This is a genomic window from Kitasatospora sp. NPDC094028, from assembly GCF_049543595.1.
Lineage (GTDB): Bacteria > Actinomycetota > Actinomycetes > Streptomycetales > Streptomycetaceae > Kitasatospora.
On sequence record NZ_JBMVFA010000005.1, the window covers coordinates 283,068 to 339,807 of the forward strand.

At 73.6% G+C, this 56,740-nt stretch carries 49 protein-coding genes and 3 tRNA genes (1 of these 52 running past the window's edge); 41 read left to right on the top strand and 11 right to left on the bottom strand.

Annotation, left to right across the window (positions count from 1 at the left end; genetic code table 11):
• Positions 1-140 precede the first annotated feature (140 nt).
• Positions 141-716, bottom strand: a complete 576-nt coding sequence (locus tag ACPC54_RS11395; RefSeq protein ID WP_498963707.1) for a 5-formyltetrahydrofolate cyclo-ligase — start codon at positions 714-716, stop codon at positions 141-143.
• 47 nt (positions 717-763) lie between these two features.
• Here ACPC54_RS11395 and ACPC54_RS11400 point away from each other — a divergent pair, with 47 nt between their 5' ends.
• The 10 genes from ACPC54_RS11400 to ACPC54_RS11445 all read left to right on the top strand — a co-directional run bounded on the left by ACPC54_RS11400 (position 764) and on the right by ACPC54_RS11445 (position 10,339).
• On the top strand, positions 764-1,678 hold the full coding sequence (locus ACPC54_RS11400; RefSeq protein ID WP_498963709.1) for a GGDEF domain-containing protein: 915 nt from the start codon (positions 764-766) through the stop codon (positions 1,676-1,678).
• A 54-nt stretch (positions 1,679-1,732) separates the two neighbouring features.
• The gene (gene galU, locus ACPC54_RS11405) at positions 1,733-2,653 is read left to right on the top strand and encodes a UTP--glucose-1-phosphate uridylyltransferase GalU (protein WP_498963711.1); all 921 of its coding nucleotides are present in this window, start codon (positions 1,733-1,735) and stop codon (positions 2,651-2,653) included.
• Positions 2,654-2,682: 29 nt separating this feature from the next.
• A complete protein-coding gene (glp, locus tag ACPC54_RS11410) occupies positions 2,683-4,020 on the top strand; it encodes a molybdotransferase-like divisome protein Glp (protein WP_498963713.1) in 1,338 nt (445 codons plus the stop codon).
• 112 nt (positions 4,021-4,132) lie between these two features.
• The gene (gene moaC, locus ACPC54_RS11415; protein ID WP_498963715.1) at positions 4,133-4,633 is read left to right on the top strand and encodes a cyclic pyranopterin monophosphate synthase MoaC; all 501 of its coding nucleotides are present in this window, start codon (positions 4,133-4,135) and stop codon (positions 4,631-4,633) included.
• Between the two features lie 11 nt (positions 4,634-4,644).
• A complete protein-coding gene (locus ACPC54_RS11420) occupies positions 4,645-5,148 on the top strand; it encodes a MogA/MoaB family molybdenum cofactor biosynthesis protein (RefSeq protein WP_498963846.1) in 504 nt (167 codons plus the stop codon).
• 38 nt (positions 5,149-5,186) lie between these two features.
• The gene (locus ACPC54_RS11425) at positions 5,187-5,771 is read left to right on the top strand and encodes a GNAT family N-acetyltransferase (RefSeq protein ID WP_498963717.1); all 585 of its coding nucleotides are present in this window, start codon (positions 5,187-5,189) and stop codon (positions 5,769-5,771) included.
• A 150-nt stretch (positions 5,772-5,921) separates the two neighbouring features.
• Positions 5,922-6,980, top strand: coding sequence for a divisome protein SepX/GlpR (gene sepX, locus ACPC54_RS11430; RefSeq protein ID WP_498963719.1), 1,059 nt, complete (start codon positions 5,922-5,924; stop codon positions 6,978-6,980).
• A 70-nt stretch (positions 6,981-7,050) separates the two neighbouring features.
• Positions 7,051-7,124, top strand: a tRNA-Ala gene (locus tag ACPC54_RS11435).
• Positions 7,125-7,450: 326 nt separating this feature from the next.
• Positions 7,451-8,689 carry a glycosyltransferase 87 family protein gene (locus ACPC54_RS11440; protein WP_498963721.1) on the top strand — a complete coding sequence of 413 codons (1,239 nt, stop codon included), beginning with the start codon at positions 7,451-7,453 and terminating at the stop codon, positions 8,687-8,689.
• A 27-nt stretch (positions 8,690-8,716) separates the two neighbouring features.
• Positions 8,717-10,339: a DUF2079 domain-containing protein gene (locus ACPC54_RS11445; protein WP_498963723.1), complete on the top strand. Its 1,623-nt coding sequence runs from the start codon at positions 8,717-8,719 to the stop codon at positions 10,337-10,339.
• Positions 10,340-10,416: 77 nt separating this feature from the next.
• Here ACPC54_RS11445 and ACPC54_RS11450 read toward each other — a convergent pair whose 3' ends face one another.
• Entirely contained in the window at positions 10,417-11,283 is an 867-nt protein-coding gene (locus ACPC54_RS11450; protein WP_498963725.1) for a peptidase, read from the bottom strand.
• 2 nt (positions 11,284-11,285) lie between these two features.
• Positions 11,286-12,617, bottom strand: coding sequence for a VWA domain-containing protein (locus ACPC54_RS11455; RefSeq protein ID WP_498963727.1), 1,332 nt, complete (start codon positions 12,615-12,617; stop codon positions 11,286-11,288).
• A 168-nt stretch (positions 12,618-12,785) separates the two neighbouring features.
• Here ACPC54_RS11455 and ACPC54_RS11460 point away from each other — a divergent pair, with 168 nt between their 5' ends.
• From ACPC54_RS11460 to ACPC54_RS11485, 6 genes are all read left to right on the top strand, one after another.
• A complete protein-coding gene (locus tag ACPC54_RS11460; RefSeq protein ID WP_498963729.1) occupies positions 12,786-13,643 on the top strand; it encodes an ATP-binding cassette domain-containing protein in 858 nt (285 codons plus the stop codon).
• Positions 13,640-14,323 (top strand): ABC transporter, encoded by a 684-nt coding sequence (locus ACPC54_RS11465; RefSeq protein ID WP_498963731.1) that lies wholly within the window; start codon positions 13,640-13,642, stop codon positions 14,321-14,323. Before ACPC54_RS11460 ends, ACPC54_RS11465 begins: the two co-directional genes overlap by 4 nt.
• Before the next feature lie 131 nt (positions 14,324-14,454).
• Complete coding sequence (locus tag ACPC54_RS11470) at positions 14,455-15,822, top strand: FtsW/RodA/SpoVE family cell cycle protein (RefSeq protein WP_498963733.1); 1,368 nt, start codon at positions 14,455-14,457, stop codon at positions 15,820-15,822.
• A 188-nt stretch (positions 15,823-16,010) separates the two neighbouring features.
• Positions 16,011-17,411 carry a penicillin-binding transpeptidase domain-containing protein gene (locus tag ACPC54_RS11475; protein WP_498963848.1) on the top strand — a complete coding sequence of 467 codons (1,401 nt, stop codon included), beginning with the start codon at positions 16,011-16,013 and terminating at the stop codon, positions 17,409-17,411.
• 199 nt (positions 17,412-17,610) lie between these two features.
• Complete coding sequence (locus ACPC54_RS11480; RefSeq protein WP_498963735.1) at positions 17,611-19,167, top strand: amino acid permease; 1,557 nt, start codon at positions 17,611-17,613, stop codon at positions 19,165-19,167.
• 128 nt (positions 19,168-19,295) lie between these two features.
• On the top strand, positions 19,296-20,705 hold the full coding sequence (locus ACPC54_RS11485; protein WP_498963737.1) for a glycosyltransferase 87 family protein: 1,410 nt from the start codon (positions 19,296-19,298) through the stop codon (positions 20,703-20,705).
• A gap of 73 nt (positions 20,706-20,778) precedes the next feature.
• Here ACPC54_RS11485 and ACPC54_RS11490 read toward each other — a convergent pair whose 3' ends face one another.
• Together ACPC54_RS11490 and ACPC54_RS11495 are read right to left on the bottom strand one after the other, a co-directional pair.
• On the bottom strand, positions 20,779-22,548 hold the full coding sequence (locus tag ACPC54_RS11490; protein ID WP_498963739.1) for a penicillin-binding transpeptidase domain-containing protein: 1,770 nt from the start codon (positions 22,546-22,548) through the stop codon (positions 20,779-20,781).
• A 189-nt stretch (positions 22,549-22,737) separates the two neighbouring features.
• Positions 22,738-24,525, bottom strand: coding sequence for a dolichyl-phosphate-mannose--protein mannosyltransferase (locus ACPC54_RS11495; RefSeq protein WP_498963741.1), 1,788 nt, complete (start codon positions 24,523-24,525; stop codon positions 22,738-22,740).
• A gap of 96 nt (positions 24,526-24,621) precedes the next feature.
• On the opposite strand from ACPC54_RS11495, the gene rsmI reads away from it, so the two are divergent.
• From rsmI to ACPC54_RS11530, 7 genes are all read left to right on the top strand, one after another.
• Complete coding sequence (gene rsmI / locus ACPC54_RS11500; protein WP_498963743.1) at positions 24,622-25,491, top strand: 16S rRNA (cytidine(1402)-2'-O)-methyltransferase; 870 nt, start codon at positions 24,622-24,624, stop codon at positions 25,489-25,491.
• A 235-nt stretch (positions 25,492-25,726) separates the two neighbouring features.
• Positions 25,727-26,152, top strand: coding sequence for a hypothetical protein (locus ACPC54_RS11505; protein WP_498963745.1), 426 nt, complete (start codon positions 25,727-25,729; stop codon positions 26,150-26,152).
• 82 nt (positions 26,153-26,234) lie between these two features.
• Entirely contained in the window at positions 26,235-27,854 is a 1,620-nt protein-coding gene (metG, locus tag ACPC54_RS11510; RefSeq protein ID WP_498963747.1) for a methionine--tRNA ligase, read from the top strand.
• On the top strand, positions 27,854-28,732 hold the full coding sequence (locus ACPC54_RS11515; protein ID WP_498963749.1) for a TatD family hydrolase: 879 nt from the start codon (positions 27,854-27,856) through the stop codon (positions 28,730-28,732). Before metG ends, ACPC54_RS11515 begins: the two co-directional genes overlap by 1 nt.
• 66 nt (positions 28,733-28,798) lie before the next feature.
• The gene (rsmA, locus tag ACPC54_RS11520) at positions 28,799-29,677 is read left to right on the top strand and encodes a 16S rRNA (adenine(1518)-N(6)/adenine(1519)-N(6))-dimethyltransferase RsmA (protein ID WP_498963751.1); all 879 of its coding nucleotides are present in this window, start codon (positions 28,799-28,801) and stop codon (positions 29,675-29,677) included.
• The gene (locus tag ACPC54_RS11525; protein ID WP_498963752.1) at positions 29,674-30,588 is read left to right on the top strand and encodes a 4-(cytidine 5'-diphospho)-2-C-methyl-D-erythritol kinase; all 915 of its coding nucleotides are present in this window, start codon (positions 29,674-29,676) and stop codon (positions 30,586-30,588) included. The genes rsmA and ACPC54_RS11525 overlap by 4 nt, the downstream gene beginning before the upstream one ends.
• Before the next feature lie 186 nt (positions 30,589-30,774).
• Positions 30,775-32,592: an ABC-F family ATP-binding cassette domain-containing protein gene (locus tag ACPC54_RS11530; protein ID WP_498963754.1), complete on the top strand. Its 1,818-nt coding sequence runs from the start codon at positions 30,775-30,777 to the stop codon at positions 32,590-32,592.
• Between the two features lie 74 nt (positions 32,593-32,666).
• On the opposite strand, the gene ACPC54_RS11535 is transcribed toward ACPC54_RS11530, so the two are convergent.
• Positions 32,667-34,562, bottom strand: a complete 1,896-nt coding sequence (locus tag ACPC54_RS11535) for an FUSC family protein (RefSeq protein WP_498963756.1) — start codon at positions 34,560-34,562, stop codon at positions 32,667-32,669.
• Positions 34,563-35,150: 588 nt separating this feature from the next.
• Between ACPC54_RS11535 and ACPC54_RS11540 the strand changes: the two genes are divergently transcribed.
• From ACPC54_RS11540 to ACPC54_RS11555, 4 genes are all read left to right on the top strand, one after another.
• Complete coding sequence (locus ACPC54_RS11540; RefSeq protein ID WP_498963758.1) at positions 35,151-35,636, top strand: DUF2563 family protein; 486 nt, start codon at positions 35,151-35,153, stop codon at positions 35,634-35,636.
• A 43-nt stretch (positions 35,637-35,679) separates the two neighbouring features.
• A complete protein-coding gene (locus ACPC54_RS11545; RefSeq protein ID WP_498963760.1) occupies positions 35,680-37,302 on the top strand; it encodes a WXG100 family type VII secretion target in 1,623 nt (540 codons plus the stop codon).
• Between the two features lie 143 nt (positions 37,303-37,445).
• Positions 37,446-38,684 (top strand): S8 family serine peptidase, encoded by a 1,239-nt coding sequence (locus tag ACPC54_RS11550; RefSeq protein ID WP_498963762.1) that lies wholly within the window; start codon positions 37,446-37,448, stop codon positions 38,682-38,684.
• A gap of 154 nt (positions 38,685-38,838) precedes the next feature.
• On the top strand, positions 38,839-40,185 hold the full coding sequence (locus ACPC54_RS11555; RefSeq protein ID WP_498963764.1) for an MFS transporter: 1,347 nt from the start codon (positions 38,839-38,841) through the stop codon (positions 40,183-40,185).
• Positions 40,186-40,205: 20 nt separating this feature from the next.
• On the opposite strand, the gene ACPC54_RS11560 is transcribed toward ACPC54_RS11555, so the two are convergent.
• On the bottom strand, positions 40,206-40,802 hold the full coding sequence (locus tag ACPC54_RS11560) for a flavodoxin family protein (protein ID WP_498963766.1): 597 nt from the start codon (positions 40,800-40,802) through the stop codon (positions 40,206-40,208).
• A 182-nt stretch (positions 40,803-40,984) separates the two neighbouring features.
• Here ACPC54_RS11560 and ACPC54_RS11565 point away from each other — a divergent pair, with 182 nt between their 5' ends.
• The 5 genes from ACPC54_RS11565 (at position 40,985) to ACPC54_RS11585 (ending at position 44,810) form a co-directional block, all read left to right on the top strand.
• Positions 40,985-41,407: a winged helix-turn-helix transcriptional regulator gene (locus ACPC54_RS11565; RefSeq protein WP_498963768.1), complete on the top strand. Its 423-nt coding sequence runs from the start codon at positions 40,985-40,987 to the stop codon at positions 41,405-41,407.
• Between the two features lie 120 nt (positions 41,408-41,527).
• A tRNA-Thr gene (locus tag ACPC54_RS11570) sits at positions 41,528-41,603 on the top strand.
• A 159-nt stretch (positions 41,604-41,762) separates the two neighbouring features.
• On the top strand, positions 41,763-42,431 hold the full coding sequence (locus ACPC54_RS11575; protein ID WP_498963770.1) for a response regulator transcription factor: 669 nt from the start codon (positions 41,763-41,765) through the stop codon (positions 42,429-42,431).
• A 150-nt stretch (positions 42,432-42,581) separates the two neighbouring features.
• Positions 42,582-43,544: a UDP-glucose 4-epimerase GalE gene (gene galE, locus ACPC54_RS11580; protein WP_498963772.1), complete on the top strand. Its 963-nt coding sequence runs from the start codon at positions 42,582-42,584 to the stop codon at positions 43,542-43,544.
• A 264-nt stretch (positions 43,545-43,808) separates the two neighbouring features.
• Positions 43,809-44,810, top strand: a complete 1,002-nt coding sequence (locus tag ACPC54_RS11585; RefSeq protein WP_498963774.1) for a LuxR C-terminal-related transcriptional regulator — start codon at positions 43,809-43,811, stop codon at positions 44,808-44,810.
• Positions 44,811-44,887: 77 nt separating this feature from the next.
• Here the strand turns inward: ACPC54_RS11585 and ACPC54_RS11590 are convergent, their stop codons facing one another.
• Complete coding sequence (locus ACPC54_RS11590; protein ID WP_498963776.1) at positions 44,888-45,385, bottom strand: MarR family winged helix-turn-helix transcriptional regulator; 498 nt, start codon at positions 45,383-45,385, stop codon at positions 44,888-44,890.
• A gap of 111 nt (positions 45,386-45,496) precedes the next feature.
• Here ACPC54_RS11590 and ACPC54_RS11595 point away from each other — a divergent pair, with 111 nt between their 5' ends.
• Positions 45,497-46,288, top strand: a complete 792-nt coding sequence (locus tag ACPC54_RS11595; RefSeq protein ID WP_498963778.1) for a methyltransferase domain-containing protein — start codon at positions 45,497-45,499, stop codon at positions 46,286-46,288.
• Positions 46,289-46,300: 12 nt separating this feature from the next.
• Here the strand turns inward: ACPC54_RS11595 and ACPC54_RS11600 are convergent, their stop codons facing one another.
• Complete coding sequence (locus ACPC54_RS11600; RefSeq protein ID WP_063780418.1) at positions 46,301-46,903, bottom strand: TetR/AcrR family transcriptional regulator; 603 nt, start codon at positions 46,901-46,903, stop codon at positions 46,301-46,303.
• A 206-nt stretch (positions 46,904-47,109) separates the two neighbouring features.
• Positions 47,110-48,114, bottom strand: coding sequence for an acyl-CoA desaturase (locus ACPC54_RS11605; protein ID WP_498963780.1), 1,005 nt, complete (start codon positions 48,112-48,114; stop codon positions 47,110-47,112).
• Positions 48,115-48,450: 336 nt separating this feature from the next.
• Between ACPC54_RS11605 and ACPC54_RS11610 the strand changes: the two genes are divergently transcribed.
• The 8 genes from ACPC54_RS11610 to ACPC54_RS11645 all read left to right on the top strand — a co-directional run bounded on the left by ACPC54_RS11610 (position 48,451) and on the right by ACPC54_RS11645 (position 54,887).
• Positions 48,451-48,524, top strand: a tRNA-Gln gene (locus ACPC54_RS11610).
• Between the two features lie 149 nt (positions 48,525-48,673).
• Positions 48,674-50,128, top strand: coding sequence for a bifunctional UDP-N-acetylglucosamine diphosphorylase/glucosamine-1-phosphate N-acetyltransferase GlmU (glmU, locus tag ACPC54_RS11615; protein WP_498963782.1), 1,455 nt, complete (start codon positions 48,674-48,676; stop codon positions 50,126-50,128).
• Between the two features lie 201 nt (positions 50,129-50,329).
• Positions 50,330-51,307 carry a ribose-phosphate diphosphokinase gene (locus ACPC54_RS11620; RefSeq protein ID WP_498963784.1) on the top strand — a complete coding sequence of 326 codons (978 nt, stop codon included), beginning with the start codon at positions 50,330-50,332 and terminating at the stop codon, positions 51,305-51,307.
• 315 nt (positions 51,308-51,622) lie between these two features.
• Positions 51,623-52,210, top strand: a complete 588-nt coding sequence (locus ACPC54_RS11625; protein ID WP_498963786.1) for a 50S ribosomal protein L25/general stress protein Ctc — start codon at positions 51,623-51,625, stop codon at positions 52,208-52,210.
• Between the two features lie 115 nt (positions 52,211-52,325).
• Entirely contained in the window at positions 52,326-52,904 is a 579-nt protein-coding gene (gene pth / locus ACPC54_RS11630) for an aminoacyl-tRNA hydrolase (protein ID WP_498963788.1), read from the top strand.
• Between the two features lie 152 nt (positions 52,905-53,056).
• A complete protein-coding gene (locus ACPC54_RS11635) occupies positions 53,057-53,380 on the top strand; it encodes a hypothetical protein (RefSeq protein WP_498963790.1) in 324 nt (107 codons plus the stop codon).
• A gap of 114 nt (positions 53,381-53,494) precedes the next feature.
• Positions 53,495-54,004 (top strand): SigE family RNA polymerase sigma factor, encoded by a 510-nt coding sequence (locus tag ACPC54_RS11640; RefSeq protein ID WP_498963792.1) that lies wholly within the window; start codon positions 53,495-53,497, stop codon positions 54,002-54,004.
• A 1-nt stretch (position 54,005) separates the two neighbouring features.
• Positions 54,006-54,887, top strand: a complete 882-nt coding sequence (locus tag ACPC54_RS11645) for a hypothetical protein (protein ID WP_498963794.1) — start codon at positions 54,006-54,008, stop codon at positions 54,885-54,887.
• 205 nt (positions 54,888-55,092) lie between these two features.
• Here the strand turns inward: ACPC54_RS11645 and ppc are convergent, their stop codons facing one another.
• Positions 55,093-56,740 carry the 3' portion of a phosphoenolpyruvate carboxylase gene (ppc, locus tag ACPC54_RS11650; RefSeq protein ID WP_498963796.1) on the bottom strand. Its footprint extends 1,166 nt past the window's final position, so 1,648 of the gene's 2,814 nt are visible here — the last part of the coding sequence; its start codon lies off the right edge, out of view; the stop codon is at positions 55,093-55,095.

The window sequence follows — 56,740 nt, forward strand, 5'->3', positions numbered from 1 at the left end:
GCGGCCGGGGGCGAACCCCCGGCCCGGGGACGAGACGCCCACCACCCACACGGGGGGCCCCCCCCCGGGCCCCCCCCCCGGGGCGGGCGGGCGCCCCCCCCCCCCCCGGGGGGGGGGCCCGCCGCCGTTCCGAGAGCCGCTCAGCCCAGCCGGTGCACCCCGGACGGCGTGACCGCCAGGTCCACCGGCAGGTCGTGCGGCTCGGCCGGCACCCGCTCCAGCAGCTCGTGCCCGTACAGCAGCACCGCCAGCACCGGGTGCGCGCCGGACCGCTCCAGCCGGGCCAGCACCCGGTCGTAGCTGCCGCCGCCGCGCCCCAGCCGCAGCCCGCGCCCGTCCACCGCCAGGCCCGGCAGCAGTACCACCGAGGCCTGCGTCACCGCCGCCGGCCCCAGCCGCGGCCCGACCGGCTCCAGCAGCCCGCGCCCGGCCGGGGCGAGTGACCCGGGCCCGTCGTACTCGGCCCAGTCCAGGTCGTTGTCCGGCAGCAGGACGGGCAGCAGCACCCGCGCCCCGCGCGAGCGCAGCGCGTCCAGCAGTGGCCGCGTCCCCGGCTCCGCGCCCACCGAGACGTACGCGGCCACCGTCGCGCCCGGCCCGGCCAGCTCCCCGGCGTGCCCGGCCAGCGCGAGCGCCGCCGCGGCCCGTTCCCTTTCGCCCAGCGCCCGGCGTTCGGCGAGCAGCCGTGTCCTCAGGGCGTTCTTGTCGTTGTGCATCGGATCCTCCACGTCCGCAGAGCCTGACATGTGAAAGGGCGCCGCGATTGTCCACCCCGCTGCTGGTCCAGGCACTGGCCGCGCTGAGCGCCCCCGCCCTGGCCGGCACCGCCGTGCTCGGCCTGCGCCTGCGCAGGGGCACCGCCGAGGCCGCCGCCCGGCAGCGGAGCCAGCGCGAGCGGATCGCCGAACTGGAGGCCCGCTGCTCCGAGCTGGAGCGCACCGCGTCCTGCGACCCGCTCACCGGGGTGTGGAACTACCGCCACCTGCAGCTCACCCTCGACCGCGAGATCGAGCGCGCCCGCCGGGCCGAGCACAGCGAGCAGGCCGAGGGGCCGCGCCCGCTCGCCGTGCTGCTGCTGGAGATCGCCGGCTTCGGGGCCGTCGTCGCCGAGCACGGCCGGGCCCGGTCCGGCGCCGTGCTGCGCGACCTCGCCCAGCGGCTCGCGATGGAGATCCGCCGGTCCGACACCCTGGGCCGCTACAACGGCGAGGAGTTCCTGGTGGTACTGCCGGACACCGGCGCCGAGGGCGCCGCGCAGGTCGCCGAGCGGCTGGTCTGGTCGGTGCGCCGGCACCTGCTGCTGGACTGGTCCTCCGGCCCGCGCGAGCCCCGCGCCGCGCACGGCAACGGCCTGACCGCCGCGGTCGGCATCGCCGTGCTGCCCGAGGACGGCGGTCACGCCGCCGTCCTGCTGCGCGCCGCCGACCGGGCGCTCGCCGAGGCCCGGGCGGCCGGCGGCGACTGCTGGCGGACCTCCTCCGGGGCCGGTGCGGCGCCCCCCGCCGCCGAGCCGCGCGAACCGGTCATTTCCGGTACGGAGGACGGGCCGACTGCCGAACGTGACCGTTCGGAAAAGGCGGGTAGTCTGTCGGCCTGTGCCGGACGGGACCCCCTCGCCCAGCCGGTCACCTTCCATTCGCCTGCCACCGTTGCCGGGCCCCGCGACCTGCTGTCCTGAGCAGGGACCGACCGTGCTCGGCCGGGCAAAAACGTGCCTGAGTAAGGTAAACGCATGACGACGAGCAACTCCCGAATTCCGGTCACCAAGGCCGTGGTACCCGCGGCCGGACTGGGCACCCGTTTCCTCCCGGCGACCAAGGCCACCCCGAAGGAGATGCTCCCGGTCGTCGACAAGCCGGCCATCCAGTACGTCGTCGAGGAGGCCTCCGCCGCGGGCCTGTCCGACATACTCATGGTCACCGGCCGCAACAAGCGCGCGCTGGAGGACCACTTCGACCGTGCCTACGAGCTTGAGGAGCTGCTCGCCCGCAAGGGCGACGAGGACCGCCTGCGCCGGGTCCGCGAGTCCGTCGAGCTGGCCAACATGCACTACGTCCGCCAGGGCGACCCGAAGGGCCTCGGCCACGCCGTCTCGGTCGCCGAGCAGCACGTCGCCGGCCAGCCCTTCGCCGTCCTGCTCGGCGACGACCTGATCGACCCCCGCGACCCGCTGCTGGCCCGCATGATCGAGGTGCAGCAGGAGTTCGGCGGCTCGGTCGTCGCCCTCATGGAGGTCGACCCCTCCCAGATCCACCTCTACGGCTGCGCCGCCGTCAAGGCCAACGGCTTCGGCGACGACGTCTTCGAGGTCACCGACCTGGTCGAGAAGCCCGAGCCGGGCGAGGCCCCCTCCAACTACGCCGTCATCGGCCGCTACGTCCTGGACCCGCTGGTCTTCGACGTGCTGCGCGAGACCAAGCCCGGCCGCGGCGGCGAGATCCAGCTCACCGACGCCCTGCGCGAGCTGACCACCCGCGACCAGGCCGAGGGCGGCAAGGTCCACGGCGTCCTCTTCAAGGGCCGCCGCTACGACACCGGCGACCGCGCCGACTACCTGCGCGCCATCGTCCGGCTCGCCGCCGAGCGCGAGGACCTGGGCCCGGAGTTCCGCTCCTGGCTGCGCGGGTTCGTCGCCACCGAGCTGCAGGACTGACACCCCGACAGACAGAGAGCGAGCCGCCGATGACCGGGTCCACGGAGCACACCAGCACCGACGCAGCCTGCTGTGACGGGTCCGCGGACCGGGCACCGGCGGCTCCTCGCCTCTGGACGGTCGACGAGCACCTCACCGACGTGCTGGCCGCGGTCGGCCCGCTGCCCGCGATCGAGCTCCAGCTGCTCGACGCCCAGGGCTGCCGGCTGGAGGAGAACGTCCTCGCGGCCGGCGACCTGCCGCCCTTCGACAACAGCTCGATGGACGGCTACGCCCTCCGCACCGCCGACACCGACGGCGCCACCGACACCTACCCCTCGGTGCTCTCCGTGGTCGGCGACATCGCCGCCGGCGCGGACGAGCTGCCCAAGGTCGGGCCCGGGCAGGCCGCCCGGATCATGACCGGCGCCCCCCTCCCGCCCGGCGCCCAGGCCGTCGCCCCGGTCGAGTGGACGGACGGCGGCACCGGCACCGGCGTGGCCGCCGCCGCGATGGCCGCGCCCGTCGCGGGCGAGGAGGTCCGGGTGCTGCGCCCGGTCGCCGAGGGCGCGCACATCCGCCGCCGGGGCAGCGACGTCGCGGCCGGCACGACCGTCCTGACCGCCGGCACCCGGCTCGGCCCCACCCAGCTCGGCCTGCTCGCCGCGATCGGCCGGGCCACCGTCAAGGTCCGCCCGCGCCCCCGCGTCGTGGTGCTCTCCACCGGCAGCGAGCTGGTCCAGCCCGGCGAGCCGGTCGGGCCCGGGCAGATCGCCGACTCCAACAGCTTCACCCTCACCGCGGCCGCCCAGGCCGCCGGCGCCATCGCCTTCCGGGTCGGCGCCGTCCCGGACGACGCCGAGCGGCTGCGCGCCGTCCTGGAGGAGCAGCTCGGCCGGGCCGACCTGATCGTCACCAGCGGCGGCGTCAGCGTCGGCGCGTACGACGTCGTCAAGGAGGTCTTCGAGGACTACGGCAGGGTGGACTTCCGCAAGCTCCGGATGCAGCCCGGCAAGCCGCAGGGCTTCGGCCGGATCGGCGGCCGGAGCGGGGTGCCGCTGCTCGCCCTGCCCGGCAACCCGGTGAGCGCCTACATCTCCTTCGAGCTGTTCGTCCGCCCGGTCATCCGCACCATGCTCGGCGCGGCCGACGTCCACCGCCCGGTGGTGCGCGCGCTCTGCCCGTCCGCGCTGCGCTCCCCGGCCGGGCGCCGGCAGTTCCTGCGCGGCCGCTACTCGGCGGCGGACGGCACCGTCGAGCCGGTCGGCGGCTCCGACTCCCACCTGGTCGGCGCCCTGGCCCGGGCCGACTGCCTGATCACCGTCCCCGAGGACGTCACCGTGCTGCCGGCCGGCAGCACGGTCGACGTGGTGCTGCTGGACTCCTGAGCCCGGCGGCGCCCCGCCCGGGCTCGGGGCCGGGCGCGCCCGGAGGCGAGCGGGCGCCCGCCGGAGCGGTACGGTAGCGCGGTATTCGACCCGTGCGCCCCTGGAGTTACCCGTGACGACACCTCCCCCCGGCGACCGCCTGACCCACGTCGACGAGCAGGGCGCGGCCCGGATGGTCGACGTCTCCGAGAAGGCCACGACCGCGCGCACCGCCGTCGCGGCCGGGCGTGTCCGGGTCTCCCCGAAGGTGGTCGAGCTGCTCCGCGGCGAGGGCATGCCCAAGGGCGACGCCCTCGCGGTGGCCCGGATCGCCGGGATCATGGGCGCCAAGAGGACCCCGGACCTGATCCCGCTCTGCCACCCGATCGCGGTCTCCGGCGTCAAGGTCGACCTGGCCGTCGCGGACGACGCGGTCGAGATCACCGCCACCGTGAAGACGGCCGACCGCACCGGCGTCGAGATGGAGGCGCTGACCTCGGTGACGGTCGCCGCGCTGACCGTCATCGACATGGTCAAGGCCGTGGACAAGGGCGCGGCGATCGAGTCCGTCCGGGTGCTCAGCAAGACCGGCGGCAAGAGCGGAGACTGGTTCGCGCCGGAGGTGGAGGCGTGACGGCGCCGGGCATGCGGGCCCTGGCGGTGACCGTCTCCAACCGCGCCTCGGCCGGGGTGTACGAGGACAAGGGCGGCCCGCTGCTGGTGGCCGGCCTGACCGCGATGGGCTTCACCGCGGACGGCCCCCGGGTCGTCCCGGACGGCGAGCCGGTCGAGGCGGTGCTGCGCGAGGCCGTCGCGGCCGGCTACGACGTCGTGCTGACCACCGGCGGCACCGGCATCTCCCCGATGGACCTCACCCCCGAGATGACCGCCCGGGTGATCGACCGGCCGGTCCCCGGCATCGCCGAGGCGATCCGCGCGTACGGCCGTGAGAAGGTGCCGACCTCGGCGCTCTCCCGCGGGCTCTCCGGGCTCGCCGGACGTACCCTGATCGTCAACCTGCCGGGGTCGACCGGCGGCGTCAGGGACGGCCTGGCCGTCCTGGAGCCGCTGCTCGCCCACGCCGTGGACCAGCTCCGCGGCGGGGACCACCCCCGGCCTGACGCACCAGCTTCCGGGAGAGCGCACTGAACGCCGGCTGGCCGGTAGAACTCCACGAGGGGGAGGTCGTGCTGCGCCCGATCCGGGGCCGCGACCAGCGCGAGTGGCAGGAGGTGAGCCGCCGCAACCGGGACTGGCTGCAGCCCTGGGAGGCCACCGTCCCGCCGGGCCCGGCCGGCCAGGCCTCGGCCCCGCGCCCGACCTACCGGCAGATGGTCCGCTTCCTGCGCGGCGAGGCCGCGCACGGGCGGATGCTGCCCTTCGTGGTGGTCCACAAGGGCCGCATGGTGGGCCAGTTGACGGTCGGCGGGATCACCTGGGGCTCGATGTGCGCGGCGAACATCGGCTACTGGATCGACGAGGCGGTGGCCGGCCAGGGCATCATGCCGACCGCCGTCGCGCTTTCCGTGGACCACTGTTTCCAGACCCTCGGGCTGCACCGGATCGAGGTCTGCATCCGCCCGGAGAACCGCCCGAGCCGGCGGGTGGTGGAAAAGCTCGGCTTCCGCTCGGAGGGAATCCGCCCGCGCTATCTCCACATCGACGGCGACTGGCGGGACCACCTGGTCTACGCGCTGACCGCCGAGGAGGTTCCGGAGGGGATGCTGGAACGTCGGCGGGCTCTCAGTTCCGGCCACTGGCCGGGTAATTGAATATATGTTCGAAAGAAATATCGATATGGCATCGCTGCCCCACCGGACCGGCACAAATACCGGCAAAATAGTCGGAGAATCAGCTTGATCACACGACACGCCGCGTCAAATTGCTGCCAGGCCTTCCCCGGCGCCCGTACGGTGTGAATCGTGAGCAGTAGCGGCCTTATCTACGCCGTCATCGTAGGGGCCTGGGCCGCCTATCTGGTGCCGATGTGGCTCCGCAGGCAGGACGAACTCAACGAGGCGCGCCCGACGGAACGCTTCAGCACCGCCATCCGCCTGCTGGCCGGGCGTTCGGCGCTGGAGCGACGGGCAGCCCGGGCCCTGGGCGACGAACCGCGTGACGACGAGCACACCAGCGACGGCCCTCCCGAACGGGACGAGGCCGCCCCCGGCGGCCCCGCGGCGCGGGAGCCCGAACCTCCCGCGGAGCGGTCCGCCCCGGCGCCGTCGGCGGCCCCGGCCCCGACCCCGGCTTCGGCCGCGGTGCGGCAGGACGGGGTGGAGCGGCGGGCGCGGCTGCTGGCCCGCCGCCGCCGGATGGTCACCGTCCTCTTCCTCGCCTTCGCGCTCGGCGCCGTGGTCGCCGCGGTGGCCGGACTGGCCTTCCTCTGGGTCCCGGCCGTCCCGGCGGCCCTCCTCACCGGCTACATCGGCCACCTGCGCCGGCTGGAGCGCCAGCGGTACGAGGTGAAGCTGGACCGCGCCCGGGCCGCCCAGGCGGCCGAGCGACTGCGCAAACGCGAGCAGCAGCGGGCGGAGGCCGCCGGGGCCGCCCCGGCCGGGCCGTCGCACGTCGAGGTGGCCACCGTCCCGGCCGCCCCGGTGGCGCCGGACGCGCCCGCGCCGCCCGTCGCGGAGCGGGCCGCGCGGCGACCGCACCTGCGGCTGGCCGTCGACCCGGAGCAGGCCGCCGCGTCGGCCGGCTCCGCGTCCGCGGTGGCCGAGGCGACCGAGCACGAGGAGTGGGTCGACGGCATGCGCGAGCGCGGTGCGGCCGGCCCGGACTCCTGGGAGCCGGTGCCCGTCCCGCTGCCGACCTACGTCACCGCGCCGGTCGCCCCCCGGGTCTCCCGCAACCTCGACCTGTCGGCCCCCGGCACCTGGACCGCCGGGCGACCGACCGAGCCCCGCACCACCCCGCTGTTCGACCAGTACGCGGAGGCCCCGGCCCCCGAGTCCCGCCCCCGCGCCGCCAACGAATGAGGTCCGCGGCCACCCCGACCGGGGGGTGGTCACGGACCCCCTCCGAAAGGTGCTAGAGTTTCTTCTCGTTGGGGCTGTGGCGCAGTCCGGTAGCGCACCTCGTTCGCATCGAGGGGGTCAGGGGTTCGAATCCCCTCAGCTCCACCCAACGGCCGGTTCGACCGGTCGACGAAATCCCGCCGGGAGGCAACTCCCGGCGGGATTTCGCGTTTCCCGGGCCGAGTGGGGGTCCGGCCCGGTTCGGGAGTCCGGGAGAGGAGCCCGGCGGCCCCTGTGTTCGAGGTCACATCCGTGTCAGGGGTGCGTTTCTGACGCGGCCTGGGCTTCAGGGGGGTCGGTTATGGTGGGTGGGCCCAGACGGTGACGGCGGACGATCTGGTCTATCTCAACGGGGTGCCATCGCGGTGCGCGAGTTCGGTCTTTCACGGTGGTCGCGGCGCGCGGCGTCCGATCGGCCCGGCGGGGCACCGGTGACCGGGAGATCGAAGACCTGGACCGTCGCGGCGGCCGTGTTCGCGGCGGTGTCGCTCGCGGTGTTCACCCTGGTGCGGCACCAGCACGGGGCGACCATGGTCGACATGCTCGTCTACCGGGCCGAGGGCCAGGCCGTGGTGAACGGCGAGGACCTCTACGCGATGCGGCTGCCCGGCTGGGACCTGCCGGCCACCTACCCGCCGTTCGCGGCGATGCTGTTCGTGCCGAGCACCTGGTTCGACGTGAGCACCCTGCGCGTCCTGGTGATGCTCGGCAACTACGCGCTGCTCGCCCTGGCGGCGTACCTGTCCTTCCGGCTCGCCGGCTGGCCGGCCCGGCGGAACCGCCCGGCCGCCGTGCTGGCCGCCACCGGCCTCGGCATCTGGCTGGAGCCGGTCTTCACGACCTTCCAGTACGGCCAGGTCAACCTCGCCATCCTCTGCCTGGTGCTGTGGGACCTCACCCGCTCCGACCGCTCCCCGCTCAAGGGCGTGGGCATCGGCCTGGCCACCGCGATCAAGATCACCCCCGGCCTGTTCGCCGTCTACCTGCTGCTGACCGGGCGGATCCGGGCCGCGCTGGTCTCCGGCGCCACCTTCCTGGCGGCCGGCCTGATCGGCTGGGCCGCGCTGCCCGACGCCTCGTACGGCTTCTGGACGACGTACCTGTGGGACCCGAGCCGGGTCGGCGTCACCGTCCTGGTGGACAACCAGTCGCTGCGCGGGGCCGTCTGCCGGCTGCTCGACGTCAACGACCCGGGCCTGGTCGGGCTGGTGGCCTCCGCACTGGTGGCCTCGCTCGGCATCGCGGTGGCCGTGCTGGCCGGGCGCTCCACCCGGGTGCTGCGCCGCGCCGACGCCTGGGGCGCCGTGTGCACCGCGCTCACCGCGCTGCTGGTCTCGCCGATCAGCTGGACCCACCACTGGGTCTGGTGCCTGCCGCTGCTCGCCCTGCTGGCCGCCGAGGCCAGGACGGTCGGCCGGCGGGTGCTGCTCGGCGTGACGCTGGCCGTGTTCCTCTCGCACGTCATGTGGACGGTGCCGCACCGCTGGGGCCGCGGGGTCGCCTGGTACTGGCAGCTGCCCGGCTCGATCTACCCGCCGATGGGCATCGCCGTGCTGGTGGCGGTCGGCCTGCGGCTGTACCGGGTGCGGCGCAGGGCCGCCGAGGACGGCGCCTGGGCGCTGCCCGTCTCCGCCCTCGACCACGACCCCGCGCTGACCAAACAGACCTGACCGCGGACCTGACGAAGCAGACCTGACGTGACCACCGAGACCCGAACCGCCGCGCCCTCGCGCGCCGCCGAAGCGCCCGGCCGGGCACGCTCCCTCGCCGCCGCCCTCACCCCGGGCCGGCGCACCGCGCTGCTGACCGCCCTGTGCTTCGCCGTCATGTGCGCGGTCGGCCTGCAGGGCTGGACCTCGGTCGGCCTCGGCGGCTTCGACCTCGGCATCTTCGACCAGGGCGTGCGCGGCTACGCCCACTTCGGGCTGCCCGTCTCCACCCTGAAGAGCTTCCACCACGAGTTCCCGCCCGGCTTCTCGCTGCTCGGCGACCACTTCTCGCCCGTCCTGGCGCTGCTCGCGCCGCTGTACTGGATCTGGGACGACCCGCGCTCGCTGATCATCGGCCAGTCGCTGCTGTTCGCCGCCGGCGTGCCGCTGATCCGGCGGATCACCGCGCACGCCTTCGCCGCCGCCGAGCCGCGCACCGCCCGCCGCGCCGCCGACCTGGCCGCCCTGGTGTACGCGCTCGGCTGGCCGCTGCTGGTCGCCGCCCGGGTCGGCTTCCACGAGGTGGCCTTCGCCGTCCCGCTGATCCTGCTGATGCTGGAGCGCGGGCTCGCCCGCCGGTACGGCACCGTGGTGCTCGCGGCCCTGCTGCTGTGCGGCACCAAGGAGGACCTCGGCCTGCTGGCCGGCGCGTACGGGCTGGTGCTGCTGCTGCGCACCCGCCGCACCGGCGACCGTACGGGCCGGTACACCGGGCTCGGGCTGCTGCTCGGCGGGCCGGTCGCCTCGGCCGTCGCGATCACCTGGCTGATCCCGGCGATGGGCGGCCAGCCGGGCTACTACTGGAACTACAAGGCGCTCGGCGCGGACGGCGGCGACGCGGTGCGGCACCTGCTGCACGACCCGTTCCTGCTGCTGCGGACCGCCTTCGACCAGCCGCTCAAGCCGCTGCTGCTGCTCTGGCTGTTCGGCACCCTGCTGCTGCTGCCGCTGCGCTCGGCCACCGTGCTGTGCCTGGTGCCGCTGCTGGCCGAGCGGATCCTCTCCAGCAACCCCAACCACTGGTCGATCGCCCGGCACTACGACTCGATGCTGTGGCCGGTCCTGCTGGTCGCCACGATCGAGGTGCTGGGGCGGCTGAGCGCCGCCGACCGGCCGGCGCGGACCGTCCGGCGGGCCCGGCGGCTGGGCCTGGCCGCGGCCGGGATCGCGCTGGCCGCCGCCGTGCCGATCGGGCTGGCGCAGCTCGCGGTGCCGTCCTCCTGGACGCCCAGGACCAGCGAGGCCGCGCTGGTGCGGGCCGCCGCGCTGATCCCGGACGGCGCGTCCGTCGAGGCCGACAACCAGATCGCGCCGCGGCTGACCGCGCGGGCGGACGTGGTGCTGGTGGACGGCACGCCGCGCGGGCGCGAGTACGTGCTGACCCGCTCGGACAAGCGCTCCTTCCCGTTCAAGACGGACAAGGAGCAGGCCGCGCGGATCGAACTGCTGCTGGCGCACGGGTACCGGCAGCTGTGGGCCGAGGACGGCGTCGTGCTGCTGCACCGGGAGGGCACCGAGCCGGTGCCGGGGGAGCACGTGCCGGGGCCGGGCAGCACGCCCGTCCAGGACGAGGTGCCCTCGGACGTGGGGCACAACCTGTTCCGCGGCTGACGCCCGCGCAGGCGTCGTGAAAGCCCGAGGGCCGACCGGAAGGGATTCCGGTCGGCCCTCGGCGCCTCGGGCGGGGGTCAGCGCTCGGCGTAGCCCTCGTGGTGGTGATGGGCGCCGGACTGCGGCGGGACGGCGCCGTAGCGGGCCGGGCGGTGGCCGCGCGGGTGCCGGGTCAGGTGGTAGCCCAGGACGCCCGCCAGCGCGGCCAGGAAGCCGCCGCCGATCGTCCAGTACCAGCGGCTGTTCCAGCCGGAGAACCAGCCGGTGTACCAGTGCTTCTCCTCGGCCACCGGGGCCGCCGCCTTGGCGGTGGAGGCGCCGCCGCCGACCGGCGGGACCAGCGGGGCCTTCAGCTCCCCGCCCTCCGGCTGGGCGTTGTCGGCGTTCCCCTTGGCCGCGACATGCAGCTGGACGGAGCCGGCCAGGCCGAGGTCGGGCTGCGGGGCGTCGGTGACCGACAACCGCACGTAGTAGGTGCCGGGCAGCGGGTCGCCGGACCACGGCTCGGCCCAGGTGCGGACCTCGCGCAGGGTGCAGTCGAGCTGCAGGGCGGTGGCGTTCTGGTCGCCGGTCGCGTTCTGGGTGCCGGCCGTGCAGGCCTGGCGGCGGCGCAGCCCGTCGAAGACCTCGACCGTCCAGGTCTGCGGGCCGTGCCGGTCGGTGCCCGGGGCCAGGTTGACGGTCAGTTTGACCGTCGGGGTCTGGCCCTCGGAGGCGCCGAACGCCCAGTACAGGTAGTCGCCGGTGGAGACCGGGACGTTGGCGTCCTGGCCCGGGGACAGGTTGACCGCGGTCAGGAAGGAGGTGCCGGCCTTGGTGGCCGGGGCCGGGGTGCCGCTCGCGGTCGCCGAGGGGGACGGCGCGGCGGAGGCCGCCGGGGCGCCGAGGGCGAGGGCGGGCAGCAGGGCGAGGGCGGCGAGGGCGCCGCGGAACGTCGTACGCATGGTCAGTTCTCCCGCCAGACGGCGATCCGCCAGCGCGCGATCCAGCCGGAGACCAGGCCGAAGGCCAGGCCGGCCAGGGTGAGGGTGAGCAGCAGGATCCAGCCGCGGCCGAGGCCCATCGCGGCGCCCTCGGGGGAGGGCGAGGCGGCGGCCAGGTCGACGGTCAGCTCCACCGGCATGCCGGGGTCGGTGTGCACGCCGGCCTGCGGGGCCGCGGAGTTGCTGACGATCAGGCAGACGGTGGTGTCCGGCTTGTCCTTCGAGTCCTTCGACGAGGAGCTCGGGCTCGCCGTGACGTAGCCCTTGGAGTCGTCGGTCGACCAGCGCAGGCCGCTGGAGACCACGTCGGTGCGGGTGCTGCCCGCGTCGGTGCCGCGGACGAGCTCCTGGCCGGTGGCGCTGGTGGCCTGCAGCAGGACGCCGTAGTCCCGGTTCACCGCGCGGTCGAGCGAGACGCTGACCGAGGCGCGCAGCTCTTGGCCGGCCTTGACCGGCACCTTGTAGACGCGGTGCTCGGAGAACTTCTCGCGGTCGCTGTAGACGCCGGGGGTGAGCACCGGGGCGCTCTCGCACTTGTCGGTGCCGGAGGTCTTCACCGGGTTGACGGTGTAGGTGTCGTCGCTGCGGTCGATCAGCTGCTTCACCTTGTCGGTGAGCTGCTGCGGGGTGCGGACGTCGGTGTAGGTGCCGCCGGTGGCGTTGGCGATGCAGAGCAGCTGGGCGCGGGTCTTGTCGTCGTGCGCCAGGCCGAGGGTGTCGACCACCAGGTGGATGCCCTGGGAGGCGAGTTCGCGGGCCACGTCGCACGGGTCCGGCGGGGCGCAGTCGTCCTCGCCGTCGGTGATCAGGACGATCCGGCGGGTGGCGTCGCCCTTGCCCAGGTCCTGGGCCGCACCGCGCAGGGCCAGGCCGATCGGGGTCCAGCCGGTGGGGCGCAGGGTGGCGACCGCGGTCTTGGCCTCGACCTTGTTGGTCTTGCCGACCGGGAACAGCTGCTTGGTGTCCTGGCAGCCGAGGGTCTTGTCGTCGCCGGGGTAGGTGGCGCCGAGGGTGCGGATGCCGAAGTCGGTCTCCGCGGGCAGGCCGTCGATCACCTCGTTCAGCGACTGCTGGGCCACCGAGATGCGGCTCTTGCCCTGGATGTCGGGGGTGCGCATGGAGCCGCTGACGTCCAGGATCAGGTCCACCCGGGGGGCTTCCTTGGGCGCGGGCGGGGCGCCTGCTGATGGTTCGTCCGCGTGGGCGGGCAGGCCGAGGAGCAGCGAGGCGCCCGTTATCGCCAGGGCGGCCAGCAGGCTGCCGAGCCTGGTCTTCGGTCGTCGTCCGGTATTCACCCGGCCGATCCTAGGGAGCATCAGTTCGCCAAGGCCAAACGAGTCCGGATCGCGCCCCCCGTGCGCCCCGGCATGAACTCCGGTGTGTGCGCCGAGGTTTCGGTGTTCACGCCGGCCTTACGTCCGCCGGATAGCCTTCACAACGATTTGGACGGAGGTGGGGCGCGGATGGAGCTGGCGGCGGTCGGCAAGCGGTACGGGAGGGGCGGGCGGTGGGTCCTGCGCGGGGTCGATCTCGCGGTCGGGCCGGGGGAGTTGGTGCGGATCGCCGGGGCGAACGGGAGCGGCAAGTCGACGCTGCTGCGCCTGGTGGCCGGGATCGAGCGGCCGAGCGCCGGCCGGGTGGTGCGGCCCGCCGCGGCCGCGTACGTACCCGAACGCTTCCCGCCCGCGCTGCCGTTCGACGCCGCCGGGTACCTGCTGCGGGTGGGCCGGGTGCACGGGCTGGCGGCCGAGGTGGCGCGTCGGCGGGCCGGGGAGTGGCTGGAGCGGTTCGGCATCGCGGACCGCTCGGGCACCCCGCTGAGCCGGCTGTCCAAAGGCACCTGCCAGAAGGTCGCGGTGGCGCAGGCGCTGATCGCCGAGGCCCCGGTGCTGCTGCTGGACGAGGCCTGGACCGGGCTGGACCCGCAGGCCCGGGCGGTGCTGGACGAGGCGGCGGCCGAGCGGGCGGCGGCGGGCGGCGCGGTGCTGTTCGTCGACCACGACCCGGCCCGGCTGGCCGGGCTGACCAGTGCCGCGTACCGGGTCGGCGCGGACGGCGGACTGAGCCCGGCCGACGAGGAGGCGGCGGTGCCGGAGGCCGCCGGCGGCGCGGTGATGGAGATCGAGGTGGACGTGCCGGACGGTCGGCCGCTGCCCGAACCGCTGCCCGGCGCGCCGCGGGCGACCGCGCTGCCGGGGACGGCGGTGCGGCTCGCGGTGCCGGCCGCGCACTCCGACGCGCTGCTGCGCCGCCTGCTGCTCGGCCGCCCGGCCGTCCGGGTGCTGGCGGTGCGGCGGCGGGTGGAGGGGGAGGGGCGATGAGACAGGTCGGTGCGCTGACCCGGTACCACCTGGAGCTGCTGCTGCGCTCGCACGCGTGGCTGCCGCCGTTCCTGGCGTTCGCGCTGCTGCTGGTGATCGGGGTGACGGCGGGGGACCCGCTGCTGGGCGGCCTCGGCTACGGCGCGGTGCTGCTGGTGCCGGTGAGCGCCTGGTACGTGCGCGGGGTGCTGACCGCCGAGCCGCCGGCCTCCCGGGCCTGCCTGGTCGCGGCGGCGGGCCCGGTGCGGGTGCACCTGGGCGCGCTGCTGGCGGCGCTGACGGCGGCCCTGGTGCTGGCGGTGGGCGAGGTGGCGGCGCTGTGGTGGGTCAGCGGGGCGGTGGCGAACCCGGGGGCGCGGCGGGACCCGGGCCTCGGCCTGGCGCTGGCGGCCGGGCTGGCGACCTCGGTGGTCTGCGTGCTGCTGGGGGTGCTGGCGGGGGCGCTGGCCGATCGTCCGCTGCCGGTCCGCGCGCCGTACGGCATCCTGGCGGCGCTGGGGCTGGCCGCGGCGGCGCTGGTGGTGCCGGGCTCGCCGGCCAACGCGGCGGTGAGCGCGCTGGTGACCGCGGCCCGGACGGGGCGGCTCGCGGTGCCGTGGGCGGAGCTGCTGTTCGCCGTGGTGCTGCTGGTGGCGGCCGGCGGCGGGGTGGTGGCGTTGGCGGGGCGGCGGCCGGGCTGATCGGGACACCGGCGGACACACCGTCACCAAGGGGCGGTGGGGCGGACGTCGCTGGTTAGGGTGTCGATTCCGGGCGCGGGCGCCGTCCGCCCCGGTCGGGATGATCCGAGACCCAGGTCCAAGGACGGTCCATGGCGACACCCTCCGCCGTGTCGAGATCCGCCACCCGGCCGAGCCGGCCGGTGACGCCCAGGCGCACGACCGAGCTCGTGCTGGTGCTGGTGGCCGTCCTGGCCGCCGTGTACGGCTACGTGGAGGTGGGTGCCGACCTTGACGGCGCGGTGCCCGCGGCCGTCGCCCCAAAGATCGATTACGGGGCCGGGGCCGCGCTCGGCGGGCTGGCGCTGGCGGCGCAGCTCGCCGTCCGGCGGTGGGCCCGGTACGCGGACCCGCTGCTGCTGCCGATCGCGGTGCTGCTCAACGGGATCGGGCTGGTGGCGATCCACCGCCTGGACCGGGCCACGCCGGGCCGGGAGGCCGCCTCCGCCCAGCTGCTCTGGTCGGGCCTGGGGGTGGCGCTGTTCATCGCGGTGGTGCTGCTCGTGCGCGACCACCGGCGGCTGCGGCGCTACGCGTACCTGGGGGCGCTGGCGGCGCTGGTCCTGCTGGTGCTGCCGATCTTCTTCCCGCCGGTGTACGGCTCCCGGATCTGGATCGTGGTCGGGCCGCTGTCCTTCCAGCCCGGGGAGTTCGCCAAGGTCCTGCTGGCCGTCTTCTTCGCCGCCTACCTGGCGGTGCACCGGGACGCGCTGGCGCTCACCGGCCGCCGGGTCTGGCGCTGGCAGCTGCCGCGCGGGCGGGTGCTGGGGCCGGTGCTGCTGATCTGGGCGGCGTTCGTCGGGGTGCTGGTGCTGGAGACCGACCTGGGGACGTCCCTGCTGTACTTCGGCCTGTTCGTGGTGATGCTCTACGTGGCGACCGCGCGCAGCGGCTGGATCGCGATCGGGCTGGGGCTGGCGGCGGTCGGCGCGGTGACGGTGGGCTGGCTGTCGCCGCACGTGCACAGCCGGGTGGTGGACTGGCTGGATCCGCTGGGCTCGATCGCGGCGGGCCGGGGCGCCAACCAGATCGCCCAGTCGCTGTTCGCCTTCGCCTGGGGCGGCGAGCTGGGCACCGGGCTGGGCAACGGGCACTCGGTGCTGATCGGCTTCGCCGCCAAGTCGGACTTCATCCTCGCGACGCTCGGCGAGGAACTGGGCCTGACCGGACTGATCGCGGTGTTCCTGCTGTACGCGCTGCTGGTCTCCCGGGGCTTCCGGACGGGCATCGCGCTGCGCGACCCGTTCGGGCGGCTGCTGGCGATCGGGCTGGCGGCGATCGTGGGCCTGCAGGTGTTCGTGGTGGCGGGCGGGGTGCTCGCGCTGATCCCGCTGACCGGGATGACCCTGCCGTTCGTGGCCCAGGGCGGTTCCTCGGTGGTCACCAACTGGATCATCGTCGCGCTGCTGGTGCGGATGAGTGACGAGGCCAGGCGGCGCTCGGTGCCGGAGGCGGTGTGATGGCGCGCCCCGAGCCTCCCGACCGGCCCGACCAGCCCGAGCGGCCCTCGCGTTCGGAGCGGCCCGAGCAGCCCCCGTGGACCCTGCGGACCAAGCCGCGCGGGAACGGCCCGCAGGGCCTGCCCGGGATCTCGGTCACCGGCCGGCGGGCCGGCACCTTCTGCCTGCTGCTGGTGGCGGCGCTGTGCATGCAGGCCACCCGGGTACAGGTGTTCGAGGCCCGGAGCCTGAACCACAACGGCGCCAACCAGCGGCTCACCATCGAGCGCTACGCCCGGCCGCGCGGGGACATCCTGGTCGGCGGCGAGGCGGTGACCGGCTCGGTGCCGACCCGGGGCCGGTACGCCTACAAGCGCAGCTACACGGACGGCCCGATGTTCGCGGCCGTCACCGGCTTCGCCTCGCAGGCGTACGGAACCACCCAGCTGGAGGGCACCGAGGACGACCTGCTGATCGGCACCGACCCGCGACTGGCCGGCTGGGCGGTCTGGGACGCCGTCTCGCGCCGGCAGAACCCCGGCGGGAGCGTGTCCACCACGTTGAACCGGGCCGCCCAGGAGGCGGCGATGCGCGGGCTGGGCGGCCAGAAGGGCGCGGTGGCGGCGATCGAGCCGGCCACCGGCCGGATCCTGGCGCTGGCCAGCACCCCCTCCTACGACCCGGGCGGCTTCGCCGGCTCCACCTCCGCCGACCAGGAGGCCTGGAACCGGCTGCAGACCGACGCCGACCAGCCGATGCTCAACCGGGCGCTGCGCCAGACCTACCCGCCGGGCTCGACCTTCAAGGTGGTCACGGCGGCGGCCGCGCTCGCGGCCGGCGTGGTCACCGACCCGGCCGCGCCCACCACCGCGCCGTTCCCGTACGTGCTGCCCGGCACCAGCACGCCGCTGGTGAACGACACCGCGGCCTGCGACCGGCCGGGCCAGTCGCTGTCCGCCGCGATGACCGCCAGCTGCAACAGCGTGCTCGGCTACCTCGGGGTGCGGACCGGGCTGGACGCGATGGCGGCGATGGCCGGGAACTTCGGCTTCAACGACCCGAAGCTGGACATGCCGGTGCGCCCGGCGCGCTCCAACTTCGACACCCGGATGGACCAGGCGCAGCTGGCGCTCTCCTCGATCGGGCAGTTCGACACGGCCGCGACGCCGCTGGTGATGGCCATGGTCGCGGCCGGGGTGGCGAACGGCGGCACGGTGATGCGTCCACAGCTTGTGGACAAGCTGACGAGGAGCGACGGCGCCGTGGTGCGGCTGATGAAGCCGGCCGTCTACCGGCGGGCCGTCACCCCGGCGGTCGCCGGGCAGCTGCAGAAGCTGATGACGGACGTGGTGGAGAGCGGTACGGGCGGCAACGCCCGGATCGCCGGGGCGGTGGTCGGCGGCAAGACCGGCACCGCCCAGCACGGTGTGGACAACAGCGGGACGCCGTACGCCTGGTTCATCGCCTGGGCCAGGCCGGCCGGCTCGGACGCGGTGCCGCCGGTCGCGGTCGCGGTGGTGGTCGCGGACAGTGACGCGACGGACGTCAGCGGTGGTGCCCTGGCCGCGCCGATCGCCCGCTCGGTGATGCGGGCGGTGCTCGGCGGCTGAGCCGGACCGGGCCCGCCCGGGCCCGGGCATGGCTTCTGAGCTGGGTGTTTACCAAATCTCCAGGGGATCCGCCGCGTGCGAAGTGTCTGATTTGCGATGTCTGATGTGCCAATTCGTACAATGCGCCGATCAAGACTGTTCGTTTGCGACACTGGTGCATTCGCGGGGTACTGTCCCATGTTTGTTCGGTTGGTCCCCGATGGCGCCCCCGGTCGTCCCGGGTGACCGGCCACCAGGACACCCTCCCCCGCCCAGAAGGACCGTGGTTTTGGCCAGCAACACCCTCGGCTCGCGCCTGCTGCGACGCAAGCCCGTCTCGACCCTGATCGCGGAGAGCGAGGGCCGCGGCCTTCCGGCCGGCGCACCCGAGGGCGGCGGGCGCTCCGGCATCCACCTGCGCCGCTCGATCGGGCTGTGGCAGCTGTCCTCGATCGGCATCGGCGCCACCATCGGCACCGGCATCTTCTTCGTGCTCGGCAGCGCCGTGCCGGCGGCCGGCCCGGCCGTCATCCTGTCCTTCGTGATCGCCGCGGTCACCGCCGGGCTCACCGCGCTCTGCTACGCCGAGATGGCCTCCGCGATCCCGGTCTCCGGCTCCTCGTACTCGTACGCGTACGCGACCCTCGGCGAGGGCGTGGCCTTCGGCGTCGGCATCTGCCTGCTGATGGAGTACGGCGTCTCCGCCTCCGCGATCGCGGTCAGCTGGGCCGAGTACCTGAACAAGTTCCTCGACCTGGCCTTCGGCTTCCGGATCCCCGAGCAGCTGTCCGGCGCCCCCGGCGGCGGCCACTGGTTCAACCTGCCGGCGCTGCTGCTGGTCGCGATGATCTGCTTCCTGCTGGTCCGCGGCGTCAGCGAGTCGGTGAAGGTCAACGCGGCCATGGTCGGGATCAAGATCCTGATCCTGCTGCTGTTCGTCGGCGTCGCCCTGACCGGCTTCCACTCCGGCAACCTGACCCCGTTCATGCCGCTCGGTGTGAACGGCGTGAAGATCGCCGCGTCCAGCATCTTCTTCTCCTTCATCGGCCTGGACGCGGTGTCCACGGCCGGTGAGGAGGTCAAGAACCCGCGCCGCACCATGCCGATGGCGATCATCATCTCGCTGGTCGTGGTGACCCTGCTCTACATCCTGGTCGCGCTGGCCGGCATCGGCGCCCAGCCCTGGGACCAGTTCAAGGACCAGGAGGCCGGCCTCGCCCAGATCATGCAGGACATCACCGGCCAGGGCTGGCCGGCGATGATCTTCGCGGTCGGCGCGATCATCTCGATCTTCAGCGTCACCCTCGTGGTGATCTACGGCCAGACCCGCATCCTGTACTCGATGGGCCGCGACGGCATGCTGCCCAAGCGCTTCGCCCGGGTCTCCCCGCGCACCGGCACCCCGGTCTGGAACACCGTCGTGGTCGGGGTCGGCGTGGGCGCGCTGGCCGCCTTCATCCCGCTGGACGTCCTCGCCGACATCACCAGCCTCGGCACCCTGATCGCCTTCTCGGTCGTCTCGGTCGGCGTGATCGTCCTGCGCCGCACCCAGCCCGACCTGCCGCGCGGCTTCAAGGTCCCGCTCTACCCGGTCGTCCCGGTGCTCAGCATCGGCTTCTGCGCCTACCTGATCAGCGGTCTGCACGCCGACACCTTCCGGGCCGGCGCCATCGCCCTCGTCGTCGCCGTGGCCGTCTACTTCGGCTACAGCATCAAGCACTCCCGGCTCGAACGGCCGGCCCCGCAGGCCGAGCCCGTCGAGGTCGACGCGCGTTGACTCCGCCGTTACCCGATCGTGAAGGGCCGCCGAACTGCACAGCTCCGGGCGGCCCTTCGCGTGCCACCCCGCATCCGACGCCCGAGGCGATGGCGACAGCGCCCGGCCCGCACCCATAACCTTCCTCCATGGTGAGCACCCGCACGCCCGGCTTCTCCCGCCCGCGCGGCCGCTTCACCGGCCGTACCAGAGAGCCGGCCCAGAGCACCGCCGCCGAGGCCACGGCGGGACCCGCCCGGTCCCCGCGGGGCTTCTCCACCCGGCCGTTCCCCCGACAGCGTGGCGAGAGCACGTTTCCGCCCACGCCCGATCGGCTGAATCCCGCCCGGCTCGCCTCGCTGCGCTCCGTCCAGCTGATCGGCTGCCTGATCGCGGCCGGCTGGGCCGCCGCCTTCCCGATCGTCTCCGACCTGCCCAACCAGCGGCTCTGGGGCCTGATCGCCGCTCCCGCCTACGCCCTGGCCGGGCTGCTCTGCCTCACCCTGCCGCGCCGCGTCGCGGCCCACGCCGCAGCCGCCGTCGCCCTCGTCGGCGCCGTCCTCGCCCCGCTCGGGCTGCTCGCCGTCACCGGCCGCCACCAGTCCGAGGTCATGGTCGTCGAACGCTCGGCCCACCTGCTGCTCACCACCGGCGACGTCTACCTGCCGCACCCGGCCATCGTCACCGACTACAACCCGTACCTGCCGGCGATGTCCCTGTTCGGGCTGCCGCGCCAGCTGTTCGGCGGCTCCACCGCCTTCGCCCGGGTCGCCGGGGACGCCCGGATCTGGTTCGCGCTCGCCTTCTTCGTCTGCCTGCTGGCCGCCTGGCGGCTGCTGCGGCCCAGCCGCGACCGAGCACCGCTGCTGCCGCTGGCCGTCCTCACCGCCTCGCCGCTGATAGCGCTCGCCCTGGTGGTCGGCGGGATCGACCTGCCGCTGATCGGGGTCTGCTGTCTGGCCATGGCGCTCGCCGAACGCGGCCGTACGGTCAGCACCGGGCTGGTCCTCGCCCTCGCCTGCACCCTCAAGTGGACGGCCTGGCCCGCCCTGCCGGTGGCCGTGCTGCTGCTCTGGCGGCTCTACGGGCGCCGGCCCGCCGCCCGGACGGCGCTGATCGCGGTCGGCACCAGCGTGGCCGTGATGCTGCCCGCGTGGCTGCGGCAGAGCGACGCGCTGCGCGACCAGGTGGTGCGCTTCCCGCTCGGGCTCACCGCGATCCGCACCCCGGCCGGCAGCCCGCTGCCCGGCAAGGTGCTGGCCGGGATCGGGCCGACCGGCCACAGCATCTCGCTCGCGCTGGTGACCATCGGCGCGGTCGGGGTCACCATCTGGCTGCTGGCCCGGCCGCCGGTCACCGCGATCGCCGCGGCCGACCTGCTGGCCGTGGGGCTCACCATCGCCTTCATGCTCGCCCCGGCCGGACGCTTCGGCTACCTCGGGCTGCCGGCCGTGCTGCTGATCTGGCCCCGGCTGGCCGCCCGGCGCTGGAGCAGCCGCCGGCCGCTGCCGCCCGGCCGGCGCCGGGAGACGCCGGAGCCCGCCCTGCCGCGCGGCTGACCCCGCCGGCGGCGGAACGCACCGGAGCCCGCTCGGCCTTCGCGGCCGAGCGGGCTCCGGTGCGTTCGAGGCCCTAGCGGCCGCCCGCCTTCAGCAGGGAGGCGACGGCCGGGCCGGCCGCGTCCACGCCGTGGCCGCCGCCCTGGACCTCGGCGGCGACCGCGAGGTTGCCGCGGAACGCGGTGAACCAGCTGTTGGTGGTGGACGCGCCCTGGACCTCGGCGGAGCCGGTCTTGGCGCCCGCGTTGTCGGTGATGCCGGCCATCACGTCCTTGGCCGTACCGCCGACCGCGGTGGCGTTCATCATCGCGCGCAGCTTGGCGGCGACGTCCGGCGAGATCTGCCGGGCCGCCGCCTGCTGCGGCAGGCCGGCGACCAGGATCGGCTGCTTGAACGCGCCGCTCTGGACGGTCGCGGTGATCGAGGCGATGGCCAGCGGGTTCATCTGGACCTTGCCCTGGCCGATGTAGTTCATGGCCTGCTCGTCCTTGCTGCCCGGCGTCGCCGGGATCTTGCCGTCGGCGTTCGGCAGGCCGGTCTTCCACTCCAGGCCGATGCCGTAGACGTCCTTGGCGGTGCTGGACAGCGTCTCGGGCTTGAGGCTGGTCAGGCCCTGGTTGATGAAGGCCGTGTTGCAGGACACCATGAAGTCCTGCTGCAGCGTGTTGTTGGGGAACGCGCCCGTGAAGTCGTTCGGGATCGCCACCGGGTTGCTGCTCTTCTCCGGGCAGGCCACCACGGTGTCCGGGTTGATGCCGGCCTCCAGCAGGGCCGTCGAGGTGACGATCTTCATCGTCGAGCCGGGCGCGAGCAGGCCGTTGAAGGCCCGGTTCTGGCCGTTGGCGGGGGAGTTGGCGAAGGCCAGCACCTGGCCGGTGCTCGGCTCGATCGCCACGATGGAGCCGGGCTTGCCGCCCAGGTCGGTCATCGCCTTCTCGGCGGCGGCCTGGAGGGTGCCGTCGATGGTCACCTTGAACGGCTTGGCCGGCTTGGGCTCGACGATGGTGAACAGCTTGTCCTGGCCGCCCTTGCCGTTCGGGTCGCTGATCACCACCGCGCTGCCCGCGTCCTGGTCCTTGTTCGGGTCCGGCGGCAGCAGCTTGTGGGCGTTCTCCTGCACGGAGGCCATCAGCGCGCTGGTGAGCGAGGGGCTCTGCAGCACCTTGCCGTTGCGGTCGACCACGGTGGACGGCGGGGCGAACACCGGCTGCACGGCGATCGTCTCGGTGCCGCTCAGGTGCGGGTGGATCACCGTGGGCGCCCAGTGCACGGCCGGGGTGTCGTCGCTCATCTTCACGACGTTCAGGAAGCCGTTGTAGTCCCAGACCCGGCTGGTGCCCGCGAACTCGGCCCGCGCCTTGTAGCCCATCAGCACCCCGGTGGGCCCGGGGGTGGCGGAGGCGGACGGCGAGTCGCCGGCGGCCGGCGTGCCGCTCGCGGACGGCGTCGCGGAGGCGCCGGCCGAGGGCTTGGCGGTGGGGGAGGGGGTGCCGGTGGCCGAGGCGAAGGCCTGCGGGGTGGCCGGACCGGACGGGTTGAGGGTCAGCGCGCTCGGCTTCACGCTGTCCCGGAACGCGGTCAGCGCCTTCTCGGCGGAGGCCGGGTCGTCGGTCAGCGAGGCCGCCTTGGCGAGGTCACCGGCCGCCCAGGCCGTCAGGAAGTCCTTCGCGCCGCTCGCCGCCTGGTCCGCCGAGGGCGGCTCGGCGACCACCGTGCGCGGCTTCTTGCCGCCGTCCGACCCGGAGTCCGAGCCGCCCATCAGGCTGTACGCCCCGTAACCGCCGCCCGCGAGGACGGCGACGGACACGCCGGTGATGATCCCGATCTTGGCGCCTCTGCGCATGGTGCAAATCCCCCAGGGGTCTCGCGGCCGGGCGCAACCGGCCGGGGCCGGAAACGCGGTACGCCCCCACCCTAGGCAGCGTCGATCGGTGCGCCGACGAAACGCCGGGGACTTGTGACGGATCTGGTACGTGTCGCGCACCGCATACGGACGATTCCCGCCACCGCGGCGCACGTTTCCGGGCGGTTCTCAGACCCAGCTGTTGAACCACATCCGGGCCCGCCAGTCGTCCAGCGGGATGGTCTGCCCGGTGAACAGCGGATAGAAGTAGAGGAAGTTCCACACGATCATCAGCACCAGCAGCCCGGCCGCCGCCGAGCCGATGATCCGGCGGTCCCGGGAGGCGCCGGCCGGGCCGATCAGGGCGCCGATCAGCATCGTCACCGCCAGCACCAGGAACGGGACGAACGCCACCGCGTAGAACAGGAAGATCGTCCGCTCCTGGAAGAGGAACCAGGGCAGGTAGCCGGCGGCCAGGCCGCACAGCAGCGCGCCGGCCCGCCAGTCCCGGCGGAACGCCCAGCGCCACAGGCAGTACACCAGCGCCACCACGGCCGCCCACCACAGCAGCGGGGTGCCGATGCCCAGCACCTCGCGGGCGCAGTCGGCCGCCGTGCAGCCGGCCTCGCCGCGCTTGGGGGACTCGTAGTAGAAGGACACCGGGCGGCCCAGCACCAGCCAGGACCACGGGTTCGACTGGTAGACGTGCGGGTCGTGCAGGTTGGTGTGGAACTCGTAGACCGTCGAGTGGTAGTGCCACAGAGCGCGCAGGCCCTCCGGTATCCACGGGTAGTCGGTCGTGCGGGCGACCGCCCAGTCCCGGCCCCAGCCGCCCTGGCCGGGCGCGTTGCTGCTGGCGAACCAGCCCCACCAGGAGGCGACGTACGTCGCCATCGAGACCAGCACGAGCGACACGGAGGCCGGCAGCACGTCCCGGGTCAGCACGGCCAGGTACGGGCGGGGCGCGCCGGCCAGGCGGCGGGCGCCGACGTCCCACAGCACCGACATCAGGCCGAAGGCCGCCAGCACGTACAGGCCGCTCCACTTGGTGGCGCAGGTCAGCCCGATGCAGACGCCGGCCGCGATCCGGTACGGGCGCCAGCCCAGGCGCAGCCGCTGCGCCAGCTCGGCGTTCTCCACGCCGCCCAGCTTCGCCGCCAGCCGGGCCCGGGTGCGGTCCCGGTCCAGCAGCAGGAAGCCGAAGGCGGCGACGGTCCAGAACATCACCACCAGGTCGAGCAGCGCCGACCGGCTGAGCACCAGGTGCAGGCCGTCCACTGCCAGCAGCAGTCCGGCCACGCAGCCCAGCAGCGTCGAGCGGAACATCCGGCGGGCGATCCGGGCCAGCATCAGCACCGACAGGGTGCCGAGCAGGGCCACCGAGAACCGCCAGCCGAAGGGGTTCATGCCGAACAGCTGCTCGCCCGCGCCGATGATCCACTTGCCCACCGGCGGGTGCACCACGTACGAGGCCATCGGGCGGTACGGGACGGCCGTGCCCGCCATGATCTGCGTGTTGGCGTCCTCCGGCCAGTTGATCTCGTAGCCGCCGTGCCAGAGCGCGTAGGCGTCCTTGGCGTAGTACGTCTCGTCGAAGATGATCGCGTCCGGCTGCCCGAGGTGGACGAACCGCAGCGCGGCAGCGAACAGCGCCACCGCGATCGGGCCGAGCCAGCCGGACCAGCGGCACAGGAACCACCACAGGCCCTGCGGCAGCGACAGGCCCAGGCGCAGCAGCAGCGGCGACTGCGGCACGTCGCGCGGCGTCACCCGCGGGCCGTCCGGCATCGGCGGCACCAGGCGCTCGGTCAGCGGCACCGGCGCGCGGCCCGGGCGGCCGAACCGGGACAGGCGCTCGCGCCAGCCCGGGGACGCCTCGACCGGCGGGCGCGGGGACGGCAGGCCGACGCCGCCCTGCGCGGTGTGGTCTGTACCGGTGGGCGTCTGCGTCGCCGTGTCGCCGTTCACCCGCCACATCGTAGGCGCGCCGTTCGCACGCGTGAGCGCTCCCTCGGAAGCTGCCCGAATCGTCACCAAACGCCCCGGCGCCCGGCAGCTGGGAGGATAGGGCCCGTGACAGGAGTACTCGTTCTCGCAGGCACCCCCATCGGCGACGTCTCGGACGCCCCGCCCCGGCTGCTCACCGAACTCGCCACGGCGGACGTGATCGCCGCCGAGGACACCCGCCGGCTGCGCCGGCTCACCCAGGCGCTCGGGGTGACCCCGGCCGGGCGGGTGGTCTCCTACTTCGAGGGCAACGAGGTCGGCCGCACGCCCGAACTGGTCGAGGCGCTGCTCGGCGGCGCCCGGGTGCTGCTGGTCACCGACGCCGGCATGCCCTCCGTCTCCGACCCCGGCTACCGGCTGGTCGCCGCGGCCGTCGCCGCCGACGTCAAGGTCACCGCGGTGCCCGGGCCGTCCGCCGTGCTCACCGCCCTCGCCCTCTCCGGGCTGCCCGTCGACCGCTTCACCTTCGAGGGCTTCCTGCCCCGCAAGACCGGCGACCGGGCCCGGCAGCTCGCCACGATCGCGGCCGAGCCGCGCACCATGGTCTTCTTCGAGGCGCCGCACCGGATCGCCGAGGCGCTGACCGCGATGGCCGAGGCGTTCGGCCCGGAGCGGCCGGCCGCCGTGTGCCGGGAGCTGACCAAGACCTACGAGGAGGTCAAGCGCGGCCCGATCGGCGACCTGGCCGCCTGGGCGGCGGACGGCGTCAAGGGCGAGATCACCGTCGTCGTCGCCGGCGCCCCGCCGGCCGCGCCGCAGGAGCACACCCCGGCCGAGCTGGCCCGGCTGGTGGCCGTCCGCGAGGAGGCCGGGGAGCGGCGCAAGGAGGCCATCGCGGCCGTCGCGGCCGAGCTCGCGCTGCCCAAGCGGGAGGTCTTCGACGCCGTCGTGGCGGCCAAGAAGGACGGCGCACAGGCGCCCCGGAAAAACGGGTGAATTCCGGGGGTTGCGTGGCGCGCGGGGAGTCGTACCTTGGAGAGAAGGCCCCGGTAAACGCCCACTGAGCTGAAGTTTTGGTCGCGGATTCCGGAACTCGACGGGCCTTTCGTATAGGTCTCTCCAATCCGCGTCCAAGTCTTCACAAGAGGGGCGTCCAACGAGGCGGTCCGGGCATTTCCTGGAACGGAAAGACCCAGCCGGGCGAGCGCCCGGCGGGCGCTGGGAGACGGCTATGAGTGACATCGTCGGTAGCCCCCTCGGCGGCAGCGCGCTGAGCACCGCAGGCCTGGCCGGCCGGCCGAACACCCCCGTCGAGACCGTGCGGGAGGCCTACTCCTTCGCGTGCCTGCGCTGCGGGTACGGCTGGGAGCAGGCGTACGACATCGAGCACCACGTCGCCCGGGACGGACACGTCGTGTTCGAGTACCACGCCAACGGTGTCCGGGTGCCGTCGCCGCTCCTCAAGCCGACCTGCCCGGGCTGCGGCGGGCACACCGTCCGGATCATGCGCGAGGGCCGGGTGGCCGTCGCCGACCAGCCCTGGCAGCACGCCCCCGGCTACCCGGCGCACGCCGAGCCGGCCGGGCCGCCCTCGGTGCCCGGGCCCGCGAAGCCGCGCGGACGCTGGGCCCGGTTCTGGTCGCGGCTGCTGGGCTGACACCGGGGTGCGGGCCGGGGCCGCCCTCCCGCGGCGAAACGCGGTCGAGGGCGGCCCCCGCGCGCGACTAAGATTTCCGACCATGGCGGACACTGCAGACCACAGCACCACCGGGGCGAACGCCCCGGCGTACTACGTTTCCACCCCGATCTACTACGTCAACGACCGTCCGCACCTGGGCCACGCGTACACCACCGTGGCCGGCGACGTGCTCACCCGCTGGCACCGCCAGCGCGGCGAGAAGGTGTGGTACCTGACGGGCACCGACGAGCACGGTCAGAAGATCATGCGGACCGCCGACGCCAACGGCGTCACCCCGCAGGAGTGGTGCGACAAGCTGGTCGAGGAAGCCTGGAAGCCGCTCTGGCGGCACCTGGAGATCGCCAACGACGACTTCATCCGCACCACCGAGCAGCGGCACACCGCCCGGGTGCAGGAGTTCGTCCAGGACCTGTACGACAAGGGCGAGATCTACAAGGGCGGCTACTCCGGCCCGTACTGCGTCGGCTGCGAGGAGTTCAAGCTCCCCTCCGAGCTGCTCGACGGCGCCACCGCGGACGAGAAGCTCTGCTCCGTCCACAAGCGGCCGGTCGAGTGGCTGGAGGAGGAGAACTACTTCTTCCGCCTCTCCGCCTACGCCGAGCGCCTGCTGGAGTTCTACGCGGCCAACCCGGACTTCATCCAGCCCGCCTCGGCCCGCAACGAGGTGCTGCGCTTCGTCGAGCAGGACCTCAAGGACCTGTCGATCTCCCGCTCCACCTTCAACTGGGGCGTCCCGCTGCCCTGGGACGAGAAGCACGTCCTCTACGTGTGGGTGGACGCGCTGCAGAACTACATCACCGCGGCCGGCTACGGCAGCGACCCGGAGCGCTTCGCCGAGCTGTGGCCGGCCTCCGTCCACCTGGTCGGCAAGGACATCCTGCGGTTCCACGCCGTCATCTGGCCCGCCATGCTGATGGCCGCCGGGCTGCCGCTGCCCAAGCGGGTCGTCGCCAACGGCTGGCTGATGGTCGGCGGCGAGAAGATGTCCAAGTCCAACCTGACCGGCATCGCGCCCACCGACCTCACCTCGCACTTCGGCGTGGACGCCTACCGGTACTACTTCCTCCGGGCGATCCCGTTCGGCACCGACGGCTCGTTCTCCTGGGAGGACTTCACCGCCCGGTACACCTCCGAGCTCGCCAACGACTTCGGCAACCTGGCCTCCCGGGTCGCCGCCATGGTCGGCAAGTACTTCGACGGGTCGCTGCCGGCCTCGGCCGCGCACGGCGACGCCGAGCAGGCCGTCGCGGACGGGCTCGCCAAGGCCGTCGCCGCCGCCGACCTGAAGATCGGCGAGGAGCTCGACTTCGCCGGCGGCCTCGCGGCGATCTTCGAGTTCGTCAAGCAGGTCAACGGCTACCTCACCGAGCAGGAGCCGTGGAAGGTCGCCAAGGACGACTCGGAGGAGGGCCGGGCCCGCCTGGCCACCATCCTCTACACCGCCGCCGAGGCGCTGCGCGCCACCGCCGTCCTGCTCAACCCGGTGATGCCGTCCACCGCCGAGAAGCTGTGGGTCTCCCTGGGCGCCGAGGCCGGACTGGGCGCGCTGTCGGCCCAGACCATCGCCACCGTCGCCGACTGGGGCCGGCTGCCCGCCGGATCCACCGTCACGAAGGGCGAGATCCTCTTCCCGCGCCTCGAAGAGAAGCCCGCCGCCTGATGGCGAAGAAGGACGACGACCGGTCGACCCCGCCGCCGCTGCCGGAACCCCTGGCCGTGGCGGTGGCCGACTCGCACACCCACCTGGACATGCAGTCCGGCACCCCGGAGGAGGGGCTGGCCAAGGCCGCCTCGGTCGGGGTCGCCACCGTCGTCCAGGTCGGCTGCGACGTGCCCGGCTCGCGCTGGGCCGCCGAACTGGCGGCCCGGTTCGAGCAGGTGCACGCGGCCGTCGCCCTGCACCCCAACGAGGCGCCGCGGATCTTCCTCGGCGACCCGGACGGGTGGTCCGGGCAGCAGCGCCCGGCGGGCGGCGCCGCGGCGCTGGACGCCGCGCTCGCCGAGATCGACGCGCTCGCCGCCCTGCCGCAGGTCCGGGCGGTCGGCGAGACCGGCCTGGACTACTTCCGCACCGGGCCGGAGGGCGTGGAGATCCAGAAGGAGTCCTTCCGCCGCCACATCGAGATGGCCAAGCGGCACGGCAAGGCCCTGGTCATCCACGACCGCGACGCCCACGAGGACGTCATCGCCGTCCTGCTGGCGCAGGGCGCCCCCGAGCGGACCGTCTTCCACTGCTACTCCGGCGACGCCGAGATGGCCAAGACCTGCGCCGAGCACGGCTGGTACCTCTCCTTCGCCGGCCCGGTCACCTTCAAGGCCAACCAGCCGCTGCGCGACGCCCTGCTCGCCACCCCGCTCGACCGGATCCTGGTCGAGACCGACGCGCCCTTCCTCACCCCGCACCCCTACCGGGGGCGGCCCAACGCGCCGTACCTCATCCCGGTCACGGTGCGCTCGATGGCCGCCACCCTCGGGCTGCACGAGGACGAGCTGTCGGCGGCCATCGCGGAGAACACCGCCCGGGCCTTCGGGTACTGAGTCGTCCGGCACCCGCAGGGCGCCGTCCGGTCCGGGCGGCGCCCTGCGCGCCCGTATCCTTGGCGCGTGAGCACCACCGACCCCACCCCTGACAGCCACCTTCTCGGCGCCGCCGACATCCGGGAGCTGGCGGCCGCGTTCGGCGTGAAGCCGACCAAGCAGCGCGGGCAGAACTTCGTCATCGACGGCAACACCGTGCGGCGGATCGTCCGGGCCGCCGGGGTGACCGAGCAGGACGCGGTGGTGGAGGTCGGGCCCGGGCTCGGATCGCTCACCCTGGCGCTGCTGGAGGTGGCGCGGCACGTCACGGCCGTCGAGATCGACCCGGTGCTCGCGCAGCACCTGCCGGACACCGTCGCCGGGCGGATGCCGGGCAAGGCCGACTCCTTCGACCTGGTGTTCAGCGACGCCATGGAGGTCACCGAGCTGCCCGGGCCGGCGCCCACCGCGCTCGTCGCCAACCTGCCGTACAACGTCGCGGTGCCCGTCCTGCTGCACATGCTGGCGACCTTCCCCAGCATCGAGCGGACCCTGGTCATGGTGCAGAGCGAGGTCGCCGACCGGCTCGCCGCCAAGCCCGGCAACAAGGTCTACGGCGTCCCCTCGGTCAAGGCCAACTGGTACGCCGACGTGAAGCGGGCCGGCGCCATCGGGCGGAACGTGTTCTGGCCCGCCCCCAACGTCGACTCCGGGCTGGTCTCGCTGATCCGCCGCGAGCCGCCGAAGACCACCGCCAGCCGCACGGAGGTGTTCGCGGTGGTCGACGCCGCGTTCGCCCAGCGCCGCAAGACCCTGCGCGCCGCCCTCGCCGGCTGGGCCGGCTCCGCCGCCGGCGCCGAGCAGGCGCTCGCGGCCGCCGGAATCGACCACAAGCTGCGCGGCGAGATGCTGACGGTGGAACAGTTCGCCGCGATCGCCGAACACAAGCCCAAGGACACCGTGTGATCACCGTACGGGTGCCGGCCAAGGTCAACGTCCAGCTCGGCGTCGGCGGACTGCGCGCCGACGGCTTCCACGACCTGACCAACGTCTTCTTCGCGGTCGCCCTCGGCGACGAGGTCACCGCGAGCGCCGGCGAAGGCGTCACGCTGACCTGTGCCGGGCCCGACGCCGCCGTCGTCCCGCTCGACGACAGCAACCTCGCCGCCCGCGCCGCCCGGCTGCTCGCCGCCCACCACGGGATCACCGACCCCGGCGTCCACCTGCACATCGACAAGGCCATCCCGGTCGCCGGCGGCATGGCCGGCGGCAGCGCGGACGGCGCCGCCGCGCTCGTCGCCTGCGACGCGCTGTGGCAGCTCGACACCCCGCGCGAGACCCTGCTGGAGCTGGCCGCCGAACTCGGCTCCGACGTGCCGTTCGCCCTCGTCGGCGGCGTCGCGCTGGGCCGCGGCCGCGGCGAGATCCTCGAACCGCTCGCCGTGTCCGGCACCTTCCACTGGGTCTTCGCCGTCGCGGACGGCGGCCTGTCCACCCCCGCCGTCTTCCGCGAGTGCGACCGGCTGCGCGACGAGGCCGGCACCGGCTCCAGCGACACCGACGTCCCCACCCCCGCCGTCGACCCGGCCCTGCTCGCCGCCCTCGCCGAGGGCGACGCCGTCGCCCTCGCCGCCGCCCTGGCCAACGACCTGCAGGCCGCCGCGCTCTCGCTGCGCCCGTCGCTCGCCGCCACCCTGCGGGCCGGCACCGAGGCCGGCGCGCTCGGCGCGCTCGTCTCCGGCTCCGGGCCGACCTGCGCCTTCCTCGCCAAGGACGCCGACGCGGCCGCCGCCGTCGCCGAGGCGCTGCGCGCCTCCGGCACCTGCCGGACCGCGCACGCCACCCACGGGCCGGTGCCGGGGGCGGCGGCGCGGTAGCGGCGACGGGGCGATGCCGGAGCGGGGTCGTGCCGGGGCCGTGTTGGGTCGGTGCGGGGGCCGGGCGGGCTTGACGCGGCGGGGGCGATCGGCGCGGCCCATTAGGCTGGGGTGGATCGGGGTCTCCCCGAGACAGGAGCGGGCCGAGCCCGCCCCGCGACCGCCGAACCCAGGAGCGCAGCACACGTGGCCGTCAACCTCGCCACCATCGAGTCCGTCACGAAGGTCTACGGCACCCGCGCCCTGCTGGACGGAGTCAGCCTCGGCGTCAGCGAAGGCGACCGGATCGGTGTGGTCGGGCGCAACGGCGACGGCAAGACCACCCTCATCCGGATGCTCGCCAAGCTGGAGGAGCCGGACGGCGGCCGGATCACCTGGAACGGCGGCCTCGAACCGGCCGTCCTCACCCAGCACGACTCCCTCGACCCCGAGGCCACCATCCGGCACGAGGTCATCGCCGACCGCGCCGACCACGAGTGGCTCGGCGACGCCCGCATCCGCGACATCATCGAAGGCCTCTTCGGCGGCCTCGACCTGCCCGGCTTCGCGGACGGCCTGGACACCGTCATCGGCCCGCTCTCCGGCGGCGAGCGCCGCCGGATCGCCCTCGCCAAGCTGCTGCTCGGCTCGCCCGAGCTGATCATCCTCGACGAGCCCACCAACCACCTCGACGTCGAGGGCATCAACTGGCTCGCCCAGCACCTCCAGAAGCGCCGCTCCGCGCTCGTCTGCGTCACCCACGACCGCTGGTTCCTCGACCAGGTCTGCACCCGGATGTGGGACGTCCAGCACGGCGAGGTGCACGAGTACGAGGGCGGCTACTCCGACTACGTCTTCGCCCGCGCCGAGCGCTCCCGGATCGAGGCCGTCGAGGAGCAGAAGCGCCAGAACATGGCCCGCAAGGAGCTCGCCTGGCTGCGCCGCGGCGCCCCCGCCCGCACCTCCAAGCCGCGCTACCGGATCGAGGCCGCCAACGCGCTCATCGCGGACGTGCCGGAGCCGCGCGACAAGAGCGAGCTGATGAAGTTCGCCAACGCCCGGCTCGGCCGGACGGTCTTCGAGCTGGAGAACGTCACCGTGAAGGCCGGCCCCAAGCTGCTGCTGGAGAACCTGACCTGGCAGCTCGGCCCCGGCGACCGGATCGGCCTGCTCGGCGTCAACGGCGCCGGCAAGACCTCGCTGCTGCGGGCGATGCGCGACGCGTACGCCTCCGAGGGCGACGTGCAGCCCGCGTCGGGCGTGATCAAGGTCGGCAAGACCGTCCGGCTCGCCTACCTGTCCCAGGAGGTCGCCGAGCTGGACCCGGCGACCCGCGTCCTGCAGGCCGTCGAGCAGGTCCGCTCGCGGGTCGACCTCGGCAAGGGCCGCGAGATGAGCGCCGGGCAGCTGTGCGAGCAGTTCGGCTTCGGCAAGGACAAGCAGTGGACGCCCGTCGCCGACCTGTCCGGCGGTGAGCGGCGGCGGCTCCAGCTGCTGCGCCTGCTCATGGACGAGCCCAACGTGCTGTTCCTCGACGAGCCGACCAACGACCTCGACATCGAGACGCTCAACCAGCTGGAGGACCTGCTCGACGGGTGGCCCGGCTCGATGGTCGTCATCAGCCACGACCGCTTCTTCATCGAGCGCACCACGGACGTCGTGCACGCGCTGCTCGGGGACAAGCGGATGCGGATGCTGCCCAGCGGCGTCGACGAGTACCTGGAGCGGCGGGCTCGGATGGCCGCCGACGCCGCCCCCGCCCCCACCGCTGTCGCTGCCGCGCCCGCGGCCGAGGCCGCCGCCGGCCTGTCCGGCGGCGACCTGCGGGCGGCGAAGAAGGAGATGCAGAAGCTGGAGCGGCAGATCGCCAAGCTGGACGAGAAGGAGAGCAAGCTGCACGCCCAACTCGCCGAGCACGCCGCCGACTTCTCCAAGGTCGCCGAACTGGACGGGCAGCTGCGGGCCGTCCGGGACGAGAAGGAGGAGCTGGAGATGACCTGGCTGGAGCTCGCCGAGCAGGTCTGAACCGGCCCACTGGAGGCGGGAGTTCGGGACCAGGGCGTACCCTGCGGACCCCGTGGGGATCCGCAGGGCACGCCCTAACTCCGTCTGAGGAGCAGTTCGAGCTCGTCCGCCGCGCGGCCCAGTGCGCTGAGCGCCGGGTCGTGCGGCGCGGTCGGCCGGGCGGCCGGCCTCGTCGGCGGGCGGTGCTCGCGGGCCGCGGCCGTCAACTCGTCCAGCGCCCGGCGGACCCGGTCGGTCTCCGCCGGGTCCGGCACCCGGCCGCCGTAGCGGACCTGCGCCGAATACGCCGCCACCGCGCCGCCCAGCCGCTCCAGCGCGGCCGTGGCCGGCAGCCACCGCTCGGCCAGCCGACCGGTCGGCGGCGGCTCCGCCAAGCCGTGCCGCACCTCCTGGCGGGCGTCCGCCAGCGACCGGTACGCGGTGCGGCGCAGCCACACCTGGGCCTGGGGCCGGTCCTCGTGGGCGGTGGCGTCGAGGTAGGCGCGCAGGGCCGTGGTCGCCGCGACCAGCCGGGGCTCGATCCGGTGGCGGGGCCGCTCCGGCCACAACAGGTAGCCCAGGAGCAGTACGATCGCGCTCGCGAGCACGGTGTCCAGCACCCGGGGCCGGAACTCCGCCGCGCCGCTGCGGCCGCCGAGCTGCAGCAGCACCAACGCCATCGGGGTCATCGCCACCGTGTTCAGGCCGTAGTGCGCGGCCGTCGCGTACGGGAGCAGGGCGACACAGAGCGCGGCGATCGCCGTCAGCGCCCACGCGTTCGTGGTGAGCGAGAGCAACGCCGCCGTCACCGCCACACCGAGCACCGTGCCGATCGAACGGCTCACCGCGCGCAGGAACACCGAACCCAGATCCGGCTTCAGCACGAAGGCGATCGTCATCGGCACCCAGTAGCTCCGGCTGAGCGGGAAGGCCGCCGTCACCGCCGAACCCGCCGCGATGCACAACGCCACCCGCAGCCCGTACCGCGCCGAGGCCCGGGACAGCGGCCGCGCCCGCAGCCGCCACGGATCGGGCGGCGGCGCCGGCGCGGTGCCCAGCCGCGCCTCCCGGCCGGCCACCGTGTCCGCGGCCGCGCGCAGGGCGGCGTCCAGCGCCCGCCGGGCCGGCGTGTCCGGCCGCCAGTGCGGCACCGCCACCTCGCCGCCGCCCCGCAGGACCGCCGCCGCCAGCCGGGCCGGCACCCCGGCCACCTCCGGCGGGACCGGGCGCCAGGCCCACAACAGGCCGGTCGCCGCCTCGGTGGCGGCGAGCGCGGCCTCGTACATCCGGCAGAGCCGGGCGGCGCGGGGGCCGGTGCCCCCCGGCAGAAGATCCTGCAACTGGTTCAGGCGGGCCGTCAGCACCTGGCGCGACTCCGCGCCCCGCGGAGTGCCGAGATCGGCGAGCGTACGGCCCAGCGCCTCGTACGCGGCGGCGAGCGCCCGGTAGCGCGGATCGGCGGCCGGGCGGTGCCGGGTCCGGCCCGGCAGGCCCAACAGGGTCACGAAGGCCGCCCCCGCGAGCAGCAACGGCGCCGCCGCCCACCACGGACGCGGCAACGGCATGCCACTGCCCAGCGCCGCCGACACCAGCAACAGCATCCCGGCAGCCGAACCGCGCGGACCCGTCGCGCTCAGAGCGCCGGAGACGAACGCCGTGGCGGTCAGGGCCGTGCCCAGGGCGACGGCGCCCGCGTGCGCGTGCTGCAGACCCGTGCCGATCAGCATGCCGAAGGCGGAGGCGAGCGCGGCCGACGCGATCCTCGTGGCCCGCGGCCGGGCCGGCTCCACCCGGTCGTTCATCGTCGCGTGCATCGCACCGAGGCCCGCGAACACACCCAGGTCCAGGCGGTGAGTCAGCAGGCCGGCCGTCAACGGCACCGCCATCCCCACCGCGGCCCGCACCATCAGCGCCAGCGGCCAAGGCGCCCGGGCCGGACGCGCGGCGCGCGCCCACCAGGCGGCGGGCGGCGCGGAATCGGGGGAAGGCATGCGGTCACGTCCGTTCTGCGGCCTCAGGGTCGCTGCTGTGCGACATTGCGCGGCAGATGGGGCGTACCCGGTCATCCTAGCCACGGGGCCCGGGCGGCAGTTCGGCGGGCGCTGTACGTGTCAAGTTCGTACCGATCGTGCACGGGCGGGCCAAGGGCCCTGCCGGTCCGACAGGGGCGATGGCTACCATGACGGAGGCGGAATCCGCCTCAGGGCGGGCGGGTTCGCCGACGAGGGCCGCAAGGCCCCGAAGTTGACGGAGCATTGCGGGAAGGCAGTCGCCGGGGGCTCCCGGACGCGGCCGCCCGCACGGGGGAGAGGTGAACTGCTGTGTCAGGTGGTTCGGGGAACACGCCGGTACCGAGCTCGGGAGCGAGCCCATCGGCGACACCCACGGGGAGCCCGTCGTCGAGTCCGACCGCGACGCCTACGTCCACTCCGGGGGCGACGCCTACGCCGCCGGGAAGCCCTTCGTCCGGCTCCACACCGACGACGCCCGCGACGCCGACGACTCCGGCGCCGAGCACGACGGGGACCGACCCGAACGGGACCCCCGCGGCGAACCCCGACGACGCCACGCCGTACTCGTTGGGCGGCTGGTTCGCCCCGCTGCGAAGCATCGTCCAGACCGGCAACAGCGCCAGCGACCTGGTCTCCGCGTTCGGCAAGCACGATGTCGAGATCGAGCTGCAGACGCTCACCAAGTTCGCCAAGCAGGTCGAGGCACTGCTCGCCGCGATGGAGGGCTCGGAGGCCGCGCCGTACAAGTTGGCGGCGCAGAAGGTCACCGCGGACAGCTTCGTCAAGCCGGGGGAGGCTGACAAGTTCCCGGAAGCAGGGGCGCTGAACACGGCCTACAACAAGGTCCATGCTCAACTCGTGAAGTTGCACAAGGACTTCGCGGCCCAGATCGAGGCGATGAAGAGCGCTGTCACGGACACGCACAGCAAGTACGCGACAAACGAGGACCACACGACAACCGCCCAGAAGACGGTGGCGCAGGGTGCGGGCCTGACCCCGCCGTCCACGGGGTCGAGCGGGCCCGCGCCGAAGTCCAACGACATCAAGCTCTGACAGCGGCGCGAGAAGAGGTTCACGGGGAGACGGGGAGCAAATCATGACTGGAACGACGGACTTCACTCAGTATTCCCACGCCACGCTCAGGGGATTGGTCGACGGCGCCAAGTCGTCGCAGGACCTTCTGACGCGGGCGGGGAAGCTCCAGGAGGCCGGACGCGTCCTGGCGGATCTGAGCACGGCCTTGCAGGGACATCTCGGCAGCGTCCAGTGGGAAGGCCCGGCCGCAGAGGGTTTCAAGACCTGGGTCGGGAACCTGTACAAGTCCGCGGCGATCATCTCGCAGCACTCCACGACGGCCGGCAACGCGATGACCCAGGCCGGCGAGGCCCTCAGCACCGCCAAGACCGCTGTGCCCCTGCTCCCGGGCGCCGCGATCGACACGGTGGACAAGCGCCGGAAGCAGGCCGTCATGATCCCCCCGAACGTGGAGTCCAAGCTCGCGGTCGGGGGGACGATCGACGGCTACATGAAGGGGATCAACAAGGACTGGGTCACCGAGGACGAGGCCAAGCAGGCCCAGGTGACGATCGACAAGGAGAAGCAGGAAGCCGTCCTCCAGCTGGAGAAGCTGGCGCAGGCGTACAGTGCGGCGACGACGACGCTGAACGGGATCGACACCACCGTGGTGCTTCCGGGGTCCCCTGGTTCGGATGTGGACAAGGGCTCCAGCTCGGAATACACCGGAGGTGGTGGCTCCGGCGGCTACTACGGCGGTTCTCACCGCAGTCCCCGCGCGAGCGGTGGCAGCACCGGTGGGAGTTACAGCCAGCCCGTGGCCAACTATTTCGATGGTTCAAGCCTTCCGCGTCACCCTGGAACGGGCTCGAACTCGTACGACCCGGTCCGAACCGAGCCGATCTCTACGCACGGCGGTGGACAGCTCCCGCCCACACCGCAGGACCCGGGTTCCTCACTGCCGTCCTACCCGTCCGACCCGATCAACCGGCCGGGGACCGGGCTCGACAGCCTGCCGCCGACACCGACCCTGCCGACCCAGACCTTCCCGACCGGACCTGCACCCTCGGGCGGCCCGAACATGAACCCCGGGTACCCCAGCGGCCCGGTCGGGAATCCCAGCGGCCCCAACGGCCTCCCGATGACCGGCATTCCCGGTGGGATCCCTGGCGGTTCGGTTCCGGCGAGGGGCGGTTCGGTCCCCGGCAGGGCTGGATCGATCCCGCCTCGCACGACGCCGTTCGGCGCTGGTCCGACGCCCGGGAAGGCCGCCAACCCCGGCCTGCCCACCGGGCCCGTCGTCGGCGGTCGTGAGGTCCCGGCCGGTGGTCGTACGGGGAACCCGAGCGGTATGGGTGGCATGCACCCGGGCATGGGAGGCCACGGCGTCGGTGGCTCCGGTGGTTCGAGCGGGTCGCGTGGGCGGGGCCTGACCTCGACCAGCGGCGGAACGGTCGGTGGCCGCAAGGGACCTGCCGCCGGCGGCGAGTTCACGCCGGGCGGCACGGGCCTGCGCAACCGCGCAGGGGCAGGCGCTGGCGAGGGCCGGGCCAGGCCGGGCCAGAACGGCATGATGGCGCCCGGAGGGGCCGGTCACGCGGGGCGCAACGAGCGTGACCGTCGCAAGCGTGCCGACTACCTGCACGAGGACGAGGAGACCTGGACCAGCGGTACGCCGCACAGCAACCCGGACGTGATTGAGTAGGCAGGCAACGGCTGCCCGGCCACTGGGCCTTCCCAGTGGCCGGGCAGTTCTGTTCGGGCGCTGGTCATTTCTGGCAGGGACGTTGACGAGGAGTTGTGATGGGGCGGACGCGGGTGCGGAGGTTCGCTGCGGCGGTCCTGGCCATGGGGGTAGTGGTCGGCCCGGCTGCTCTGCCGGCTGCCGCTGATGGCTCGGTTCGGAACGACCAATGGCATCTGGACGCGATGCACGCAGAGGAGATGTGGAAGGTCTCGACAGGCCAGGGTGTCACGGTTGCGGTGATCGATGGCGGGTTCAAGCTTGACCATCCGGATCTGGCAGGGCAGTTCCTCCCAGGTAAGGATTTCGGCGGCGGCGAGGGCGGAGTCGGCGCATACGGCAACGGACATGGCACGCAAATGGCCGGCCTGATCGCGGGGACTGGAAGAGCCAACGGCGGTAAGGGTGCTTACGGATTGGCGCCCGGAGTGAAGATCCTTCCTTTGAAGATCAATACCGGTTCCGAGGGGGCCGTGATCTCTGTCGACTTCCTTGATCAGATTGGGAAGGCGATCGACTATGCGGTCGGGCAGGGCGCCAAGGTCATCAGCATTTCTCAGGGGATGAACGCCGGCAGGACTTCCCCGGAAGATGTAGCCAAGTTGAATCGCATTCTTGCATCTGCAAGGGCAAAGGGTTCTCTGGTTCTTGCGGCGGCCGGGAACGAGGCCAAGTCGGGGAATCCTGTCGACTACCCGGGTGGTCTTCCCAACGTCGTCGGAATCGGCGCCATGGATCGGAATGGAGCTGTGACGGAAGAGTCGGAGTATGGTCCGCAGGTGGCTCTCGTCGCCCCTGGCAAAGACACGATCTCGGCCTGTACGGCCCCTTCCGGATATTGCACCGGCCACGGAACGTCGGATGCGACGGCTCTGGCTTCAGCTTCGGCAGCCCTGGTGTGGTCGGCGCACCCGGATTGGTCGCCGAATCAGGTTCTTCGGGTTCTCATCAACACAGCAAGCCGCGCGAACGGGGGAACGGTTCGTACGGACGACGCTGGCTGGGGCGGGGTGCGGCCGCGGATCGCGTTGACGGACCCCGGTGACCCCGGTCCCGCTGATGTCTCGCCGTTGCCGGCCGATGTGGCTGCGGCGTCCGCTGCTCCGACGTCCGCTGCCCCTTCGGCCGCGTCCTCGGCGCCGAGTGCCGCCGCGAGTCCGAGCAGTGCGCCGGTCGGCGCGCCGACCGTGCAGCCGAAGGCGGACTCCGGCGGCAGCAGCGCCCTGCCGGTCGTCGGTGGTGTGGTGGCCGGGCTGGTGGTGGTGGCGGGTGTGGTGTTCGTCGTGCTGCGGCGCAGGAGGGCGGCGGCGGTGCCGCCCGGGGGCAATCCGTACGCGCAGTGAGCAGTAGGTAGGGGCGCGACGCCCGGGCTGCCAGGTCCCCCTGGTAGCCCGGGCGTCGCGCGTTGTGGCGGTGGGGCGTGCGGGCCGTGGCTGTGCGCGGGGGTCACCCGGGTGGGGGCTGGTGGGGGCCGGGGTGGGTCGGGAGGGTGGTGGTATGGGTGCGGAGGGTGCTTGGCGGGATGGGCAGTTGCGGCGTGCGGCGGCTGCGGCGTTGATCGGGACGGCGATCGAGTTCTACGACTTCTTCATCTACGGGACGGCCGCGGCGCTCGTCTTCGGGCCGGTGTTCTTTCCCGGGCTGGGCGGGGTGGGGGCGTTGTTGGCGGCGTTCTCGGTGTATGCGGTGGCGTTCCTGGCCCGGCCGTTGGGGGCGGTGGTGTTCGGGCATTTCGGGGACCGGGTGGGGCGGAAGGCGACGTTGGTGGTGTCGCTGTTGCTGATGGGGTCGGCGACGGCGGCGGTGGGGGTGCTGCCGGGGTTCGCGGCGTGGGGGTGGTGGTCGCCGGTGGCGCTGGTGGTGTTGCGGGTGTGCCAGGGCCTGGGGTTGGGCGGGGAGTGGGGTGGGGCGGCGCTGTTGATCGCGGAGAACGCGCCGGCGGAGCGGCGGGGGCGGTACGGGGCGTTCCTGCAGTTGGGGCCGACCGGCGGGTTCGTGTTGGCGAACGGGGTGTTCCTGGCGCTCCAACTCGGCCTGGACGAGCGGTCGTTCCGGGAGTGGGGCTGGCGGGTGCCGTTCCTGGCCTCGTTCGCGCTGGTGGTGGTGGGGCTGGCGGTGCGGCTGCGGTTGGACGAGACGCCGTTGTTCCGGGCGGTGGAGGGGCGGGAGCGGCCGCCGGTGGTGGAGGTGGTGCGCGGGCACTGGCGGACGGTGTTGGCGGGTGCCGGGGCGCTGACCGTGGGGTACGCGCTGTTCTACCTGACGACGACGTACGCGCTGGCGTACGCGACGACCGGGCTCGGGGTGGCGAGCACGGTGCTGTTGTCGATGCTGCTGGTCGGCGCGGTGGGTGACGCGGTGATGGTGTGGGTGAGCGCCTCGCTGAGTGACCGGTGGGGCCGGCGGCGGACGTTGCAGTGGGCGACGGGCCTGGCGGCGGTGTGGTCGCTGGTGCTGTTCCCGCTGTTGGAGACGGTGCGCCGGCCGTTGATGTTCACGGCGCTGGCGGGCGCGATGGTGGTGCTGGGGTGCCTGTTGGGGCCGATGGCGGCGTTCCTGCCGGAGCTGTTCCCGACGCGGGTGCGCTACACGGGTGCCGCGTTGACGTACAACCTGGGCGGGGTGGTCGGCGGGGCGACGACGCCGCTGGTGGCGACGAGGCTGACGGAGTCGTACGGCACGGCGCAGCCGGTCGGCTGGTACCTGGCGGGGCTGGGGGTGCTGGCGCTGGGGTGCCTGCGGCTGCTGCCGGACACGACGGGTGTCGAGCTGGCGGCGGTGGACCGTGCGGCGGACGGCGGACGCCGCCGGGTGCCCGCCCTGGGGGCGGACCCGGCGGCGTAGCCGTACGGGGGCGGAGGGCCTCAGCCGGCCAGGGCGGCGCGGCCGGCCAGCACGATCGCGGTGTGCTTGGCGACGCGCTCGCCGAGGTGCTCGGCGGTCGCGATGTCGGCCTTGTGGACGGCCTCGGCGCCGGCGTCGGAGGGGGAGGAGGCGGCGGCGCCGTTGAAGAAGCCGAGGCGGTTGATGTCGTTCTCGCTGGCGGTGGTGGCGTTCCAGCCGGGCTTGAGGCCCAGGTTGACCCAGCTCATGCCGTGCTGGGCGGCGAGGGTCTGGAAGTAGGCGAGGGTGCTCGCCTTGTCGCCGCTCTTGGAGGCGGAGTTGGTGAAGCCGGCGGCGACCTTGTCCTGCCAGGCGTCGATGAACCAGCGCTTGCTGGTGGCCTCGGCGAAGGTGTGGAAGGCGCCGGAGGCGCTGCCCATGTAGGTGGGGGAGCCGAAGACGATCGCGTCGGCGGCGTCGAGCTGGGCCCACTGCTCGTCGGTGATGGTGTCGACGGCGATCTGGACGACCTCGGCGCCGCCGGCGGCGGCACCGCGGGCGACGGCCTCGGCGATCACGGCGGTGTGGCCGTAGCCGGAGTGGTAGGCGAGGGCGACGGTCGGGCGGATGACGGTCATGCGGGGCACTCCTGTACGGGGACGGGCGTAGGCCGGGGAGGGGCGGCGGGAGACGGCCGGGCCGGGCGTGGTGCGGGGCCGGTCCGTCTTCGGTCTCCAATATAGACCAGGTTTCCATCGGAGACCAAGCGCTGAAAAGAGACCAGGGGTGGATTGGAGACCGGCGGACTACCCTGGAGGGCATGACGACGCAAGAAGTGGCCCGGGCCGCGGCCGACCGGGGCGGGGAGCAGGAGCAGGACCACAACGTCTTCGCCCAGCTCTGCCCCAGCCGCGAGGTGTTCGCCGAGCTGGCCGACAAGTGGTCGATGCTGATCCTGATGGACCTCGCCCTCTGCGGCCCGCAGCGGTTCTCCGAACTCCAGCGCGGGATCGGCGGGGTCAGCCGCAAGATGCTCACCCAGTCGCTCCGCGCCCTGGAGCGCAGCGGCCTGGTGCTGCGGACGGTCCACCCGGAGACGCCGCCGCGGGTGGTCTACGACCTGCTGCCGCTCGGCCGGGAGCTGGCCGCCCTGCTCGCGCCGATCGGCCGCTGGACGGAGCGGCGCACCGGGCGGATCGTCGCGGCGCGCGAGGAGTTCGACGCGGCGCACGCCGAGGGCTGATGCGGGTGAGGCGCCGGTGGCGCCAGCCGCTCGGAGCCCGGACCGGAGCCGATTTCCCTTTCGGGTCGGCGGCCGTGTAATGTCTTCCTTGTTCGACCGGCCCGGCGAAAAGCCCGGCAAGCCCCTATAGCTCAGTCGGTAGAGCGTCTCCATGGTAAGGAGAAGGTCTGCGGTTCGATTCCGCATGGGGGCTCCACAGAAAGACCCCTCGCCTGACGGCGGGGGGTCTTTCGCGTTCCCCGTTCGGGGGCCCGGGCGTCGAGGTCTGGCGGGTCGGGTACGGAATGCGTTCTGATGGTGCGTCATCGGCCGTCCGCCCGAGGGGTGCGGGCGCGACCCCGACCGGGAGGGCGTCATGGGCGTTCGACTCGTGGTGGTCGACGACCACCGGCTGTTGGCCGAGGCGCTGGCCACCGCGCTCCAGTTGCGCGGGCACCGGGTGCTCGCGGTCGGCACCCCGGCCGCGGTGGCGCCCGACCTGGTGGTCGGGCGGCGCCCGGAGGTGTGCCTGCTGGGAGTGGCCGCGCCGGGTGGGCCGGGGGCCTTCGACGGGCTGCGCCGGATCCGCCGGGAGTGCCCCGGGGTGGCCGTGATCGTGCTCGGGCCGGTGGGTGAACTGCGCGGCGTGGCGGGGGCGTTCGCGGCCGGTGCGGCCGGGTACGTGCCCAGCGACGAGCGGATCGAGGTGGTCGAGCGGGCGATCGGGCGGGCCCGGGCGGGGGAGGCGGCGGTCGCCGTGGACGTCCTGCGCGGGGCCTTCGACCAGTTGCTGCGCCCGGCGGTCGAGCCGGACGACGAGGCGGTGCGGCTGCTGCGGCTGCTGACCCGACGTGAGGTGCAGGTGCTGGCCCGGATCGCGGACGGCGAGGACACGGCGGCGATCGCGGCCGGGATGCGGATCGCCGCGAGCACCGCCCGGACCCACGTCCAGCGGGTGCTGATGAAGCTCGGCGCGCGGACCAGGCTGGAGGCGGCCGCGGTGGCGGCGCGCACCGGTCTGCTGGAGCGGATGACGGACGGCTGAGCGCGGGGTGAACGGTGCGGGGCGAGGCCGCCGGGGCCGCCGGCGTGGTCCGGAGCACACCGGCGGGCAGGGAGAATGGCCCCAGTCGTTCGCATCTCGTCGACGGCGCCGCCGACCGGGCGGGCGCCGTCGCCCGCTGGAGGTCTCAACATGAGTAAGTACCTGGTCACGGGTGGCGCCGGCTACGTCGGCAGCGTGGTGGCCGCCCACCTGCTGGAGGCGGGGCACCAGGTGACCGTCCTGGACGACCTCTCCACCGGTTTCCGCGAGGGCGTCCCGGCCGGGGCCGAGTTCGTCGAGGGTCGCATCCAGGAGGCCGGCAAGGTCCTGGACGACTCCTTCGAGGGCGTGCTGCACTTCGCCGCCTCCTCGCAGGTCGGCGAGTCGGTCGTGGACCCGGAGAAGTACTGGCGCAACAACGTGGCCGGTTCGCTGGAGCTGATCAGCGCGATGCGCGCGGCCGGCGTGCGCAAGCTGGTGTTCTCCTCCACCGCCGCCACCTACGGCGAGCCGGAGGTCGTCCCGATCGCGGAGACCGCCCGCACCGCGCCGACCAACACCTACGGCGCCACCAAGCTGGCCGTGGACCACCTGATCACCAGCGAGGCCGTCGCGCACGGCCTGGCCGCCGTCTCGCTGCGCTACTTCAACGTGGCCGGTGCGTACGGCTCCTACGGCGAGCGGCACGACCCCGAGTCGCACCTGATCCCGCTGGTCTTCCAGGCCGCGCTCGGCCAGCGCCCGCACATCGCCGTGTACGGCGACGACTACCCGACCCCGGACGGCACCTGCATCCGCGACTACATCCACGTCGCGGACCTCGCCGACGCGCACCTGCTGGCGCTGGACGCGGCCAAGCCGGGCGAGCACCTGATCTGCAACCTGGGCAACGGCAACGGCTTCTCGGTCCGCGAGGTGATCGAGTCGGTCAAGCGCGTCACCGGCCGGGAGATCCCGGTGCAGATCGCCGCCCGCCGGGCCGGCGACCCGGCCGTGCTGGTCGCCTCCGCCGAGCGCGCCCACCAGGCGCTGGGCTGGCAGCCGCGCCGCCCCGGCCTGGACGACATCGTCGCCGACGCCTGGAAGTTCACCCTGGAGCGCACCGGCCGGTGACGGCGAGCAGCCGGTAGGAAGGACGGCCGGTAGGAACGACGGCCGGACGACGCCCGCGGGCGCCGCTCCCCACCCGGGGGGTGGCGCCCGTCGCGTTCGCGCAAGCGCCGCCCCGAGGGGACGATTCCGGCCACCCGCGCACATCCTGACGAAACTTCACCAAACCACCACGAGCGCCTTTCCCGGCCCGTACGCTGAGGGCGGCACCGGGCCCCGGGGGCGGACCGGGTCGGCTCGGGCGGTCTGAGCAGGGGGGAACTGACGATGGGGCGGATCCGCGTCCTGGTGGTCGACGACCACCGGATCTTCGCCGAGGCGCTGGCCGCGGCGCTCGCCGCCGAGCCGGACGTGGAGGTGGGTGCGGCCGGCAGTGCGGCCGCCGCCGAGCGGGCGCTGGAACGGGCCGGCACCGAGGGCCGGCCCTACGACGTGGTGCTGGTCGACGCCGACCTCGGCGCGCAGGCCGCGCAGGCGGTGCAGGCCGCACAGGCGGCGGCCGCGCAGCCGGCCCAGCCGGCCCGGCCGGCGCACCTCCCGCCGGCGGGCCCGCCGGCCGGTCAGCCCGGCGATCCGGCCGCCCGCCGCCGCCCGGCCCCGGCCGTGCCGCAGCCGCGCCGCCCGGCCCTGCCGCCCGCGGCGGTGTCCGCGCCGCCGCCCGGCGCCCGTCCGGTGCTCGACGAGCGCGCCGACCGCCTCCAGCAGCACCGCCCGGACCAGCTCAGATCCGTCGCCCCGGCGCCGGACGGCATCACCCTGCTCGGCCGGCTCCGCCGCGCCCACCCGGGGCTGCGCGCCGTCGTCCTGGCCGTCGCCGACGACCCGCACCGCGCCGCCCGGGCCCTGCACGCGGGCGCCACCGGCTGGGTGGCCAAGGAGAGTTCGCTGGCCCGGCTGCTGGCGGTGATCCGCGGCGTGCTGCGGGACGAGACGCACCTGCCGCCGGCGCTGCTCACCGGGGTGATCCGGGAGCTGACCACCGCCCGGCGCGACCGCACCGAGAGCGAGCGGCTGGTGGACACCCTGACGCCGCGGGAGAAGCAGATCCTGCGCTGCATGGTCGCGGGCCTCGGCCGGCAGGCCGTCGCCGAGCGGCTGTACCTGTCGCCGCACACCGTCCGCACCCACATGCAGAACGTGCTGGGCAAGCTCGGGGTGCACTCGACGCTGGCGGCCGTCGCGGTGGCCCGCCGGGCGGGGGTGAGCCCGGCCGAGCCGGCCGTCCCGGCGCCTCCGCAGTCGGTGGCGGGCGCCGCCGAGCGGGGTTGAGGGCGAGCGGGGCCGAGAGCGAGCGGGGCTGAGGGCGAGCGGGCCGAAGGGCGAGCGGGGTCGGGGAGCGCGCGGGCTCAGCCCGGGATGTTGTCGAACGGGGCGACCAGCAGCCGCAGCAGTCCGGCGAGTTCGCCCTGCTGGCCGGCGGTCAGCTGGGCCAGCAGTGCGCGCTCGTGCACGAGCAGTCCGGCGAGCGCCTGGTCGGCGCGGTCCCGTCCGTCGTCGGTGAGCCGGACGAGTACGCCGCGCCGGTCGTCCGGGTCGGGCAGGCGCTTGACCAGGCCCTTGCCGGTGAGGCGGTCGATCCGGTTGGTCATGGTGCCGGAGGTGACCAGGGTCTGGGTGAGGAGCTGGCCGGGGGAGAGCTGGTACGGGGAGCCGGCCCGCCGAAGGGCGGTCAGCACGTCGAACTCCCAGGGCTCCAGGCCGTGCTCGGCGAAGGCGGTGCGGCGGGCGCGGTCCAGGTGCCGGGCTAGCCGGCTGACCCGGCTGAGGACCTCGAGCGGTTCCACGTCGAGGTCGGGGCGCTCCCGGCGCCACGCTGCGACCAGCCTGTCGACCTCGTCCTCCATGACGATCAGTGTATCGGTGGATGTGTCGATGTGAAGTCTCTTGACATCGAGAAATGTGCCAGCGAGGCTAACCGGAGATATCTTGATATCGAGATACTTGAGAGGTGAGCCATGACCACCCCCGTCTGGGACCCGACTCAGTACCTGCGCTTCGCCGACGAACGGACCCGCCCGCTGCGTGAGCTGCTGGCCCGCGTCCCCGCCCTCCCGCACCCGGGAACCGAGGTGGTGATCGACATCGGCTGCGGCCCCGGCAACTCCACCGCCGCACTGCGCGAGCGCTGGCCGCACGCCCGCCTCACCGGCGTCGACAGCTCCGCCCCGATGCTCGCCACCGCCCGTACCGAGGGCGAACCCACCGCCGAGTACCTGCTCGCCGACGCCCGCGACTACGACCCGGCCCCGGCGCGGCCCGACCTGATCGTCTCCAACGCCACCCTGCAGTGGGTGGACGGGCACCTCGCGCTGCTGCCGCGCTGGGCCGGCGCCCTCGAACCCGGCGGGGTCCTCGCCCTCCAGGTGCCCGGCAACTTCGACGCCCCCAGCCACACCCTGCTCGCCGACCTGCGCCGCAGCGCCCGCTGGCGCGACGCGCTCGGGGCGGAGGCCGTCCGCGCCGGCGTCCACCCGCCCGGGCGCTACCTCGACGCGCTGGCCGCGGCCGGCTGCCTGCCCGACGTCTGGGAGACCACCTACTCCACCCTGCTGCCGGGGCCGGACCCGGTCCTGGAGTGGGTCAAGGGCAGCGCCCTGCGCCCGGTCCTCACCCGGCTCACCGACCCGGCCGACCGGGCCGCCTTCCTCGCCGAGTACGGGCGGCTGCTGCGCGAGGCCTACCCGGCCGGGCCGCACGGGACGGTGTTCCCGTTCCGGCGGATCTTCGCGGTCGGGGTCAGGCGCTGAGGGCCCGCGGGCTCAGCCCTTGCGCTCGCCGACGAGTCTCGGGTGCCGCTCCAGGCCCTCCAGCCCGTGCCAGGCCAGGTTCACCAGGTGCGCCGCCACCGTCGCCTTGTCCGGCTTGCGGACCTCCAGCCACCACTGGCCGGTCAGCGCGACCATCCCGACCAGCATCTGCGAGTACATCGGGGCCAGCCGGGCGTCGAAGCCGCGGGACTTGAACTCCAGGCCCAGGATGTCCTCGACCTGGGTGGCGATGTCGCTGATCAGCGAGGCGAAGGTGCCGGTCGACTGCGCCACCGGCGAGTCCCGGACCAGGATCCGGAAGCCGTCCGTCGAGGTGTCGATGTAGTCCATCAGCGCGAACGCCGCCTGCTCCAGCAGCTCGCGCGAGTGTCCGCCGGTCAGCGCGCCGGTCACCATGTCGAGCAGCAGCTGCATCTCGCGGTCCACCACCACCGCGTACAGCCCTTCCTTGCCGCCGAAGTGCTCGTACACCACCGGCTTCGAGACCCCGGCGCGCTCCGCGATCTCCTCCACCGAGGTGCCGTCGTAGCCGCGCTCCGCGAAGACCGTCCGGCCGATCTCCAGCAGCTGCTCCCGCCGCTGCTTGCCGGTCATCCGGACCCGGCCGCCGCGGCGGCGCGGCGCGGCGGCGGCCTGGCCGTCGCTCCCGGGGCGCCGGTCGGCGGCTCCGCCCGCCGGTGCAGCGGCACGCGGACGGGCGGGCGCCGTATCGGGCGCCGCGTCCGTCCGCGTGCTGAGGTGACCGCCTGTGCTGTCTGCGCTGCTCCCGTTCACCCCTACATCATGCTGGAAGCGCCGCCTCATGCGGCGCGGCGGGCGGCGATCCGCTGCGCGTCCGGCCACCGGACGTCCCGGACCCAGCCGGCCAGCTCGAACCAGCGGATCAGCCGGGCCGAGGAGTCGATCTGCCCGCGCAGGACCCCGTGCCGGGCCGCGGTCGGGTCGGCGTGGTGCAGGTTGTGCCAGGACTCGCCGCAGGACAGCACGGCGAGCCACCAGACGTTGCCGGAGCGGTCCCGGGAGCGGAACGGGCGCCGGCCGACCGCATGGCAGATCGAGTTGATCGACCAGGTGACGTGGTGCAGCAGCGCGACCCGGACCAGCGAGCCCCAGAAGAAGGCGGACAGCGCGCCCTGCCAGGAGAGCGTCACCAGGCCGCCGGCCAGCGGGGGCAGCAGCAGGGAGATCAGGGTCCAGAGCCAGAACAGCCGGGAGATCCGCCTTATGGCCGGGTCCCGGACCAGGTCGGGGGCGTACTTGGCCTGCGAGGTCTGCTCCTCGTCGAACATCCAGCCCATGTGCGCCCACCACAGGCCCTTCATCAGCGCCGGGAGGCTCTCGCCGTAGCGCCACGGCGAGTGCGGGTCGCCCTCCTTGTCGCTGAACCGGTGGTGCCGGCGGTGGTCGGCCACCCAGCGCACCAGCGGGCCCTCGACGGCCAGGCTGCCGGCGATCGCCAGGCCCAGCCGGACCGGGCGGGAGGCCTTGAAGGCGCCGTGGGTGAAGTAGCGGTGGTAGCCCACGGTGACGCCGTGGCAGGTGAGGAAGTACATGACGACGGCGATCGCGACGTCCGTCCACCCCAGCCCGCGGCCCCAGGCCACCGGGACGGCGGCCACCAGGGCGGCGAACGGCACGAGGATGAACAGCAGCAGCGCGATCCGCTCGGCCCGGCCCTGCCGCTCCCCGCCACGGGTGGCGGACAGCTGGGTGGCGGCGTCGGCGGCCGGATCGGCGTCGTCGTCGGCGGACGGGGTGGGAGACGCGGCGTCGCCCGCGCGCGTCTCGCCTGCCTGGATGGTCATGGGCGTCCCTTTGCGGCGTCCCGGTACGGGAGAGGAGCGGAGGCTACGGGGGCGTAACCTACGGCATCGTAGGTTGCGCTCCGTGGCGAGGGGAACACACCGCCGCGCGGCGCTTGAGTGAATTCACCCGACTGGATGGATGAACCCTCGGCCCGTCCGGTGAGTCGGCAGGTCGCACCCGATCGGGGACGGGCGGCCCGCGGACCCCCCGCCGCGGGCCCCGCGACCGCGCCCGGGAACGGCGGGAGCGGTTGGCCGCAGGTGGTAGATGTGAGCCGCGCCAACCCGTAGTCTTGGGCGAGCGCGCCGCCGGGAGTCCTGCGAGCGGGCGCGCGGTCCCGGATCGTCTAAGGGCAGGACAGCTGGTTTTGGTCCAGCTTATGGGGGTTCGAATCCTCCTCCGGGAGCCATCCGAACGGCCACGGGCGGGCATCCGCGGGCCGAGGCCCCGGCGTTCCCGCCGGTAGCCTCGCACTATCCTCGAACGGTCAGGGCATGTGTGCGGATCCGCGCCCCTGGCCGCTCTGCCCTCGCTGTGAACCTACTGAGGAGCCTCCCCTTGGGTGCCAAGTCGCTTGCCGCCGTTGTCGTGCTCGCCGCCGGTGGCGGGACCCGGATGAAGTCGAACAAGCTGCCCAAGGTGCTGCACGAGGTGTGCGGGCGCTCGCTGGTCGGCCACGCGGTCTCGGCGGCGGGTGAACTGACCCCCGGTCACCTCGTGGTGGTGGTCGGGCACCAGCGCGAGCAGGTGGTCGAGCACCTGAGCGCGCACCACCCGGCCGCGCGCCCGGTGGTGCAGGAGGAGCAGAAGGGCACCGGGCACGCCGTACGCACGGCGCTGGAGGCGCTGGCCGCGGACGGCGTCACGCTGGACGGCACGGTGATCGTCACCGCCGGGGACTCCCCGCTGCTCACCGGCGAGACCCTGCGCCGGCTGGCGAACTCGCACGAGGCGCAGCAGAACGGCGTCACCGTGCTGACCGCCGTCGTCCCCGAGCCGTTCGGCTACGGCCGGATCCTGCGGGACGAGGACGGCACCGTCGCCGCGATCGTCGAGGAGCGGGACGCCAGCGACACCCAGCGGACCATCGCCGAGATCAACTCGGGCGTCTTCGCCTTCGACGCCAAGCTGCTCGCCGAGGCGCTGGCCGAGCTGACCACGGACAACTCGCAGGGCGAGGAGTACCTGACCGACACCCTGGAGATCCTGCGCACGGCCGGCCACCGGGTGGGCGCCGTGGTGGCCGAGGACCACCGCGACATCCTGGGCATCAACGACCGGGTGCAGCTGGCCCAGGCCCGCCGGCTGCTGAACGACCGGCTGCTGGAGCGGGCGATGCGCGAGGGCGTCACCGTGGTGGACCCGGCGACCACCTGGTTCGACGTGCAGGTGACGTTCGAGCCGGACGCCGTGGTGCTGCCGAACACCCAGCTGTACGGCGCCACCCACCTGGGCGAGGGCTGCGAGGTGGGCCCGAACTCGACCCTGACCGACACCCTGGTCGGCGCCGGCGCCCGTGTGAGCAACACCACGGCCGACCGCGCCGAGATCGGCGAGCTGGCCGTCACCGGCCCGTACGCCTACCTGCGGCCGGGGGCGAAGCTGGCCCGCAAGGCGAAGGTCGGCACCTATGTCGAGGTGAAGAACTCCGAGCTGGGCGAGGGCGCCAAGGTGCCGCACCTGTCCTACATCGGGGACGCCACGATCGGCGAGGGCACCAACGTCGGCGCGGCCTCGGTGACCGTGAACTACGACGGCGTGAAGAAGCACCGCACGGTCATCGGCGCGCACTGCCGGACCGGTTCGGACAACATGTTCATCGCCCCGGTCACGATCGGTGACGGCGCCTACACCGGCGCGGGCTCGGTGATCACCACCGACGTCCCGCCCGGCGCACTCGGCGTGAACCGCGCGCAGCAGCGCAACATCGAGGGCTGGGTGGAGCGCAAGCGCCCCGGGACCGTGTCGGCGCAGGCCGCGCAGGCCGCGACGGACGGTGCGCCGCAGGCCTGACGGGACGGCCGGGACCGTGGGGGGCGGTCCCGGGGCGGACGGTTTCTGCGCGGGCGCGTAACCTGGGGGACATACGTGCGCCACTGGGCTTACCGCCCGTGTCCAGGCGTACCGACATTCCCCGATCCCATGCCGTGTGCGGGCTGCGCCTGCCCGGGCGGGGTGCGGGGTTCAGCGTCCGCAACGCGAGGAGACGGTGCAGTGAGCGGGATCACGACGTCGGGTGAGAAGAAGCTGAAGCTCTTCTCCGGCCGTGCCCACCCGGAGCTGGCGAGGGAGGTTGCCGAGGCGCTGGGGACCGAGCTGGTCCCGACCAAGGCCCTCGACTTCGCCAACGGCGAGATCTACGTCCGCTTCCTGGAGTCGGCGCGCGGCGCGGACTGCTTCGTGATGCAGAGCCACACGGCTCCCATCAACCAGTGGATCATGGAACAGCTGATCATGATCGATGCTCTGAAGCGGGCCTCCGCCCGGAGCATCACCGCGATCCTGCCGTTCTACGGGTACGCCCGCCAGGACAAGAAGCACCTGGGCCGCGAGCCCATCTCCGCCCGTCTGGTCGCCGACCTGCTGCGGCAGGCCGGTGCCGACCGCCTGATGGCCGTGGACCTGCACACCGCGCAGATCCAGGGCTTCTTCGACGGCCCGGTGGACCACCTGTTCGCGCTGCCGCTGCTGGCCGACTACATCGGCGAGAAGGTGGACCGCTCCAAGCTGACCGTCGTCTCGCCGGACGCCGGCCGGGTGAAGGTGGCCGACCAGTGGTGCGACCGGCTGGACGCGCCGCTGGCGATCATCCACAAGCGCCGCGACATGACCCAGGCGAACACCATCCTGTCCGCCGAGGTCGTCGGTGACGTCAAGGGCCGGGTCTGCGTCCTGGTCGACGACATGATCGACACCGCCGGCACCATCTGCGCCGCGGCCGACGCGCTGTTCGAGAACGGCGCGGCGGACGTCGTCGTGGCCGCCACCCACGGCGTGCTCTCCGGCCCGGCCGCGGACCGGCTGAAGAACTCGCGGGTGAGCGAGTTCGTGTTCACCAACACGCTGCCCACCCCGGCGGAGCTCCAGCTGGACAAGATCACCACGCTGTCGATCGCCCCGTCGATCGCGGCCGCGATCCACGAGGTGTTCGAGGAGGGTTCGGTCACCAGCCTCTTCGAGGGCGTGCACTGAGCCGACTCGGGCCCGCCCGTCCGGGCGGGCACTGACGGAGGACCGCGTCGGCGGCCCCGGTCCGAACGGGCCGGGGCCGCCGCCGATTTCGCGGGAGGGCACCGGTGCGGTTAGACTCGTGAAACTGCTCGGCGAGGGATGCCGTGTGCCCGCTGGACGGGTGCCCGCTCCGTGATCGACGCGCTGCCGGTAGCGGATTCCGTCCGCCGGCAGAGGCCGTTGCCGCCGAGTGACCCCCGAACGTACTGAGGGTGTGGTCCCGGCGGTTTTTCGCGTTGCCTGCACCCCCGCGCCATTTTCACGAGGAGTGCAGTCGTGTCCGAGATCCGCATCGCCGCCGAGACCCGTACCGAGTTCGGCAAGGGTGCCGCCCGTCGCGCCCGTCGCGCCGGCTTCGTCCCCGGTGTCGTCTACGGCCACGGCCACGCCCCGGTTCACCTGAACCTGCCGGCCCACGACCTGATGATGGCCCTGAAGACCCCGAACGCCCTGCTGGTCGTGCCGATCGAGGGCAAGGACGAGTACGTGCTGCCGAAGGCCGTCCAGCGCGAGGCCATCAAGCGCGACATCGAGCACGTCGACCTCCTCCTGGTCAAGCGTGGCGAGAAGGTCACCGTCGAGGTTCCGGTCCACACCGAGGGCGAGCTGGCCGCGGGCGGCAACCTGCTGGAGCACGTCCTGCAGGCCCTGCCGATCGAGGCCGAGGCCACCCACCTGCCCGAGGCCGTCACCGTCTCCGTCGCCGGCCTGGAGGCCGGTGCCTCGGTGCACGCCAAGGACATCGTCCTGCCGGCCGGCGTCTCGCTGGCCGTCGACGCCGACGCCGTCGTCCTGCAGGTCATCGCCGCCCAGGCCGCCCCGGCCGAGGACGAGGCCGCCGAGGCCGAGGGCGCCGAGGCCTGAGCCTCGTAGCACCGCGTAGCTGAAGGCCGCTGCCCCGACCGCTCCCGCTGGAGCGGCCGGGGCAGCGGTGTGTCCGGGATGATGGCGTCGAGAGAAGCCGAGGAGTGAGGCAGGCATGGCGGACGAGTACGAGGGCCCCTGGCTGGTGGTGGGGCTGGGCAACCCGGGCGAGCAGTACGCCCGGAACCGGCACAACATCGGCTTCATGGTGGTCGATCTGCTGGCGCAGCGGATCGGCGCCAAGTTCAAGGCGCACAAGAGCCGGGCCCAGGTGGCCGAGGGGCGGCTCGCGGGCCGTCGGGTGGTGCTGGCCAAGCCGATGTCCTTCATGAACCTCTCCGGCGGGCCGGTGACGGCGCTGCGGGACTTCTACAAGGCGCCGGCCTCGGCGCTGATCGCCGTCCACGACGAGCTGGACATCGACTACGCGGCGCTGAGGCTGAAGCTGGGCGGCGGGGACAACGGCCACAACGGGCTGAAGTCGATCACCAAGTCGCTCGGTCCGGACTACTACCGGGTGCGCTGCGGGATCGGCCGTCCGCCGGGCCGGATGGAGGTCGCGGACTTCGTGCTGAAGGACTTCTCCTCGACCGAGCGCAAGGAGCTGGAGTGGTTCGTGGACCGCTCGGCGGACGCGGTGGAGGCGCTGCTGTCCGAAGGCCTGGAGCGGGCGCAGGGCACGTACAACTCCTGATGGTCCGTCACCCCCGGGCCCGGCGCCGGGGGTCTGCGGGGTACGCAACGGTCGTACAACGCTTGCCGCCCCAAACCTGAATCCGTGTGAGAAGCCTGTGCGGGATCGGATAGCGTCGCCCTGGTACGCGAACGAGTCCTGGGGAGTTCTCGATGCGGAGATTGCGTCCGGTCCGCCGGCTCCGGCGGCGCCGGGTGGTCCGGCTGGTGCAGCTCGGACGGCGGGTCGGCACGGCCGGCGCGCTGGGGGTGGCGGGAGCGCTGCTGTCGGGCGGTGCGGTGGCGCACGCCGACGCGGCCGCGGAGCCGGATCCGGCGGTCACCCCGGAGCCCGCGGCGGCGCAGTTCGCGCCGGTGCTCGGTGAGTCGATGGGGCCGGACGCGGGGCTGTTCGCGGTCGGCGGCGGCCTGCTGGTGTCGGCCGGCGGTGCCGCACTGTGGCTGCGGCGCAGGCGCGCGGGGGAGCCCGCGGAGTAGGGATGCGTGACGGAAGGGCCGGTGCTCTCGGTGAGCACCGGCCCTTCGCGTTGGCGCAAAAAATATGTCGATCAGTTTGTCATCCGTTTTCGATGGGCCGTGCGTCCTGTGGTCATGAAGCGCGATTCGATGGGTGCCGGGGGCGTCGGCGGGGATCCGTTCGACGAGTTCGTCGCGGCGAGGTACCACGCGTTGCTGCGCGGAGCCTTCCTGATCACCGGGGACGTCCACGACGCACGGGACCTGCTGCACGACGCCCTGGCACGCGTCTACCCGAAGCGCGCGACCATCCGGGACCCGGAGGCGGCCGAGGCGTACGTGCGCACCACGATGGTCCGCACCCACGTCTCCCGCTGGCGCCGGACCCGGCGGGAGGTGCTGACCTCCGAGCCGCCCGACTCCCCGCAGGAACCGGTGGACGTCGGGGACGAACGGCTGGCGGCCGCGCTGCGGTCGCTGCCCAAGCGGCAGCGGGCCGCGGTGGTGCTGCGCTACTACGTGGACCTTCCGCTCGCCCGGGTGGCGGAGGAACTGGGCTGCTCGCTGCCGACCGCCAAGACGCACCTGGCCCGTGGGGTGAAGGCGATGCGTCAGGAACTGTCGGCCGAGAGGGAGTTGGTGTGACATGGCGACCGAGCGCGACATCAACGCGACGGACGAGGAGTTCGAGCGGGAGCTGACGGCCCGCCTCGGCGCCCGGGCGGACGGGCTGACCCGCGGCGAGGTGCCGCTGGCCGGGCTGCGGGCGGCGGGCGTGCGCCGGGCCCGGCGGCGGGTCGTCGCGCGGGGCACGGCCGGGGTCGCGATGGCCGTGGTGCTGGCGGTCGGGGCGGGCGGGATGGCGAAGTTCAGCCGTGACTGCCCCTGCCCGGGCCCGGCGGCGAAGGCGGCCGGTCCGGCGGCCTCCGGGTCGGCCGACCCGACCGGGGATCCGAAGGCCGGGGCGGCGGGACGGGAGCCCGGCACGACGGTCGCCTCCTGCGAACCCGCCGCGAAGCCCACCCGCTCCGACCACTTCGCCGACTACCAGTGGACGGTGGAGCACTCGCTGCGGGAGTTCCCGACACAGAGCCGGGAAGCGACCGCGAACCCGTACACGGCGGCGGACGCCGTCGACCGGGTGGGCGCGAGCACCTACGAGGCTCAGTACCTCGGCTACTGCTGGGACGCGGCCGCTCGGACGCTCTACGTCAAGCGCGTCCCCGAGGCGTCCGACCGGTTCGACGGAACCGTGCGGGTGGCGACCCACGCCTGGCCGGACGTCAAGGTGGTGTTCCAGGACGCCAAGCACTCGTACACCGAGCTGAAGGCCGTGACCGACCGGGTGCGGGCGGACGCCGCCTACTGGAAGGCCAAGGGCGTCGAGGACTGGAGCTGGGGGGTCTACGACGACGGCTCCGGCTTGGAGATCGGGCTGAAGTCCGACCTCTGGGGCCGGGCGCCGGAGATCGTGGCCGAGTTCCAGCAGCGGTACGGGCCGCTGGTGGTGGGCTGGGTCCGGGTCTAGCGATCCGGGCCGTCAGGCTCGGCCCGGGTAGCGATCCGGGCCGACGCGGAAGGGTCTTCGTCCGTCCGGGGGGATGGACGACGGCCCGACGCGAGAGGGGTCTTCGTCCGTCCGGGGGGATGGACGACGGCCCGACGCGAAAGGGGCCTTCGTCCGTCCCGGGGGGGGAACGGACGACGGCCCCTTCCGCGTTCGCGGGTGCCGGTCAGCCGGTGTTGCGCAGGCCGGCGGCGATGCCGTTGACGGTGAGGAGCAGGGCGCGGGCGCGCAGCGGGTCCTCGTGGCCGCCGGCGGCGACCTCCTCGCGCTGGCGGCGCAGCAGCGCGACCTGCAGGTAGGAGATCGGGTCGAGGTAGGCGTCGCGGACGGTGAACGTCTGCTTCAGCACCGGGTTGTGCTCCAGCAGTTCGCTCTCGCCGGTGAGCCGCAGCACCTCGCGCAGGGTCAGCTCGTGCTCGGTGACGATCTGGTCGAAGATGTGCCGCAGGTCGGCGGGCACCAGCTGCTCGACGTAGTGGCGGGCGATCCGCAGGTCGGTCTTGGCCAGCGTCATGGCGACGTTGGACAGGAAGTTGCGGAAGAAGTGCCACTGCCCGTACATCTCGTCCAGCACGTCGCCGAGGCCGGCCGCGCGGGCGGCGGCGAGGCCGGAGCCGACGCCGTACCAGCCGGGGACGATCTGGCGGGACTGGGTCCAGCCGAAGACCCACGGGATGGCCCGCAGGCCGTCCAGGCCGGCGCCGGAGTCGGGGCGGCGGGACGGGCGGGAGCCCAGGTGCAGCGAGGCGAGCTGGTCGACCGGGGTGGCGGCGAAGAAGTACTTCGGCAGGTCCTCCTGGTCGACCAGGGCGCGGTAGGCGGTGTGCGCGGCCTCGGAGACGCGGTCCATCGCGGCGTCCCAGCGGGCCAGTTCCTCGGGGGCCTGGCGGGGCGAGGTGTGCAGCGCGGAGGCGGCGAGGGTGGCGGAGAGGGTCAGCTCCAGGTTCTCCCGGGCGAGGGAGGGGAGCAGGTACTTGTCGGAGATGACCTCGCCCTGCTCGGTGACCTTGATCTCGCCCTCCAGGGTGCCCCAGGGCTGGGCCAGGATGGCCTCGTGCGAGGGGCCGCCGCCGCGGCCGACGGTGCCGCCGCGGCCGTGGAACAGGCGCAGCCGGATGCCGTAGCGGTGGGCGACGTCGCGCAGCCGGCGCTGGGCGCGGTGGATCTCCCACTGGGAGGTGGTGATGCCGCCGAACTTGGAGGAGTCGGAGTAGCCGAGCATGACCTCCTGGACGTCGCCGCGCAGCGAGACGAGCAGCCGGTAGGAGGGGTCGGAGAGCATCTCGTCGAGGATGCGGTCGGCCTGCTGGAGTTCGTCGGTGGTCTCCAGCAGCGGCACGATGCCGATCTTGGCGATGCCGGCGTGCAGGTCGATCAGGCCGGCCTCGCGGGCCAGCACGGTGGCGGCGAAGACGTCGTCGGCGCCCTGGCACATCGAGATGATGTAGCTCTCGACGATCTCGTCTCCGAAGCGCTCGAAGCCCTCGCGGATGGTGTTGAAGACGCCGAGGGTCTTGGTGCCGGCCTCGTCCAGCGGGGCCGGGGTGGGGGCGAGCGGGCGGCGCGAGCGCAGCTCCTTGGCGAGCAGCTTCTGCCGGTACTCGCGGGGCATGTCCGCGTAGCGCCAGGCCTCTTCGCCGAGGCGGTCGAAGAGCTGGCCGAGGGCGTGGTGGTGGGCCTCGGCGTGCTCGCGGACGTCCATGGTGGCGAGCTGGAGGCCGAAGGCCTCGATGGTGTTGATGGCGCGGGCGAGGCGGCCGTCGGCGATGAGTTCGCCGCGGTGGGCGCGCAGCGAGTCCTGGATCAGCCGCAGG

Coding starts and splice junctions, on each gene's coding strand:
- ACPC54_RS11600 (WP_063780418.1), bottom strand. CDS start 46,903: ATGACCGGCAAGCAGCGGCGGGAGCAGCTGCTGGAGATCGGCCGGACG.
- ACPC54_RS11485 (WP_498963737.1), top strand. CDS start 19,296: ATGGTGAGCACCCGCACGCCCGGCTTCTCCCGCCCGCGCGGCCGCTTC.
- ACPC54_RS11470 (WP_498963733.1), top strand. CDS start 14,455: ATGGCGACACCCTCCGCCGTGTCGAGATCCGCCACCCGGCCGAGCCGG.
- ACPC54_RS11635 (WP_498963790.1), top strand. CDS start 53,057: ATGCGGAGATTGCGTCCGGTCCGCCGGCTCCGGCGGCGCCGGGTGGTC.
- ACPC54_RS11480 (WP_498963735.1), top strand. CDS start 17,611: ATGGCGCCCCCGGTCGTCCCGGGTGACCGGCCACCAGGACACCCTCCC.
- glp (WP_498963713.1), top strand. CDS start 2,683: ATGACCGGGTCCACGGAGCACACCAGCACCGACGCAGCCTGCTGTGAC.
- ACPC54_RS11585 (WP_498963774.1), top strand. CDS start 43,809: ATGGGGCGGATCCGCGTCCTGGTGGTCGACGACCACCGGATCTTCGCC.
- ACPC54_RS11560 (WP_498963766.1), bottom strand. CDS start 40,802: ATGACCGTCATCCGCCCGACCGTCGCCCTCGCCTACCACTCCGGCTAC.
- ACPC54_RS11465 (WP_498963731.1), top strand. CDS start 13,640: ATGAGACAGGTCGGTGCGCTGACCCGGTACCACCTGGAGCTGCTGCTG.
- ACPC54_RS11565 (WP_498963768.1), top strand. CDS start 40,985: ATGACGACGCAAGAAGTGGCCCGGGCCGCGGCCGACCGGGGCGGGGAG.
- ACPC54_RS11545 (WP_498963760.1), top strand. CDS start 35,680: ATGACTGGAACGACGGACTTCACTCAGTATTCCCACGCCACGCTCAGG.
- ACPC54_RS11605 (WP_498963780.1), bottom strand. CDS start 48,114: ATGACCATCCAGGCAGGCGAGACGCGCGCGGGCGACGCCGCGTCTCCC.
- ACPC54_RS11590 (WP_498963776.1), bottom strand. CDS start 45,385: ATGGAGGACGAGGTCGACAGGCTGGTCGCAGCGTGGCGCCGGGAGCGC.
- ACPC54_RS11645 (WP_498963794.1), top strand. CDS start 54,006: ATGGCGACCGAGCGCGACATCAACGCGACGGACGAGGAGTTCGAGCGG.
- ACPC54_RS11420 (WP_498963846.1), top strand. CDS start 4,645: ATGCGGGCCCTGGCGGTGACCGTCTCCAACCGCGCCTCGGCCGGGGTG.
- galE (WP_498963772.1), top strand. CDS start 42,582: ATGAGTAAGTACCTGGTCACGGGTGGCGCCGGCTACGTCGGCAGCGTG.
- ACPC54_RS11555 (WP_498963764.1), top strand. CDS start 38,839: ATGGGTGCGGAGGGTGCTTGGCGGGATGGGCAGTTGCGGCGTGCGGCG.
- ACPC54_RS11460 (WP_498963729.1), top strand. CDS start 12,786: ATGGAGCTGGCGGCGGTCGGCAAGCGGTACGGGAGGGGCGGGCGGTGG.
- metG (WP_498963747.1), top strand. CDS start 26,235: ATGGCGGACACTGCAGACCACAGCACCACCGGGGCGAACGCCCCGGCG.
- ACPC54_RS11475 (WP_498963848.1), top strand. CDS start 16,011: ATGCAGGCCACCCGGGTACAGGTGTTCGAGGCCCGGAGCCTGAACCAC.
- ACPC54_RS11450 (WP_498963725.1), bottom strand. CDS start 11,283: ATGCGTACGACGTTCCGCGGCGCCCTCGCCGCCCTCGCCCTGCTGCCC.
- pth (WP_498963788.1), top strand. CDS start 52,326: ATGGCGGACGAGTACGAGGGCCCCTGGCTGGTGGTGGGGCTGGGCAAC.
- ACPC54_RS11595 (WP_498963778.1), top strand. CDS start 45,497: ATGACCACCCCCGTCTGGGACCCGACTCAGTACCTGCGCTTCGCCGAC.
- ACPC54_RS11495 (WP_498963741.1), bottom strand. CDS start 24,525: ATGTGGCGGGTGAACGGCGACACGGCGACGCAGACGCCCACCGGTACA.
- galU (WP_498963711.1), top strand. CDS start 1,733: ATGACGACGAGCAACTCCCGAATTCCGGTCACCAAGGCCGTGGTACCC.
- ACPC54_RS11490 (WP_498963739.1), bottom strand. CDS start 22,548: ATGCGCAGAGGCGCCAAGATCGGGATCATCACCGGCGTGTCCGTCGCC.
- ACPC54_RS11395 (WP_498963707.1), bottom strand. CDS start 716: ATGCACAACGACAAGAACGCCCTGAGGACACGGCTGCTCGCCGAACGC.
- ACPC54_RS11535 (WP_498963756.1), bottom strand. CDS start 34,562: ATGCCTTCCCCCGATTCCGCGCCGCCCGCCGCCTGGTGGGCGCGCGCC.
- ACPC54_RS11505 (WP_498963745.1), top strand. CDS start 25,727: ATGAGTGACATCGTCGGTAGCCCCCTCGGCGGCAGCGCGCTGAGCACC.
- ACPC54_RS11515 (WP_498963749.1), top strand. CDS start 27,854: ATGGCGAAGAAGGACGACGACCGGTCGACCCCGCCGCCGCTGCCGGAA.
- ACPC54_RS11550 (WP_498963762.1), top strand. CDS start 37,446: ATGGGGGTAGTGGTCGGCCCGGCTGCTCTGCCGGCTGCCGCTGATGGC.
- ACPC54_RS11640 (WP_498963792.1), top strand. CDS start 53,495: ATGAAGCGCGATTCGATGGGTGCCGGGGGCGTCGGCGGGGATCCGTTC.
- ACPC54_RS11575 (WP_498963770.1), top strand. CDS start 41,763: ATGGGCGTTCGACTCGTGGTGGTCGACGACCACCGGCTGTTGGCCGAG.